51 protein-coding genes, 1 tRNA gene and 2 pseudogenes (2 of these 54 only partly in view) are annotated in these 57,671 nt (G+C 42.8%); 23 read left to right on the top strand and 31 right to left on the bottom strand.

The features are described 5' to 3' along the window. The 5 genes from I6E84_RS09930 to speB form a co-directional block, all read right to left on the bottom strand. Window positions 1-1,346 carry the 5' portion of a 5-guanidino-2-oxopentanoate decarboxylase gene (locus I6E84_RS09930; RefSeq protein WP_197217774.1) on the bottom strand. It extends 412 nt beyond the left edge of the window, so the window shows 1,346 of its 1,758 coding nt (coding positions 1-1,346); the start codon lies at window positions 1,344-1,346; its stop codon lies beyond the left edge, outside the window. Window positions 1,347-1,437: 91 nt separating this feature from the next. After that, window positions 1,438-2,181, bottom strand: coding sequence for an MBL fold metallo-hydrolase (locus I6E84_RS09925; RefSeq protein WP_197217772.1), 744 nt, complete (start codon window positions 2,179-2,181; stop codon window positions 1,438-1,440). Beyond that, the gene (locus I6E84_RS09920) at window positions 2,178-2,978 is read right to left on the bottom strand and encodes a carbon-nitrogen hydrolase family protein (RefSeq protein WP_197217770.1); all 801 of its coding nucleotides are present in this window, start codon (window positions 2,976-2,978) and stop codon (window positions 2,178-2,180) included. Before I6E84_RS09920 ends, I6E84_RS09925 begins: the two co-directional genes overlap by 4 nt. Next, window positions 2,975-4,321 (bottom strand): purine-cytosine permease family protein, encoded by a 1,347-nt coding sequence (locus tag I6E84_RS09915; RefSeq protein WP_197217768.1) that lies wholly within the window; start codon window positions 4,319-4,321, stop codon window positions 2,975-2,977. The genes I6E84_RS09920 and I6E84_RS09915 overlap by 4 nt, the downstream gene beginning before the upstream one ends. A gap of 189 nt (window positions 4,322-4,510) precedes the next feature. Next, complete coding sequence (gene speB, locus I6E84_RS09910) at window positions 4,511-5,467, bottom strand: agmatinase (protein ID WP_197217766.1); 957 nt, start codon at window positions 5,465-5,467, stop codon at window positions 4,511-4,513. 182 nt (window positions 5,468-5,649) lie between these two features. Here speB and I6E84_RS09905 point away from each other — a divergent pair, with 182 nt between their 5' ends. Next, a complete protein-coding gene (locus I6E84_RS09905) occupies window positions 5,650-6,552 on the top strand; it encodes a LysR family transcriptional regulator (protein WP_227681443.1) in 903 nt (300 codons plus the stop codon). A gap of 190 nt (window positions 6,553-6,742) precedes the next feature. Here I6E84_RS09905 and I6E84_RS09900 read toward each other — a convergent pair whose 3' ends face one another. From I6E84_RS09900 to I6E84_RS09890, 3 genes are all read right to left on the bottom strand, one after another. Beyond that, the gene (locus I6E84_RS09900; protein WP_197217764.1) at window positions 6,743-8,533 is read right to left on the bottom strand and encodes a potassium/proton antiporter; all 1,791 of its coding nucleotides are present in this window, start codon (window positions 8,531-8,533) and stop codon (window positions 6,743-6,745) included. 392 nt (window positions 8,534-8,925) lie between these two features. Continuing rightward, window positions 8,926-9,261 carry a GlpM family protein gene (locus I6E84_RS09895; RefSeq protein ID WP_110922815.1) on the bottom strand — a complete coding sequence of 112 codons (336 nt, stop codon included), beginning with the start codon at window positions 9,259-9,261 and terminating at the stop codon, window positions 8,926-8,928. Window positions 9,262-9,463: 202 nt separating this feature from the next. Further along, a complete protein-coding gene (locus I6E84_RS09890; protein WP_197217762.1) occupies window positions 9,464-11,128 on the bottom strand; it encodes an alpha-keto acid decarboxylase family protein in 1,665 nt (554 codons plus the stop codon). 259 nt (window positions 11,129-11,387) lie between these two features. Between I6E84_RS09890 and I6E84_RS09885 the strand changes: the two genes are divergently transcribed. After that, window positions 11,388-11,462 (top strand) — tRNA-Gly (locus tag I6E84_RS09885). A 124-nt stretch (window positions 11,463-11,586) separates the two neighbouring features. Here I6E84_RS09885 and I6E84_RS14260 read toward each other — a convergent pair. The 3 genes from I6E84_RS14260 to I6E84_RS09870 all read right to left on the bottom strand — a co-directional run bounded on the left by I6E84_RS14260 (window position 11,587) and on the right by I6E84_RS09870 (window position 14,621). Beyond that, window positions 11,587-11,997 (bottom strand): hypothetical protein, encoded by a 411-nt coding sequence (locus I6E84_RS14260; protein WP_320158640.1) that lies wholly within the window; start codon window positions 11,995-11,997, stop codon window positions 11,587-11,589. A gap of 2 nt (window positions 11,998-11,999) precedes the next feature. Then, window positions 12,000-13,316: a Hint domain-containing protein gene (locus I6E84_RS14125; protein WP_227681442.1), complete on the bottom strand. Its 1,317-nt coding sequence runs from the start codon at window positions 13,314-13,316 to the stop codon at window positions 12,000-12,002. Between the two features lie 372 nt (window positions 13,317-13,688). Beyond that, window positions 13,689-14,621, bottom strand: coding sequence for a LysR family transcriptional regulator (locus I6E84_RS09870; protein WP_197217760.1), 933 nt, complete (start codon window positions 14,619-14,621; stop codon window positions 13,689-13,691). 194 nt (window positions 14,622-14,815) lie between these two features. Here I6E84_RS09870 and I6E84_RS09865 point away from each other — a divergent pair, with 194 nt between their 5' ends. The 3 genes from I6E84_RS09865 (at window position 14,816) to I6E84_RS09855 (ending at window position 18,008) form a co-directional block, all read left to right on the top strand. Then, a complete protein-coding gene (locus tag I6E84_RS09865; RefSeq protein WP_197217758.1) occupies window positions 14,816-16,060 on the top strand; it encodes a dicarboxylate/amino acid:cation symporter in 1,245 nt (414 codons plus the stop codon). 124 nt (window positions 16,061-16,184) lie between these two features. After that, window positions 16,185-17,471, top strand: coding sequence for an aminotransferase class V-fold PLP-dependent enzyme (locus I6E84_RS09860; protein WP_197217756.1), 1,287 nt, complete (start codon window positions 16,185-16,187; stop codon window positions 17,469-17,471). 225 nt (window positions 17,472-17,696) lie between these two features. Continuing rightward, window positions 17,697-18,008 (top strand): DUF1244 domain-containing protein, encoded by a 312-nt coding sequence (locus I6E84_RS09855; protein WP_110922810.1) that lies wholly within the window; start codon window positions 17,697-17,699, stop codon window positions 18,006-18,008. An 87-nt stretch (window positions 18,009-18,095) separates the two neighbouring features. On the opposite strand, the gene I6E84_RS09850 is transcribed toward I6E84_RS09855, so the two are convergent. From I6E84_RS09850 to I6E84_RS09835, 4 genes are all read right to left on the bottom strand, one after another. Next, complete coding sequence (locus I6E84_RS09850; protein WP_197217755.1) at window positions 18,096-18,539, bottom strand: SRPBCC family protein; 444 nt, start codon at window positions 18,537-18,539, stop codon at window positions 18,096-18,098. Window positions 18,540-18,640: 101 nt separating this feature from the next. Then, window positions 18,641-19,645, bottom strand: coding sequence for a 23S rRNA pseudouridine(2604) synthase RluF (gene rluF, locus I6E84_RS09845; RefSeq protein WP_197217752.1), 1,005 nt, complete (start codon window positions 19,643-19,645; stop codon window positions 18,641-18,643). A gap of 411 nt (window positions 19,646-20,056) precedes the next feature. Beyond that, window positions 20,057-20,929 carry an alpha/beta fold hydrolase gene (locus I6E84_RS09840; RefSeq protein WP_197217750.1) on the bottom strand — a complete coding sequence of 291 codons (873 nt, stop codon included), beginning with the start codon at window positions 20,927-20,929 and terminating at the stop codon, window positions 20,057-20,059. A 7-nt stretch (window positions 20,930-20,936) separates the two neighbouring features. Further along, on the bottom strand, window positions 20,937-21,728 hold the full coding sequence (locus I6E84_RS09835; RefSeq protein ID WP_227681441.1) for a class II aldolase/adducin family protein: 792 nt from the start codon (window positions 21,726-21,728) through the stop codon (window positions 20,937-20,939). 85 nt (window positions 21,729-21,813) lie between these two features. On the opposite strand from I6E84_RS09835, the gene I6E84_RS09830 reads away from it, so the two are divergent. Both I6E84_RS09830 and I6E84_RS09825 read left to right on the top strand, forming a co-directional pair. Continuing rightward, the gene (locus I6E84_RS09830) at window positions 21,814-22,503 is read left to right on the top strand and encodes a Crp/Fnr family transcriptional regulator (protein ID WP_197217748.1); all 690 of its coding nucleotides are present in this window, start codon (window positions 21,814-21,816) and stop codon (window positions 22,501-22,503) included. A 256-nt stretch (window positions 22,504-22,759) separates the two neighbouring features. Then, complete coding sequence (locus I6E84_RS09825) at window positions 22,760-23,308, top strand: RNA 2'-phosphotransferase (protein WP_197217746.1); 549 nt, start codon at window positions 22,760-22,762, stop codon at window positions 23,306-23,308. Window positions 23,309-23,492: 184 nt separating this feature from the next. On the opposite strand, the gene I6E84_RS09820 is transcribed toward I6E84_RS09825, so the two are convergent. Together I6E84_RS09820 and arfB are read right to left on the bottom strand one after the other, a co-directional pair. Continuing rightward, window positions 23,493-24,197 carry a hypothetical protein gene (locus tag I6E84_RS09820; RefSeq protein WP_197217744.1) on the bottom strand — a complete coding sequence of 235 codons (705 nt, stop codon included), beginning with the start codon at window positions 24,195-24,197 and terminating at the stop codon, window positions 23,493-23,495. A gap of 182 nt (window positions 24,198-24,379) precedes the next feature. Then, the gene (gene arfB, locus I6E84_RS09815; protein WP_197217742.1) at window positions 24,380-24,793 is read right to left on the bottom strand and encodes an alternative ribosome rescue aminoacyl-tRNA hydrolase ArfB; all 414 of its coding nucleotides are present in this window, start codon (window positions 24,791-24,793) and stop codon (window positions 24,380-24,382) included. 388 nt (window positions 24,794-25,181) lie between these two features. Between arfB and I6E84_RS09810 the strand changes: the two genes are divergently transcribed. From I6E84_RS09810 to I6E84_RS14200, 5 genes and pseudogenes are all read left to right on the top strand, one after another. After that, window positions 25,182-27,056 (top strand): autotransporter domain-containing protein, encoded by a 1,875-nt coding sequence (locus tag I6E84_RS09810; protein ID WP_197217740.1) that lies wholly within the window; start codon window positions 25,182-25,184, stop codon window positions 27,054-27,056. Window positions 27,057-27,338: 282 nt separating this feature from the next. After that, complete coding sequence (locus I6E84_RS09805) at window positions 27,339-27,662, top strand: hypothetical protein (RefSeq protein WP_197217739.1); 324 nt, start codon at window positions 27,339-27,341, stop codon at window positions 27,660-27,662. Window positions 27,663-27,677: 15 nt separating this feature from the next. After that, window positions 27,678-27,866 (top strand): annotated as a pseudogene (locus tag I6E84_RS14255) (TonB-dependent receptor plug domain-containing protein); the annotation flags it as partial. 210 nt (window positions 27,867-28,076) lie between these two features. Next, window positions 28,077-29,210, top strand: a complete 1,134-nt coding sequence (locus I6E84_RS09800; protein ID WP_320158641.1) for a TonB-dependent receptor domain-containing protein — start codon at window positions 28,077-28,079, stop codon at window positions 29,208-29,210. Further along, window positions 29,207-29,623, top strand: coding sequence for a TonB-dependent receptor domain-containing protein (locus tag I6E84_RS14200; protein WP_197217737.1), 417 nt, complete (start codon window positions 29,207-29,209; stop codon window positions 29,621-29,623). Before I6E84_RS09800 ends, I6E84_RS14200 begins: the two co-directional genes overlap by 4 nt. A gap of 144 nt (window positions 29,624-29,767) precedes the next feature. Here the strand turns inward: I6E84_RS14200 and I6E84_RS09790 are convergent, their stop codons facing one another. The 3 genes from I6E84_RS09790 to I6E84_RS09780 form a co-directional block, all read right to left on the bottom strand. Continuing rightward, window positions 29,768-30,400, bottom strand: coding sequence for a hypothetical protein (locus I6E84_RS09790; RefSeq protein ID WP_197217736.1), 633 nt, complete (start codon window positions 30,398-30,400; stop codon window positions 29,768-29,770). A 429-nt stretch (window positions 30,401-30,829) separates the two neighbouring features. Beyond that, a complete protein-coding gene (locus I6E84_RS09785; protein WP_197217735.1) occupies window positions 30,830-31,813 on the bottom strand; it encodes an MDR family oxidoreductase in 984 nt (327 codons plus the stop codon). A gap of 80 nt (window positions 31,814-31,893) precedes the next feature. After that, window positions 31,894-32,520 carry a TetR/AcrR family transcriptional regulator gene (locus I6E84_RS09780; RefSeq protein ID WP_265090861.1) on the bottom strand — a complete coding sequence of 209 codons (627 nt, stop codon included), beginning with the start codon at window positions 32,518-32,520 and terminating at the stop codon, window positions 31,894-31,896. A 241-nt stretch (window positions 32,521-32,761) separates the two neighbouring features. Here I6E84_RS09780 and I6E84_RS09775 point away from each other — a divergent pair, with 241 nt between their 5' ends. The 5 genes from I6E84_RS09775 to I6E84_RS09755 all read left to right on the top strand — a co-directional run bounded on the left by I6E84_RS09775 (window position 32,762) and on the right by I6E84_RS09755 (window position 38,325). After that, window positions 32,762-33,961 (top strand): sugar transporter, encoded by a 1,200-nt coding sequence (locus tag I6E84_RS09775; RefSeq protein ID WP_227681439.1) that lies wholly within the window; start codon window positions 32,762-32,764, stop codon window positions 33,959-33,961. Between the two features lie 336 nt (window positions 33,962-34,297). Beyond that, complete coding sequence (locus I6E84_RS09770; protein WP_197100119.1) at window positions 34,298-35,575, top strand: MFS transporter; 1,278 nt, start codon at window positions 34,298-34,300, stop codon at window positions 35,573-35,575. 167 nt (window positions 35,576-35,742) lie between these two features. Next, entirely contained in the window at window positions 35,743-36,423 is a 681-nt protein-coding gene (locus I6E84_RS09765; RefSeq protein WP_197100118.1) for a glutathione S-transferase family protein, read from the top strand. A 20-nt stretch (window positions 36,424-36,443) separates the two neighbouring features. Next, window positions 36,444-37,301, top strand: coding sequence for a glutathione-dependent disulfide-bond oxidoreductase (gene yghU, locus I6E84_RS09760; RefSeq protein ID WP_197100117.1), 858 nt, complete (start codon window positions 36,444-36,446; stop codon window positions 37,299-37,301). 439 nt (window positions 37,302-37,740) lie between these two features. Beyond that, window positions 37,741-38,325, top strand: coding sequence for a TetR/AcrR family transcriptional regulator (locus I6E84_RS09755; RefSeq protein WP_197100116.1), 585 nt, complete (start codon window positions 37,741-37,743; stop codon window positions 38,323-38,325). Between the two features lie 33 nt (window positions 38,326-38,358). Here I6E84_RS09755 and I6E84_RS09750 read toward each other — a convergent pair whose 3' ends face one another. The 8 genes from I6E84_RS09750 to I6E84_RS09715 form a co-directional block, all read right to left on the bottom strand. After that, complete coding sequence (locus I6E84_RS09750) at window positions 38,359-39,084, bottom strand: ABC transporter ATP-binding protein (RefSeq protein ID WP_197217732.1); 726 nt, start codon at window positions 39,082-39,084, stop codon at window positions 38,359-38,361. Then, on the bottom strand, window positions 39,077-40,300 hold the full coding sequence (locus tag I6E84_RS09745) for an ABC transporter permease (protein WP_197100114.1): 1,224 nt from the start codon (window positions 40,298-40,300) through the stop codon (window positions 39,077-39,079). The genes I6E84_RS09750 and I6E84_RS09745 overlap by 8 nt, the downstream gene beginning before the upstream one ends. Then, complete coding sequence (locus I6E84_RS09740; RefSeq protein WP_197217731.1) at window positions 40,297-41,493, bottom strand: efflux RND transporter periplasmic adaptor subunit; 1,197 nt, start codon at window positions 41,491-41,493, stop codon at window positions 40,297-40,299. Before I6E84_RS09740 ends, I6E84_RS09745 begins: the two co-directional genes overlap by 4 nt. A gap of 243 nt (window positions 41,494-41,736) precedes the next feature. Next, a complete protein-coding gene (locus tag I6E84_RS09735; protein WP_110922777.1) occupies window positions 41,737-42,579 on the bottom strand; it encodes an HpcH/HpaI aldolase/citrate lyase family protein in 843 nt (280 codons plus the stop codon). A gap of 221 nt (window positions 42,580-42,800) precedes the next feature. Further along, window positions 42,801-43,565, bottom strand: a complete 765-nt coding sequence (locus tag I6E84_RS09730) for an SDR family oxidoreductase (protein WP_265090116.1) — start codon at window positions 43,563-43,565, stop codon at window positions 42,801-42,803. A 162-nt stretch (window positions 43,566-43,727) separates the two neighbouring features. Further along, window positions 43,728-44,510 (bottom strand): SDR family NAD(P)-dependent oxidoreductase, encoded by a 783-nt coding sequence (locus I6E84_RS09725; RefSeq protein WP_197100110.1) that lies wholly within the window; start codon window positions 44,508-44,510, stop codon window positions 43,728-43,730. 3 nt (window positions 44,511-44,513) lie between these two features. Next, window positions 44,514-45,521, bottom strand: coding sequence for an NADP-dependent oxidoreductase (locus I6E84_RS09720; RefSeq protein WP_197217730.1), 1,008 nt, complete (start codon window positions 45,519-45,521; stop codon window positions 44,514-44,516). Between the two features lie 22 nt (window positions 45,522-45,543). After that, window positions 45,544-47,349, bottom strand: a complete 1,806-nt coding sequence (locus I6E84_RS09715; RefSeq protein ID WP_197217729.1) for an acyl-CoA dehydrogenase — start codon at window positions 47,347-47,349, stop codon at window positions 45,544-45,546. Window positions 47,350-47,531: 182 nt separating this feature from the next. Here I6E84_RS09715 and I6E84_RS09710 point away from each other — a divergent pair, with 182 nt between their 5' ends. Further along, on the top strand, window positions 47,532-48,554 hold the full coding sequence (locus tag I6E84_RS09710) for a GlxA family transcriptional regulator (protein WP_197217728.1): 1,023 nt from the start codon (window positions 47,532-47,534) through the stop codon (window positions 48,552-48,554). 43 nt (window positions 48,555-48,597) lie between these two features. Here I6E84_RS09710 and I6E84_RS09705 read toward each other — a convergent pair whose 3' ends face one another. Further along, complete coding sequence (locus I6E84_RS09705; RefSeq protein WP_197217727.1) at window positions 48,598-49,881, bottom strand: LD-carboxypeptidase; 1,284 nt, start codon at window positions 49,879-49,881, stop codon at window positions 48,598-48,600. 358 nt (window positions 49,882-50,239) lie between these two features. Between I6E84_RS09705 and I6E84_RS09700 the strand changes: the two genes are divergently transcribed. After that, window positions 50,240-50,650 carry a YkvA family protein gene (locus I6E84_RS09700; protein WP_197217725.1) on the top strand — a complete coding sequence of 137 codons (411 nt, stop codon included), beginning with the start codon at window positions 50,240-50,242 and terminating at the stop codon, window positions 50,648-50,650. A gap of 95 nt (window positions 50,651-50,745) precedes the next feature. Here I6E84_RS09700 and I6E84_RS09695 read toward each other — a convergent pair whose 3' ends face one another. Continuing rightward, window positions 50,746-51,051 (bottom strand): hypothetical protein, encoded by a 306-nt coding sequence (locus I6E84_RS09695; protein WP_110922770.1) that lies wholly within the window; start codon window positions 51,049-51,051, stop codon window positions 50,746-50,748. 113 nt (window positions 51,052-51,164) lie between these two features. Further along, entirely contained in the window at window positions 51,165-51,716 is a 552-nt protein-coding gene (locus I6E84_RS09690; protein ID WP_227681437.1) for a hypothetical protein, read from the bottom strand. 356 nt (window positions 51,717-52,072) lie between these two features. Here I6E84_RS09690 and dnaQ point away from each other — a divergent pair. The 4 genes and pseudogenes from dnaQ to I6E84_RS09670 all read left to right on the top strand — a co-directional run. Then, a pseudogene (dnaQ, locus tag I6E84_RS09685) lies at window positions 52,073-53,721 on the top strand (DNA polymerase III subunit epsilon). Between the two features lie 148 nt (window positions 53,722-53,869). Further along, complete coding sequence (locus tag I6E84_RS09680; protein ID WP_197217724.1) at window positions 53,870-55,552, top strand: hypothetical protein; 1,683 nt, start codon at window positions 53,870-53,872, stop codon at window positions 55,550-55,552. Window positions 55,553-55,696: 144 nt separating this feature from the next. Further along, the gene (nudC, locus tag I6E84_RS09675) at window positions 55,697-56,719 is read left to right on the top strand and encodes an NAD(+) diphosphatase (protein ID WP_197217723.1); all 1,023 of its coding nucleotides are present in this window, start codon (window positions 55,697-55,699) and stop codon (window positions 56,717-56,719) included. Window positions 56,720-56,950: 231 nt separating this feature from the next. Beyond that, window positions 56,951-57,671, top strand: partial view of an RnfABCDGE type electron transport complex subunit B gene (locus I6E84_RS09670; RefSeq protein WP_197217820.1) — the 5' portion only. Its footprint extends 113 nt past the window's final position; the window shows 721 of its 834 coding nt (coding positions 1-721); the start codon lies at window positions 56,951-56,953; its stop codon lies beyond the right edge, outside the window.

Genomic DNA, 57,671 nt, shown 5'->3' with positions numbered 1-57,671 from the left:
CCAAAGCCTGTCGATGAGTTAAACCATCTACGGGTCGCCAATGCCTCAAAGCCAAGATTGCCGCTATAAACAATCTGTGTCGAGTCACCAACGAAGATAACGTCTTTCACTTCATCGCGAATAAGTTGAAGCAATGCATTTTGACCCGAAAAATCTGGCGTCATATCTGCTAACAATGCCTGCTTTGCCTCGGCGACTCGCACGACTGCTTGATGGTCTAGCGCTTGATTATTCAACTCCTGACTTTCTAAGCGTGTGCAGAGTCCGCTAACCGCCATTTGCGCATCGGACAATACCGCGATGTCGGCTCTAAAAGGACGATGCAGTTGCTGAGCATCGCAGTCGATACGAATCAACGTGCCATTAATCTTAAACTCGCCATTAAAAAAGACATCATAGTCAGTCTCACCAAGCTCAGTGCCAATGGCCAATACCAAATCAGCCTCGGTGATAACGGCTCGACCTGCCTCTAATGACTGGTTGCTGCCTAAACTCAACGGATGAGCAGGTGGTAATAGACCTTTAGCATTAATCGTCAAAAACGTCGGCGCATCGATCAGCTCTGCCAGTTTCTGTGCCGAACTATCGACATCAACGCAGCCGCCACCATAAAGCAACACTGGATTCTTTGCTGATTTTAACGTCTCAACGATCAAATCAAGCTGCGCAGGATTAGGCAGTGGTCTCATGACTTGCGGTAGCGTCAGAGCGATATTACTAGCTTGGCTAGCTTTAGAATCGTTTATGCTAGAAGGAGAGTTGCTTACGCTAGGCGGCTTGGCCACGTGGCTGGCATCGGCAGTGATGACATCAATAGGCAACTGGATGTGAACTGGTCCCGGACGCGCACCATTAAATAAAGCAAAGGCTTCTGCGATGACTTTCGGTAGCGACTCAGGTTGCCAGATGGTCTTACTCGTGAGTGCAACTTTACTGACCATGCCCTGCTGATCATGCAGCTCATGTAAGTGCCCTTCCTCACTACCGGTATCTTTTACTTTATTCACACTAGATATCACTAGCATCGGTATAGAATCAGCCAATGCCTGTGCCATCGCAGTCATGATATTGGTCATGCCAGGGCCAGTAATAATGAAACAAACGCCAACCTTTCCAGAAGCACGATAGTAGCCATCCGCCATAAACCCAGCGCCTTGCTCATGACGCGGTGTCACGTGACGAATATCAGTATTGGGCAGGCCACGATACAGCTCTACTGTGTGCACACCGGGTATACCAAATACGGTCTCTACACCATAATATTCTAGCCATTGTACTAGCAGCTCACCGCAAGTTAGAGATGGGACTGTAGATAAGTCAGAAGGTATTTGGGTCAGTTGAGTCATGAGTTTTTCATCCTGAAAAATGTAATAAGTATTAAGTTAAGATTTTTATATTGGTTAGCTATTTTTTTAAATATGTCTTAAATGCTATCAATCATAAATCATGGTGCCGTAACCAATCATCAATCATGACGTTTAAGCGTTTACCTGAAAAACTAGGAAAATGACCGCCGTGGACAACTCGTACAGGTAATGCATTTAAGCGGCGCATACTCTTGGCATAATCAGACATATTGCTGTGCCATGTATCTTCGATTAATGGACCGTCATAGATAAGATCACCAGAAATCAAAGTTTCGCTAGCCGCTTCCCATAAGGCGATACCACCTGGGGAGTGACCGGGTGTATGAATCACTTCAAATTGACGATTGCCCAAATCAATCATGTCACCATCTTCAAGTTGCATGATTTTCGTTGGTGCAGCGATTTTATAGCCGCAATGAGCGTAAGGCTCAGGAGGCAGCGCATCAAACATCTCATCGTTGACAAACATATCAGCCAAGGTGCGAGCATTGTCTGGATCAGCAAGAATATGGGCTTCAGCAGAATGTACATGGCAGCAATCAAACTCGTTTGCTGCGCCAATATGGTCAAAATGAGTATGGCTAGCAACACCAACGATATCGCGATCAGCAAGCAAAGCAACGTGGCGGCGCAATGGTACAGCACCTAAGCCAAAATCTACTAATAAATCGCGCTGACTGCCTCGCACGTGCCACAGATTACAGCGAAAAAACGGCTTGATCCACGGCTCATCGATGAGCGTAATACCATCACTGAGGGTGGTTGTTCGATACCAGTTTTCTGGTTTGATACGTGGTAATAATTGCTCACTCATGAGTCCGCTCCATTAACGACATGAGTATCTTTAAGAACACGCAAGTCCTTAAGATAGTTTTGGTGCGTGCGACTCTCATCGATGCAGGCGAGATCGATGTCTACTATCATGCTGCCAGCTGCTAAACCAAGTCGGCCAAGAACCTCACCATCAGGACCAGCAACGATGCTATTGCCACAGTAGTGGAGCGTCTCTTCCACACCTGATCGGTTTATACAAGCAACAAAACATTGATTGTCCATTGCGCGCGCGCGGATTTGTAGCACCTGACGCTCTGCATTCGGCAACATATTTGCCGTAGGTGATAATATGATTTGAGCACCTGCTTGCGCCAGCTCTCTTGCTACTTCTGGAAACTCATTGTCATAGCAAATCATCAATCCTAATTTACCGAATCGAGTCTCAACCACACAGGATTTCTTGCCTGCAACAAAAAACTCGTTTTCGCGATCCCATAGATGCCGTTTATGATAAGTGGCAAGGTGCTGACCATTGTCATCTAGCAATACGGCAGCGTTAGCCAACTCGCCATTAGCCCCCTGCTCAGCCAGTCCAAACAGCAAATGCAAATTGTATTTATCAGCAAGTTTACTGGCTTCGGTGACGATTGGACCATCGATCGCTTCAGCTAGACCATCAAGGCGCTCAAAGATATTGTAGCCTGTGAATGCCAGCTCTGGTAATGCGAGCAGATCTACTTTTGCCTCTACTGCTAGTCGACAGAGTGACTCCAATGCTTCTAAATTAACAGTAGACTCAGCCCATAAAGGGTCCGTTTGAGCAATCATCAATCTCATAATGAAGGCTCCTTTTGAGCAGAAGTGATCGCACTATTAGGACGAGTGAATAAAGTAGCACCTAACCAGTAAAGTCCACCAGTGATGATAAAGACGGGTAACGAGGCCCCAACAGATGGCGGTGCTATCAAGGTCCAGTAAGCGGCAAGCGCTGCCCCCATTATGTAGGCCACGATAGCAATTTTTGCAGTAGGACGGCCCAATTGCTTAGTAGAATTAAGCAGCTTTTCTGTATAGCCTTCTTGACCAACAAGATAGTAATCAACAATCATGACTGAGAATGCTGGGATGAACAATGCACCAACGATTAACAAGAAGTTTTGGAACTGATCTAAAATACCGGGAATCAGTGCACCAAAAATAGTGACTAAACCAATGATAAGTGCAGGTTTCCAAAAGCTCATATTAGGCGCTATGTTCATGCATGATAGCGTTGCGCTATACACGGCCATCACATTGGTTGTCATGACTGAGAAGAAAATAACCAATGCGGCTGGCAGACCAAAACCAAATTCAGCGAGCAAGCGAGTCGGATCGTAAGTCTGCTCCATGCCGTTTAGGATAGAGAGCCCTGAGATTGTCGCACCCAAGCCCATAGCAACGATGGCCGCTATGATATAACCAAAGTAAGTACCCCATACTGCAATTTTAGATGTCTTACAATTGCGGTTGTAATCGGCTGCCGAAGACATCCAAGAAAACGCAGTGGCGATGACGATATCAAAAGCGATACCTAACGTAATACCATTGCGCGATTCAACTGGCATCTCAAATAGTGTAGAAACGTCATAATGCTGATTTAACTGATAGAGCACCACGACGGTAAGACCTGCCATTGCTAGTGCTGCCCAGCGTTCAACAAGTTCAATACCAAGATGACCACGTAATACAATCAACACCACGACTGTCTCGCACAGAATGACAAATAGCGGCAGATTGCTATAACCTGTCGTGGCTTCAACGGCATAGTTCAGGCTCATGCCAGCGAGCAAAGCCTGAATACAGCTCCACGCGATGAGCACACCCATGTTTACCAGTGAAATCAACTGACTACCCAGTGGCCCATAAGCTCTACGCGTTAGTGCCATTGAGGGCAGACCAGTACGCTGACCCATCAGACCAACTAGGAGTAAAGGAATTGCACCGATCAATGAGCCAATGAGTACTGTCGTTATAGCGGTGGTAAACCGTAAATCAGGTACTAACAACATCCCAGTTAAAATAGTCGTGACCACTATATTTGCACCGAACCACAGCGCAAACGTACCAATCGAACCTAAACTGTGTCCAGCCTCATTTGGAGAGAGCGTATCTTGACCAAAAAATGAAGAAGGTTTACTCATGAGCGTCTTCCTTAACCGAGTTGTATTAATACCAGCAAGCCAATTGCACTGGTGACGATGCAGCTATCCGGTCATATACCATATTTGGATAGCTACTCTATGCTCCTAATTTAACCAATAAGAGAGAGCTACTAACCCATCCCTTTATGATTATCATTGCGAGATACCATACCTTTATTAGTAAACAACTTAGACCTTATCGTCGTAACGCACACCCGGTAGAATACATAGCATTTCAAACAATAAGTTCGCAGCCAGTACAGAGGTGTTACCAAATGGATCATAAGGTGGTGATACTTCAACCAAATCACCGCCGACTACATCTAGACCGCGCATACCACGAATGATTTCGATACCTTGAGTTGATGTCAAACCACCGATTTCCGCAGTACCAGTACCAGGTGCAAATGCAGGGTCAATACCATCAATGTCAAAGCTTAGATAGACAGGACCATCGCCTAGCTTTTCGCGTACTTCTGCCATCAACGGAGCCAATGACTTGTACCAGCATTCCTCAGCAGGCACAACGCGAAAGCCCTGCTCGGTCGACCAGTCAAACTCTTCGGCACTATAACCTGTACCACGCAGACCAATCTGTACCACACGGTTGCCATCGATTAGGTTTTCTTCGACAGCACGGCGAAATGGTGTGCCGTGGGCGATTTTTTCGCCAAACATATCATCATTGATATCCGCATGAGCATCGATATGCACCATACCGACAGGGCCGTGTTTTTTGGCAAGTGCACGTAAGATAGGAAGTGCGATGGTATGATCGCCGCCTAATGTTAGTGGAATCGCGCCGTGTTTAACGATTTTATCGGTATAGAATTTTTCGATGATATCGACGCTTTTTAGGAGGTTAAAAGTATTGATGGGTACATCACCAATATCAGCGACTTGTAATGACTCAAAAGGGGCAGCACGAGTGGCCACGTTGTAAGGACGAATCATGCGTGACTCATCACGAATCTGTCTCGGGCCTAGTCTCGCACCGCTACGGTTCGATGCACCGATATCCAAAGGCACGCCAACGAACGCCACATCTAGTCCTTCGGCGTCGGCTTGAGTTGGCAGGCGCATCATGGTGGCGAAACCGCCAAATCTTGGCATCTCGTTGCCGCTTAATGGTTGATTGAAGCTCATAGGGTACTTCCTTGTTTTATTTCGTTTAGGTAAACAATTTGCTACATGCCATTGACAATACATAAATATAAGGAAAGGAACCATGGTAAAATTTAGAAGTAAACTTCTAATTTTTCGTAGTAATATCGCTTTATACGTTATTATTAGAAGTATAAGAAAGTAATATTTTTGAGGAGTAACGCTTGATACTGGATGAGTTGATAAAAATAGATATCAAAACGCTGCGTAGCTTTATGGCTATCGTAGAGTGTCAAGGCGTGACAGCCGCTCAGTCACGCTTGAATGTCACGACTTCTGTCATAAGTGGACATTTGACGCATTTAGAAGACCGTTTGGGCATGACATTATGCCACCGAGGCCGAGCAGGATTTAAGCTGACAGAAGACGGTGCTGCTGTATACGAGGCTTGTTTGGGTTTCACTGAGTCGGTTGCTAGCTTTCAGCATCAGCTGCATTACATTAAGCAATTAGACTCGGTCCATGGTGGTCATATCCGGCTATGCTTGATCGACCAGATGCCCACGTTTTTTTATGACGTGCTTAGGCAACGGCTGGCTAACAGCTACCGTGATAATCCATTGATACACTTTTCTATTGACGTGCAAAGCCCTGAGAGCATGATAGAAAAGCTCTTAAGTAATGAGAGTGATATTGGTGTGGGTTATTTTGGCAGCTTTCCACCCCTACTCACTTTTCAGCCAGCATTTGTTGAAAAACAAGTGGTCTGCTGCGGACGTGAGCATCGTTTGTTTTATGACTCAGAGAGACTGACATTTAAGGAGTTAGAGCAAGAGCATCATTGGATTAAAAGGGGGTATATTACCGATGTCAGTATCAACCATATCCGTCCAAAAATATTAAGCGCTACCACTTATCATATGGAGGCAACTGCGCAGCTTATCCTTGCAGGTCATCATGTTGGCTACTTGCCGCGTGATCTCGCGAAACGCTATGAAGGGATGGGACTGATGAAAATACTACTGCCCAATGAGGCGAGTTATAACGTCGAACATCATTGGGCTTATAGAGGAAATCTGCACAAACAAGTTGCTGATTTTTTGAATAAAATGATGCATTTATTATAAATAAATTACTGCACATAACTCGGGCGTGTCTTCATTTTAAAAATGGTGATAAAAATCAGATAAATTGCCATCAAATAAGGAAAATAGCGCAGATAATATCGGGATATTGACCCGCTATTTGACGATGTTTGGCAAGATTTAGCCATTTTTAGCCCAGTTAGATGACTATTGAGTGAATTGAATACATGCTCTAAACTGCTGTTGGTAGCTCTCGATGTTTTAAGCCAATGGTTCTCAGCCTGCCTTTGTCATCGACTTCTTTGATGACCAGTGACCACTCGTCGCTTATGACGACAGTGTCACCAGAGACTGGTGCAGTATCCAAACGTTGCTTAACATACTCAGCGACTGTCTGGTCCCACATGCTTTTTGAGCCATCTTTAGGTTTTGGTTTTAGGTTGTCCACTAGAGATTCGGACGTCATCGCGCCAGTAAAAAATGGCAAATCGCCGAGTTTGACACTGGGTGATAGCAGCCAATCTCCATAAAAGTCATCAATCGCTTTATGATTCAAAGTCGTGTCATTAAAGATTTTGGCAATCTTGCTGGCGTGATTGCCTCGCATTGCATACCAAACGCTATCACCAAATTTGAGCTTCGTCTCTTCATCAGTAACGACAATCTGCTGTCCACGTACCAACGCAAAAATACGAATCTCATCAGGGTTGACACGCTTAGAGATCTCCAAGGGATGTCGACCTATAGCAAAAGCACCGGATTGAACTTCGAACTCATACAGAGTAATACTGGCTTTATCAGACACCCAAACTTCGTGTTCTTCTTTTGGGTCTTTGTTCGTTGGAATACGCACTTTAAACAAATTCGCCATGATAGGAATGGTTGTTCCTTGCAAAATCAAAGACACAACGACCACGCCAAAAGCAATATCGAACAGCATAAAGGCATTGTCTATGCCTGCCATCACCGGTAAGAGAGCCAATGTAATAGGTACCGCACCACGCAGTCCAACCCAAGAAATAAAGCCAATTTCTCTGTCTTTAAATTTGAATGGTTTGACACTGGTATATACGGCGATAGGACGAGCAACGAAGATCATAAAGGCCGCTATCGCTACTGAATAGTGCCAGACATTGAGAACATTCGATGGTGTGACTAGTAGCCCTAATACGACAAATAGCACCGCTTGTGATAGCCATGCAAAGCTATCCATCACTCGCATCACATGCTCAGTCGAGCGCACTTTGTGATTGCCAATCATGACACCCGTGAGATATACCGCCAAAAACCCACTACCGCCTAGCATGTTGGTAGCCGCAAAAACGGCCAAGCCAGCAGACAGTATCAAAATAGCATACATACCCTCTGCCAAGTGCACCTTGGGCAATAGCCGCGATAACAAATAACCAAAGAGCAAACCCATGCCTAAACCAACGCCCAACTGCTGCAACAGCAAACCTAAAAATCCAAGTACGCTCTGACCATCCGGATCCACATTTAGGGCAATCAAACCAGTGACCAATAAAATAGCCAATGGATCGTTGCCACCGGACTCCAGCTCAAGCGTGGCTTGGACGCGATCGTTAAGCTTGACACCGCCATTACGTAATAGAGAAAATACCGCTGCCGCATCGGTCGAACCAACGATGGCCGCCATCAATAGACCAAAGCGCCAATCGACATCGAGCAACCAAGTGACAAACACCCCGAGCACCATGACCGTGGCTAGCACGCCCCATGTGGCTAGCGTAATCGCGGGCTTGAGTCCGACTCGGAATGACTTAAAAGAAGTACGCAGACCACCATCTAGCAAAATACAGGCTAAAGCTGCCTGCCCGACGAAATTGGCCAACGCATATTGAGAAAACTCAATCCCTAAGATACCTTGCTCGCCAGCCAACATGCCTACTATCAAAAACAATAGTAACAATGGAACGCCCAAGCGCGCTGACAATGTACTGGCCATAATACTGGCGAAAATTAACAATGCTCCTACGAGGTATAGGATATTTAAGGTATCCATCTTTTTTTAAGCCCTATTTTTATCAATGGTGATGAATTAAGTTGGTGCGAAAATATTACAATTTAATCTTTTACCTTTACTAGTAAGATCCAGATCTAAATATAGTTGATTCAATTTAAAAGAGAGTCAGGGCAACCGAGTGTAGCTGTAACTGTGATACTTCAAGCGAGGTTGACGCCGCCATTCTTTTATAGAGGATTACCTATACTAAAAATATCATTAAGAATAACATCTACTATCATGTCTATAAAAACTATCTATAAAGATTTTTACTAGCATTTTCTTTCACTTTGATCATGATTATATAAGTGAGTGTGATGACACGTCTTAAGCCCTATAAATACAGTTGGAGCTGTTTTGCATACTATTTTAGAGACTCTCTTCAATACTGGCTACGCTTGTATATATTGCCACGTAAGCACTAAAATAGCGGCAGCAATCATCCAAGCCACAACTCCTAGCATTAATGCTTTATATAAGCTGACATAGCCAATGCTAAAAAACACCACAAAAGTATAGATAAGATGAGGTATGACGCCGAGCATGCTAAATATCAAGGCGACTTTTAAATCAGCAGGGCTACGTTCGGTACCAACAATGAAATGGCTGATCAAAGTAAACGTGGGGAAAAGTGGCGCAAGTGCTGCCAAATAGAAAAATCGAGTTTGTGCAAATAATTGAATCGCCAATACCATCAAGGCACCAATAAGCATTTTTAGCCAAATCATGATGCGTTCTCTCCTGTCGCATATCAATCGCTTAATTTATCACGATAATGAACGCACAGAACAAAATAGCTGATAATAAATAATGAGAATCCTAAAATACAAAAAAAGCCCTACTTAGCATTGTGCCAAATAGGGCTTTCACTGTCTAAAAACTAAAAAAAATTGATATAAAAGTTAATTTCTTTTATGCACTGCTATTCATTTAAGAAGGCTTTAGTGCCGCGCTGATGTCTGCTAATAATGGCGGGATATCATGCTTGTCGGCGATGACTTCTAGCATCACCAACTTATCCGTAGTCACTGCTGCTTTTTCGAGTGCTGCTTTCAACTCACCAGCGGTCTCTACTTTGATCATTAAGCTATTTTCTTCAGTCGCACCAAAGGCTTGTGGCATCAACTGCCAATTGCATTTAGGAATATCATTGTAAGCTTGATTTTCACCATGGATTGCACGCTCTACCGTGTAGCCATCATTATTAATCAATACAATGACTGGATTGATCCGCTCTTGGATCATCACTGCGATTTCTTGAATAGTGAGCAAGGCAGAACCATCACCAATGAGCAACACACTACGCTTGTCTGGTGACGCAATGGCAGCACCCAAACTTGCAGGCAGCGTATAGCCAATCGAACCCCACATTGGTTGCCCGTAAGAGGTAACACCCTGTGGCAAACGCACATCACTAATACCAAAGTATGCGGTACCTTGTTCAGAGAAAACCAAGTTATTATGATCTAAGTGGTCTGCAATAATATGCCACAGATCATCTTGGCGGATGGCTTCATCGTCTTTGCCGTTTTGCTCATGAGGATTGACAGGCTCACAGAAAGGTTTTGGCACGATTTTGATACCAGAGGTCATGACTTCATGCAAGACTTGCAACGCATCTTTTAGTGCAATCGGTGCAAAATTCTGACCACTAATTGACGCACGCTCATAATGCAAGTCTACTACCACATCTTCGTTGATATCTTGGCTGAATCCTGCCGTAGTTGTATCCGTATATTGCACCCCTATTTTTATCAGGCATTCGCAGTTTTCTACTACGTCCTTGACCACAGGGCGTGAGGCGACGCCTGCATAAGTTCCTGCCCAGCGATTACTGTTTTCATCAAGTAGCGTTTTACCCCAAGACAGCGTGGTATAAGGAATATCCGTATCAGCAATCAGTGCTTTAAGCTGATTTTGCAACCCTAAACGATGCACCATCAAATCTGCCATAAGCGTCGTGGTTTTGTTCGGTAAAAACGCTATAAGTGCTTGCTTGAAATCCGCCAATGCCGCTTGGCTAGTGATATCTTCTTGGCTGTCGATCAGTTTTGTGGTTGGTGGGTAAATGGGCATTTTTGCTACATCAGGTGATAACAGCAAATAACCAGGACGATGTTTCTTAAGAATCAAGCGGATGACACGATCAATCTCTGAGGCCGCGTTTTCTGGTGTGAGTTGCGCCCGTGCCACGGTCACTGGCTCCACCATTTTAATAAAGTGATTGAATACGCCATCACCAAGCGAGTGATGAATACGGCGCTTTGAGTCTTGTAGAGCGGTACTTGGCGCTCCCACAATATGTAATACAGGCGCGTACTCAGCAAAAGAGCCTGCCGTCGCATTAATCGCTGACAACTCCCCCACACCGAAAGTCGTGACCATTGCCGCAAACCCACGCTCACGGGCGTATCCATCTGCAGCATAACCAGCATTTAGCTCATTAGTATTACCCACCCAACGCAATTTATCAGAGGCAAGAATATTATCCAAAAAAGTTAGGTTAAAATCACCAGGGACACCAAATATCTCCGACGCACCCGCTTCTGCGATGCGATCAAACAAATAATCAGCGATGGTATATTGTTGACTCATTTTATATCCTTATGACTTATCATTATAAGTATTGACGATTGTTTATCTAATTGAAGTAAATTATAAATCGTATTCCAGCCTATTTATTCAATGCAAAGCTTTTGGAATAGTTTTTATAAGAAACTGTTATAACATATCTATGCAGTTGGATGACATGCCTGTTTTACTAACTTTACTTTTTTTTAACGTAAGTGTTGACAGGTAAAAAAAACTGCGTATAATACGCCTTCATCAACTGACGATAGTTAATTGATAATTAGCGGGAATAGCTCAGTGGTAGAGCATAACCTTGCCAAGGTTGGGGTCGAGAGTTCGAATCTCTTTTCCCGCTCCAAATATGGCTTGAAAGAGCACTAAAATACTCACTTCTTATTTAAGAAGTGAGTATTTTTTTTGCCTGATTTTCGGGGCTTTTAGAGAAATTCTCGAAATATCTTTTTAAATATAGTTAAGTCTAACTACTCAAACAAAAATCCCGTTTTCTTGACGGTGCCCAAACTGTGCCCTACCCTAAAACCTCTTTCAATATCTCGACGTACATCCCCAGTACAGTTAGTATTATGCACCCAAATGCCTTTTTTTCCTACAAAATAAGTATGAGTATCGGCGACTTCAATGTTATAGACATAATCAGTGAAGGCATTGGATGTAGCTCTGGAGTCGTTCTCCCAATCTGGCACTCTGTAGGCTGCAACTAACTTACTATAGTACTCTATCTCGACACGATTCTCAGGATTGTCTTTGTCTAAAAACTTATGAAACTTCGCATAAGGTTCAGAACCATCCTCCGAATGTAAGTCCCTACCTAAAAGACTATTGTCATCATTAGTAAACACCTCTACAGCTTCACCATTCCTAAAGTCAATCACCCCTACCCTATATCAATTTCACCTGGATCTGCATGCTTATCTTGACAGCTGTGCATATACAACCCAACCTTTGGATCGCTAGTTGCTATGACATACTTTCCTCCAATTTGATAAGGATCATACACCTCTTCGTGATATCTACCAGATATGTCAAGTATTTCACCTTGATGGCCTCTTTCTGGAAAAATATAATTAACAATATCGTTAGATGTAATGAACTTTGCAGCTACCCATCTTGGTTTTTCCTCATCGCTGGATTCCGTGCAGGCTGGATGATTATCAGTACAGTAAATACCCTCAACAGGCGTTATAATCTTTTGTTTAGTAGCAGACTTGATGGTTCTTATCACAGGCTTATAGACCAGTTCTCCTTCACCACTTTCATCTTTAGACAGTACTTTATCACCGATTTTTAACTCCTGAATCGGTACTAGACCTTTATCAGTATGTACGAGCGTGCCTGCGACAAAGCAAAACTCTTCTTTAACCTTTATCTTTTCTGCTAACTTAGCTCTATCATCTGTTGATGCCAGTAGTTTTCTAGCGAGCTTATCTTGATCAAATAAATCATTTATGATTTCCTGATGCAATCTACTGGAACTATAGTCCGCAAACTTTTTATCTGAGCGAATCCCAAAATCAACGATATCCTCATCTACCTTATATTTGTAATAGTCAATTAAACTATCTACATCGTTAATGATTGGCTGTTTTTCATTCAACCTTCTGATCACAGAAGCATCAAGAATGCTGGCTCTAGAAGCAAGAATAAAGCTATTATGTATCTGTAGCGCTTGAGCAAGATGTTCATAAGTGCTTAATTCCTTATTAATATTATTTTTTAACAAGTGAGCGTTTTCGTATGCATATTGCGCTGCATCCAGAGAGTCTTGCTTGCCTTGTCCTGGAACAGTCAATATTTTGTTTGAGTCTTTTATACTAAATGTCGTGCCATCGACCATGTCCTTTATAAATTTAAGCTTATCCGCTGAATTTGTATCAACTTCACCCAAAGAAATATCATATATTTTTTTGGCAACTCGTTTTCCTTGTTCATTTTCAACCGTTTTCCATGTACTGTTATTAATCACTTCTTTCAATTCAAAGCTCCCATCCTTAATAGCTTCTATAATATGTTTATCAAATATCTCATATTGCGTTTTATTTTTAAGGGAATGTAAAATAACTACATTTGGATTTTGATCACCTTTCAGTCGATAAAGTTGTCTATACATTATATCTATATAATTATGTCGAGCAATATTTGCAAAGCTTTCCTCATTGTAAGCGGCTTTAGGATTGTCTGCATGTTTGTTCAAGCCCGAGAATGTCAGTGACGCCTTGCGATCGACCACCACATCTCTAACATACTCTTTGCCCTTAAAAATAAATTTAAAATTCTCGAAATATCTTTTTAAATATAATTGAATCTAACTACTCAAATAAAAATACCACTTTCATAACGGTGCCCATGTGGTGCCCAAACTGTGCCCTACCCTAAAACCTCACATACATAACTGACCATACTTTGGCTATACCAGCTATTAAGCATAATATGATGAATGTAAAATTTCTATAACAACTTCTCTTAAATACAGTTTGAGCTTAGTGGGCTAATAAATTGCGCTCGAAAGAGATACTATTAAGATTTTATATGAGATTATGATTTTTTAATCATTTAACCTCTTACATTACTGCACACTATTAATGAAAGCATCTGTCTTCATATAATCTTCTAGGGCCGTTGTAAACCTTTCAATGGCTTTCAATCTACTTGACTTAGGATAGCGATTCGTCACTTGATAACAAGTATATTCGGGTGCAAGTACACTAAGCTCAGATATTTTAACAGGGTGGATTCTTTCAAATACACGTGCAATCCAAACAGGAACGATAGCCCATTTTTCTTCAAAGTCAAAAACAGTGAATAATAGTGAAACCGTATCAACACTAGAATACTCATTCTGATTTTTTTCCCACCAAAAATTATGCCATATATGGTATTCAGAAACACTTGAAAAAAGAATTTCATCAGCTGTATCTAAATCATGCGGGTGAACCAATCTAGCATATTTTGAGGAGATGGAAGAAATAACAACGCCTCTAGATTTAAATAAAGGTTTAGATATAGCATTTGGATATTTTAATGAATTAAGTGTGAAGCCGATATCGATATCGTTATTCTCAATGAGGTCATAAATAGTTTTGCTCCAGTGAGAACTCACATTTAAAGTAATCCCATTGCAGCTTTCACTAGCTTTCTTATCATCTGTATTATTGTTATTAATCAATTCTTTATATAGATTTGAAAACACACAAGTATTTAAACTATCAATACTAGCTACACTTAAGTTCATTTTAGACTCTTGTAATGCCCATATTTTCGTTTCCCGCCATAACGCTTTCCAACGCATCGCTATTTCAACAAACTCCTCTCCCTTTTGTGTCAAGGTGACTAGCTTTTCACCACGTCCACGTATGAATAACTCACAGTCAAGATGTTCCTCTAGAGCGCGCAAGCGATGACTAACTGCCGATTGAGAGATGAACAGATTTTTGCTCGCTAAAGATAAGTTCTTTGTTTCTGTGATCATCAAAAATGTTTCTATTTGCTCAGTCTTCATTAGATTACCTCATGTTTATATATTAATAGTTTGAATATATCTAACCGCTTTAATTCATTATTATAATATTAACTGTAATGGTAGATTTAGGGGTGGATAAATTTTGTGCCAATAGTTGCAACATTGTTCCTACAGCATTAACTAGCCTTGCAGGTTAGAACCTCACATGAACGTAACACATAGGAAGTGTCATTATGAGAAAAAAAAGGATGCAACTAAGTACTAAAGTATTCATTGGATTTGCCATAGGTATAGCCGCAGGTATCTTCTTTAAAGAACAAGCGCTGATCGCAAAGCCCATTGGAGATCTGTTCTTAAACCTAATCAAAATGATAGTTGTACCACTCGTGGCTTTCTCAATAGCAAGTGGAATCTCCAATATGGGAGACATACAGAAGTTAAAACGTGTGGGTAGTAAAACGTTACTATTTTATGTCGTAACCACTTTGTTATCAGGAGTCATTGGACTTATTGTTGCAAATTTATTGATGCCTGGACAAGGTTTTGAGATGAATATTATTTCAACAGATCCAGTTGTAATAAAAGAGATGGCTAGTGTCTCTGAAACGCTGCTAAGCATGGTACCGACCAACCCTATTCAAGCGCTCGCTGAGGGTAACTTAATGCAAATTATTATCTTCTCCTCCTTTTTTGGTATTGGAATGACAATACTAGGCAAACAAAGCGAGCCCTTCAAGAAGGTTGTTGATAGTGGAACGGAAATAATGCTTAAGGTTACTGACATTATTATGGGATTTTCTCCTTATGGTGTTGCTGCACTAATCGCTGCCTCAGTTGGTGAGTATGGCTTGGAGATATTTGGACCGTTGGCTAAATTTATTTTGGCTGATTATGTAGCGATGATCTGCGTTGTTCTATTCTTATATATCTTCCTATTAAAGTTCGTAGCTAAAGTAAGCTTAAAAGAATTTTTCAAACATATCCCTGCCGTTTGGGCTATCACGGCAAGCACAACAAGCAGTTCAGGCTCCCTTCCAGTCACTATGAAAGTAGCAGAAGAAAAATTTGGTGTGACAAAAGAGCTAGCAGGTTTTTCTCTTCCTCTGGGTGCAACGATTAATATGAATGGCGCAGCCGTTTATTTCGCCGTTGGGACTATGTTTGTTGCTCAGATATATGGCATTGAGATGACACTCTTTCAGCAATTTATGACCATCACTATGGCAACGCTAATAGCAATTGGTTCGCCAGGGATTCCAGGTGGTGGCATCGTGATGATGGTTATTCTATTGGACTCAATTGGGTTACCTGCTGATATTATCGGCTTAATTGCGGCAATCTACAGAATAATTGATATGGGACATACCACACTCAACGTAACAGGCGACATGGTTTCAACGCTTTGTATTGCCAGAATAGAAAACTTATTTGAAGACGAGATTGAATCAAATCAAGAAGTAAAATTAGCCAAAACATAACTCTCTTCTTACATTAAACAATAGAGCTAAAACTATTAAACAAAGCAGAGAATACGGTGTTGTGACTTTATTATCTGCTTTGCTTACGCACTCTTAAATTTTAAAAAATAATAGGATAATCGTCATGAAATACAACATTGAACAAGGTGAGCTTTTCAGTAAGTCCTTGAGTGAGATGATTAAAGACAAATTTTATCACGTGGATATCGACCCAATTAATAAAACAAAAAGGCTTTTCTTTGATAACTCAGGTGGCTCGTTCAGATTGAAAGCGGCCAGTAATATTTTTAAAGAACTAGATGAATTACCAGACTGTCCGGAACATGGTAATACAACTGCGAAATGGCTAATGGATATCCAAGAAGAAGGTTATCGTTCCATAGAAACCATCTTAAATATTGATAAAGGCAGTATCGTTACATCGCTCACTGCCTCTATGGTCATGTTTGATATAGTCAGAACTGTGATGGAGAATGTACCTGGCAGTAATGTGGTGACGACTTTGTTAGAACACCCTTCGGCTTATGACGCAATGGCTTCTTATGCCAAAGCGACAGGGAAAGAGTTAAGAGTGGCTAAGACTAACCCTGTGACGGGTGGCGTCGATGTTGAGGATGTGATCAAACTGATTGACCAAGATACGTGTTTATTAAGCTTTATGTATGCATCAAATGTGTCTGGTGCCTTGTTAGATGAAGCCAAAATAGTGGCCGAAGCAAGAAAGATTAAACCTGATCTGTATATTGTGGCTGATGCAGTACAACATGCACCACATGGGATTATCGATGTGAGCAAAGTCCCCGTTGACGGGATTAATTTTGCGCCTTATAAGTTTTTTGGTCCACGTGGTTTTGGAGTTGGTTATGTGTCAGAGCGATTGGCGAAATTACCACACAATAAGTTAATTGCGAAACCACACGATTATTGGCAACTTGGTAGCCCTGCCCCAGCACATTTTGCAGCAGTCACTGAAGTCGTCAATTACGTGTGTTGGTTAGGAGAGCAGTTCATTACTTCAACGAAAAGAAGAGATCTTTTTGTAGAAGGTATGACCCGTATCAAATTTCATGAAAGAGCTTTAATGCACGCAATGTTAGAAGGCACTAAAAATGTACAAGGGTTAAGGCATATAGACGGCGTAAATGTCTATTTAGATTGCAAAGACTTAACCCAAAAAGACTTTATTATGGCGATTGGTTTTGACAATTTAGAATATAAAAAAGCGGTAGATCATTATGAAGCAGCAGGGGTAGTCACTTTCGAACGTTTACTATCAAGCCCTTATTCATCAAGAATGTTGGAATCATTTGGTTTGAAAGGTTCAATTCGTATATCACCAATCCACTGCCATAATCTACAAGATATAGAGGAATTTTTAGAAGTTACCAAAACACTTTGTCAGATGCAGTAATTTAACTTAGCTTAAAGGCTTTTAATCATTCCGACATATAAAAATTTTGACTGAAATGAAGTTATATTATTCACCTCATTTTAGTCAAAATATAGCTAATACAACGAGTTTGCCAAGTTTTCTTGTATACCTTTTTTAATATAGAACGACATAGGTTGCGCAATATTTATATCGTTAGTATCATTTCAGTTTTGAAATGACTCAATTACAATTAGGAAAAATATTATGGCAAAATTAGAATCAAACATTGAATTAGAAGCCGCGGCATTTCGTCGCTTACTAGCTCATTTAGACGAGCGTAAAGATGTACAAAATATCGAACTGATGAACCTTGCCGACTTTTGTCGTAACTGTTTATCCAAATGGTATAAAGCTGCTGGTGAAGAGCGTGGTATTGAAATCGAATACGAGGATGCGCGCGAGCTTGTTTATGGTATGCCTTACTCTGAGTGGAAAGAGAAGTATCAACAGAAAGCAACGCCCGAGCAGTTAGCACGCTTTAACGAGATTGAAGCAGCTAAGAACAAAGCGGATTAAAGCTGACAGTGATGGCTCAAATAAAATAACCCATCACTAGGGCATGTCCTAAATAATCATATCAAAAAAGCCAATACTGCCGCTAGATTAGCGGCTTTCTATAGATTTGAGTATGCTACTAAACCCTATGGTTCCTTGTTTCTGCATTTGACGGTCAAATAGGCGACCGACTAATGGCAATGGTACCGTCAATCGACCCTCAGATACCCAAGTCACGTGTGTGGTTCCATCGCCCAAGTCTTTTAAATCAATAACGCCTTTATCATGTTGCATTTTTATAGGTCTAGATTTTTCGATTTGGTATTGCATATGAGTAGGACGCTCAAATGCCGTAATTCGCTCCCAAAACTTAACAGGTCCCGATTGAATGGTACGTAAAGCCCCAACGCCATTGCGCTCCTCGTCACCTTCATTCACCAACTTAGCTACACCTACGGCTTTAAATGAGCCATAACTGGCATGGTCGCTCAGTGCTTCAAATACCTCATCAATCGGTTTTTTGACAATGCGTTCTACTTTTATTTTAAACATAATATTATCCTGTTAAAGTCAAAGTTAAAATTAGTTAGCTTACGGACATTTAAAACATGAATAAAGCAGTCGCACGTTAAAAGCTTATGATCGCGAAACTACTACCGCTTAGACCCTCGGCCTTTTGAAGGACGCCTGCCATTGGTAGCGGGTTTGCCATTGCCTCCAGACTTACTACTACCCCCTGACGGCTTACCACGACTAGTAGGACGTCCATCCCTACCTTTAGAACCCGCTGGCTTTTTAGCATCATCCTTAGCGTATTTGTTACGCCCCTTTGCCGCACCCGCCGATTTTGAAGATGGTTTTGACTTTGATGAAGCATCGGTACGAGGTTTTTTTCGTGGCGCATTACTAGATTTCTTAGGTGGCTTACTGTCTTGCGAAGAAGAGTCTTCTATAGATTTGAGTAAAACAGACAACTCTTTTGGCGTCAAATCTCGCCAGTCTCCAACAGGCGTACCCTTGAGACTTACATTCATAATCCGCGTACGCTCAAGTTTTACGACTTCATAACCAAAATGCTCACACATACGGCGAATTTGACGGTTTAGACCTTGAACTAGCGTGATGTTAAACACATTGGGCGCTACTTTAGTCACTGGGCATTTTTTCGTCATCTTGCCAAGCATCGGCACACCGCCCGCCAAACCCTCAATGACACTGTCGGTTAACGGCTTATTGACCGTGACCAGATACTCTTTTTCATGGTTATTACCAGCACGTAGCACCTTGTTGACTAGATCGCCATTATTGGTCAAAAAGATTAACCCTTGGGAATCTTTGTCCAAACGTCCAATCGGGAAAATACGTAAACTATGCCTCACAAAATCGACAATGTTATTTTTCTCAGAGCTTTCTGTGGTGCTCACAATGCCCACTGGCTTATTCAAAACAATAAACACAAAATCATCGGGCTCTCGTGGCTCAATAAGCTGCCCATTGACCTTTACCGCATCTCCAGCAACCACTTGGTCGCCTACTTGAGCACGCTTGCCATTAATGTACACATTACCTTGTTCAATAAAGCGATCAGCATCTCGCCTGGAGCAGATACCGCTTTCGCTGATGTATTTATTTAAACGAGTCGAGGAAGCGTTAAACATAAAGCACCGTTTTACCTGAGGAAAAGCTTTTTTGCTCAAAAAGCCTAAATTGAATGGATTATCAATAACGAAATAGCTCTCATTATATAGGAAATTCAGCGTCCCTTTGAGGAGAGATGAGCGAAGAGTTAGAAATATATCCAGAGTTGTGTCAATCAGAATGGCGTCAAAATCACTTTTTCATCATATCAAAGGTTTAAAAAATGGATAAGCATTAAAAAATGTAGGAGGGATTGAGCTTGTCGCTTCAATTTTTTGAGCCTAATTTACTTTGACCTATGCTATTCATTCCGTGATGCGCTTTTCTAACTCAGCTAACAGCTTATACGCACTTGAGACTCAAGCAATGAGAATAGAATAAAAAACGCAGAGCACCACTTGATGCCCTGCGTTTGTTAGATTGAACGGTATCTACAGAATACTGCGTCTAAATTGTAGATAGGCCGCTGTGATTGCCGCCGCATCCTCTATCTGCGGATAATGACCTAACATAGGCATATTGGTTACATTAGCATCGGGTATCAACTGACGATAACGATCAATCATATGCTGTCCTGAGATGGGATCTTTGGCACCAGCAATCAGTTTAACTGGTACAGTACTATTGATAATGGCACCTACCCATCGATCTCGGTACTGCTGGCGTTGGGGGATATAGTTAATCAACTTATGCATCACACCCAACCCATCATTGTGACTTAACAGCTGCCATAGCGTATCTATCACCTCTGACGTGGGCGGCGTGTTGGGTCCAAATATCCGCTGTAAACTACCCGCAAATTTCTGTTTATTAATTAACTTCGATACCAAAAAACCTAATGGCGAGAGCAATAGATTCTGTACCAAGATAGGTTTGTGCGTCTCAGGAAACAGACCACCGTTTAAAAAGCATACGCTAGCAATGTGTGGCTCAGCACTCCCTTCGACTTGTCTTGCCAGCAACTCCTGAGCCACTGTATCACCATAGTCATGCGCTAAGATATGATAATCACTGATACCCAGTTTTTCTAAAACTGCTTGATAAATATCGGCCTGCTGACTGATTAGATAGCGCGCGTTTTTGGGTTTGGCTGATAACCCAAACCCCAGCATATCGAGGGTGATGACATAATAGTGCTCGGTTAACGCGTCCCACATGCCCTCCCAGTCCCAACTTGCACTAGGATAACCGTGAATCAATAGCAATGCAGGCGCACTTTTATCCCCTGCATACCGAGTGAAGATTTGGTGCCCATGAATAGTTTCATACTGGCCCTGCCGTTGCCACTCATCAAGAGTTATCATTAGAGACTTACTCCTCAAATGATGGATCAGTGCGGCGCAGTTTTCTTAGTAACGCAGGCCATGCAATATCGCCATTCGCGCCTCTGGTCACTTGCTCTGATGCAGCTTGGATACCTGCCAAGATTTGTGCTGGTATTAGTGTCAATACACCACCCCCGCTCTGCGCTTTGATCTGAATCTCACAAGCTCTTTGCATGATATACATGTATAAAAATGCGTTGGCAACCGTATCAGCACAAGTGAGCAGACCATGGTTACGCAAAATCATAAAGTGAGCATCACCTAAATCAGCAACCAAACGGACTTTTTCTTCAGGGTTTAATGCGACGCCTTCATAATCGTGATATGCCAAGTTGGATAGCGGAAATAATGACTGTTGCGAGATGGGTAGTAAGCCTTTTTCTTGCGCTGAAACGGCAACGCCATCATTTGTGTGCAGATGAATGACGCAGTGCGCATCATCACGAGCCTCGTGCACAGCACTATGAATGATAAACCCAGCTGGGTTTACGTCGAACTCTGATGGTGCTACTTTTTCGCCTGATTTATTGACCTTAACCAGACTGGATGCTGTAATCTCTTCGAATAACATGCCGTATGGATTGATTAAAAACTCATCCTCAGTACCCGGTACGCGTGCAGAGATATGAGTGAATACCAAATCGTCCCAGCCATAAGAAGCAATCATTCGATAACAGGCGGCAAGATTTACTCGCATCTGCCACTCTTGTTCGCTCATATTATGGTGTACACTCGATGATGAGTCCATTGATGTATTGGTTTGCATAGCTGTTTGCATGGTGTATTCCTTTACTGTTTTAGATATCCCGAATTATTACCTTACACCATTTCATAAAACCAAATCTGTCAAAAACATTACACTTATGAATATTAATCATTATTTAAATAACGACCCATGGTTTAGTCAACTACCAGCCATTGTGCAGCCGCTACTGGCAGGCGATGCGATGCTAAAGATATACCAAAAAGGTCAAATGATTCATGCCATCGGTGACAACGATGATGCGGCTTTACACTTTGTCGTGTCGGGTACGATCAGAGTCTGTAATGTGAGCGCTAGTGGACATGCCATGACACTGGCGCATCTATCTAGTGGCGAGTGGTTTGGTGAAATATCTATCATAGATGACAATCCTCGCACCCATGATGCGTGGACGATTAACAAAGTGACGCTAATCTCTATCCCTAGAAACCTAGTGATTCAGGCAGCGCAATCGCATCCGATTTTATACAAGCATCTCGCCCTTATTACTTGCCAGCGAATTCGCCGAGCATTTGATTGGATTGATGATGCTACCTCACTCAACACCTCAGCGCGACTGGCTAGTATGCTGATTGGACTGATCGATACTTATGGCAAGCAGACGGGAGATGATATCAAAATAGATCTGCGCTTATCGCAAGAAGAGCTTGGCTTTATGCTTGGCACTACCAGACAAACCATCAATAAAATTATTCAATCGTGGCAAAAACAGCACATTATCGAGATGCACTATGGTTTTATTACCATAAGGAATAAAACTCAGCTGATGGAAATGATGAATCCTGCATAAACTGGCTTTATCATTTGTTTTACTCACTTTTATTAGACAATGCTCTTTTTCAAAATAGATACAGTTGAATCCATATAATTTCCATACAAGGAAACTGAGCGCAAGTTATACTTTAGTATGCTTATCGAGGATGACGATGTAGCGGATTTGTATGGATTTGACTATACCTGTCATAAGGTTGATAGAGCCATGTCAAATCAGCATGCTAATGAATAAGTGTTAATATAGAAACCATTATTCCTATTGGAAAAATCTCATGAAAAAAACTAACATCGAAACCAGTAAGTTTCTAAGCTACATTCTAAGACATGAGCCTGAGTCTATAGGTTTAACACTTGATAGCGAAGGATGGGCTGATATCAATGACCTAATTCAACTGGCCAATACATCAGGCAATAATATTACTTTAGAGAAAATTCATTCTATTGTAGAGAACGATAAGAAAGGACGTTTTTCAGTTGCTAGCGATGGTCAATCTATCAGAGCCGTGCAAGGTCACTCATTGCAATCAGTAGATTTAAATTTAGAGGAGGCAACGCCTCCTGCAAGCTTGTTTCATGGTACGGCTCAACGGTTCATTGAGAGTATTAGCGCTGAAGGGCTCATATCAAAAGACAGGCAATATGTTCATTTGACAACAGATCATGAGACAGCCGTAAAAACTGGCATGCGTTATGGCAAACCTGTTGTATTAAATATTGATAGTCAAAAAATGCAAGAAGATGGGTGCAAGTTTTATCAAGCAGAAAATAATGTTTGGCTTACTTTAGCAGTGCCACCCGCTTATATAAACGTTTATAAATAGTACAGACTCTTTAGATTACATCAACTAAAACCCTGATGAGCTTATGATATACCCTCATTATAAAGGCGTGTTGAACATTCAATAATAGCCTTAATAGCAGCTATCGGTGAATGCTCAACACGCCTTAGACACAACTCATATGGAATACGCCGCGACAGCCTAGTTTATAGGCTTATCTTTTATACTACTCGGCATCATCTAATAACTTGTTCAGTGCCTCTACCATGGCATCATCTATGATATTGTCTTCTACGTAGTTGACTATCCCATCTATAGTCGACAGATCCATTTCACGAATGCCTAAGCTGGCTAGCTGCTCATTGATAGATTCTAAGCTTTCATTATCTTCAGCGTCATCCAATAGATGCTCTTCGAATCTACCTCTAACGAACCAATACATTTTTTCTAACAAGCTTTCTTTTTTGGTTAACGTCGAATAGCCATCACCGTAAATAAATAAATTGAAATGATAAGGTATCTCTACATCATTGATGAAAAAAGCACGTTTACATTCTAATGTGTAAGCTTGAATGTCTTCGTTTTCAACACCTTCGTCATTTTTATTGTCTTCATCATATTCAATCGCCTCTTCTATCAATCCACCTAGTATTTGATAGTTGCCTACTTTGATTTTGTGATTATAAATAATACTCGATTCCGCAATGGCTTCAAAAATAATAGCACTAACGTCTAACGTATTATTATCAATGTCATAAAATCTTTTGAGTGCTGGCAAAAACTCAGTCAACTGTTCTTCAGGCACTTGAATGAGAAACTGCTGCTCGTATATTTTAATCATATCTTCAGGAGCATAGGCATTAGCACTATCAGTCTCATTCCTACCGATAGGCTGCAAGGGTAAAAAGTTAAACGGGTTATCATTGGTCATTCAGAACTGCCTTTTTTATTTGGATTAACGTTGTTAAGTGTGAGCCATTACTTATTTGTAATAGCTTATAAGTGCACGACTGTTTACAATGTCACAGCGACTTAAAATCTATGGGCATATTGTCTCTTATTCAGACACTTTTAGATATATATGCGACTCAAAATAGAAGTATTTATAGCAGGTTAAAAGTCTACCTTACCTCGCAATGCCTTGGTTTTACCTCGCTGGGTTTTTTTATCTACACGTTTACGCTTAGCATTTCTACTGGGCCTTGTAGGCTTTCGGTTTTTGCTGATAGAAGTGGCCTGTATAATAAACTGTTGCAAGCGCTCAAGAGCATCCGCCTTATTTCTTTCTTGCGTGCGAAATTGCTGCGCTTTTAGTACAAACACGCCTTCTTTACTAATGCGATTATCATTACTGGCCAAGAGACGCTCTTTTTGCGGAGCGCTGAGACTTGAAGTTGTTATATCAAAACGCAGATGAATGGCAGAAGAGACTTTATTGACATTTTGCCCGCCAGCACCTTGCGCACGTATGGCGCTAATCTCTACCTCGTGGTCATTGAGTCTGATAGTGTTGCTAATGAAAATCATGATTTGCTTTTATATAAATAATCCATAATGTCTGCTCATCATAAATCATTATCGATAAAGCAGCCACTTTATAGTCAATTCTCTATAAAAAAGTGACAGCGTTAACCTCACTTGAAGTATCACAGTTACATTTGCAGTCGGTTACCTTGTTTCTCTTTTATAGAGAATCAACTATGCAATATTAATAATGACAGCAATCGTTAAAGAGTGACGTTTTAAAGCTCTCTGGCATTAAATATTGCTTAGGATTTTGAGATTATATTGACCTAAAGATTAATAAGACCCATTAAAATAAGATAGGACTATACAGTCAAATAGATTGCTAGGTTTTTAAAAAGTAGTTACAATCGGTTAATAATCCCGCCATATTTACGACAAGGAAGTCGATATGTCTCATCATACACCTCGTGCTGTTATTAAACGCCCTACTCTAAAAACCCTTACTCAGAGCATACTAGCCATTACACTATGTACGGCCGGACTCTCTCATGCTAATGACTATAGTAGCGTGACATTTTTTGGTGACAGTTTAACGGATGGTGGATACTTAAGTCCACTTACCCAAGGCACTTTTGGACTTGAGGAATCAGGTCAGTTCACTACCAACCCTGACAATACATGGGCAACCTCATTCGCTGAGCAGCTAGGTACAACCGCTGTCGCCAATACCTATGATGGTAGTCAAACGGGTAATAACTATGCCATTGGCGGCGCAAGAGCAGGCGTAGACGTCACTGCTTTTGGCATTCCAGTGGCTTCTGCCAATAGCCAAGTCGATAGCTATGTCGCCAATAACAAAGTAGATCCCAATGGACTATATGTTGTTTGGGCAGGCGCAAATGATTTACTTGCTGCGGCTACAGATCCTGATAATGCCCAAACTACGATACTTGGCGCAGTGGCTAGTCAGGTCGACACCATCAATACACTAAAAGACAATGGTGCAAACTATATTTTAGTACCCAATATTCCTGATATCGGTCTAACACCTAGAGCTATCGAGCAAGGAGCTGTAGCACAAGCGCAAAGTACTGGTGTAACTAGTCTATATAATCAATTTATGCTCAGTGGTGTGGCAAATACTGGGGCTAATATCATACCGTTAGATATGTTTAGCTTATTGCAAGAAGTCGCAGACAACCCTACCGCCTACGGCTTTACTAATATCACGACACCTGCTTGTAATACAGACAGCTCGCTCACTTGTGGATCAAGCGACTTAGTCACTCCAGATGCCAACGAAACCTACTTTTTTGCGGATGGCATACATCCGACCGGTAGTGCGCATCAAATGATTGCTGACTATGCAAATGCTGTTGTGACTGCGCCTAGCCTAATCGGTGTCCTGCCACATATTGCAACTACCACAGGACTGGCAACCAATGAGCGCTTACAATCTCACGTCAACCAAATCCAAAGCAGTGAGCAAAAGCCTGACCGTACGTTATGGGCGGTAGGTGAGTTTGAAGATCAAGACATCGCAGGGTTTGATAGTGATAACAATACACAAGTACTATTCGGCGTAGACTTTGCTCATCCCAATTCAGCCAACGCAGTCACTGGCTTATATGGCAATATTACTCAAAAAGAATTTGATAACTCAGGTGTCGCCACGGGTTTAAGCAATATTGAATTAGATGAAGTAGGTTTTGGTGTCTATCATAGCAATACGCTAGACAATTTTGGTGGCGTACAAATTAACGGTGCTGTTGGTTTTGGCAATATGGATGTGGATGTCACACGCGCCGTCACGCTCGGCAGCTATAAACAAGAATTTAAATCAAATGCTGATGGCAAACGTTTTTATGCCAACGTACAGGCCGGCTACCCAATGCAAGTAAGCAGCGTTGCTATCACCCCATATATTGGTGCAACTGCTAGCCGTGTAAAGATCAGTGAGCTTGAAGAACAAGAAAACTCTGGCATCGCCATGCAGTTCGATGAGCAAAAATATACCACGACTTATGGCAAGCTTGGGGTCAAAGCCAATCATAATGTCATGGAAAAACTAAACGTGTTCGGTGATATCCATTATCAAAAGCAGCTAAGTGACAATCGTGAAGCCGTAACAGCACGCCTAAACACATTGTCTAACATTAGCTTTAGCACACCAATGGCACAAACTGACGATGACAACTTTGCAATGACACTTGGGCTATCTAGGGACTTTGGTCAACTGAGTGCCAATGCAGGTGTTACGCATTCACAAGGTGATGATGATAAATCAACGAGTTTATTTGTTGGGCTTAGCGGCGCATTTTAAATAGCTCTGTCATTAAATCCTAAAATGTAAAGTGTAGAGTGTAAAATCACTACAGTGAAAATCTTATAGAACCGTCTAATGCAAAGAGCATTAGACGGTTTTTCTCTGTGTATCTGAGACTATTTTCAATAGCTACCCTCTTCCATTAGTTACATATTCATCATACTCGTCATCTTCTAAGACATATTCGGTCAGCTTTATTTACCAAACCATAACCTATAGACATACTTAGATGATAAAGGTATCATTAACAATTATCATTTACACTACGGTTCCATCATTATGTCTAAGCGCCATACTTTATCTCGTACTTTGCCCTACTCTCGTTTGTATAGCGCCATTCTAACCACCCTACAGACTTCTAAAAAAGCGCCTATGGTTCTAGCTGTAGGAACGCTATTGCAATTCAGTCCAGCATTTGCTGACACAACGATTGATACCGACCAAAGTGCTCAGCCAAGTGTCACGCTTGATCCTATCGTGGTGGTTGCCAACCAAACGCCAAAAGCAATCTCTGATATTCCGGCGACTGTCTGGTATATCGATGAATACAAAGTCGATGAAGCGGCACGTACGGGTAAGCGTTTAGGCGACTTTATCGCTTAAGAAGTACCCTCCCTCGATTTGGGTAGCAGCGGTCGTACAAGCGCAGGTCAAAACTTGCGTGGGCGTAGTATGCAAGTAATGATTGATGGGGTGTCACTCAATTCATCACGGGCTATCAGTCGTTATCTAGACTCGATTAGCATGGAAAATATCGAGAGTATCGAAGTATTGTCTGGTGCATCAGCAGTCTATGGTGGTGGTGCTACCGGTGGTATTATCAATATTAAGACCAAAAAAGCACAAGCTGGTGAACCACAAATCACCACCTCTATACAAGCAACATCAGGTTTCCAAGATGAGGATGACATCTCTTACAAAGGTCACGCCTCAATCGGCGGTGGTACAGAAAATATCAAAAGTAAGCTAGCCGTCACTTATGAACAGACCGGCTCTTTCTTTGATGGCAGCGGTAAAATGCTGGTTCCTGATACCACTCAGGGTTCGTTGCAAGACAATGAGACCATTGATATCTTGGCCAGCACACAGCTCCAGATAGATGAGAAGCAAACCTTAGACTTGTCAGCACAGTACTATAATAGTGAGCAAGACACAGATTACGGTATTCAGTATGATCTAACCACTTATCCATTCGGTGCCGAGATTAGTGACGGTTTTGAGAGTGATCGACAAGCCAGCACGGAACGTCAGCAATACAATGCCAATTACCACAATACTGAGCTATTCGGTCATGAAGTATATGCTCAGCTCTCACATCGTACCGAAGAGCTGAGCTTTATTCCATTCATCTATGGCACTTACTTTGCCGCTTCAGAGCAGTCAACTGACGTGACTTCAGCACGTGTCGCACTAAGCAAGGATTGGACTGAAAAGCTCAAGTTAACCTATGGTATCGACGGCTATCAAGACAAACTTGACAGTAATAAAATGATATTTAATCAGGGTACGAGCATTGCTACTGGTGGTCTGGTCAATGATGAGTTTGCCACCGTTGGACGCTACCCTGGCACTGAGGTAAATTCTATCGCTGGTTTCATTCAAGGTGATTATGAGCTAACCAATAAGCTAAGCGCGACAGCTGGTATGCGCTACCAACACCTAAACAATAAAATCGATGATTTTGTCTCTAGCACAGTACAGACTGATATTGCTTTAGGCAATGCCACGGGTGGTGACGCGATCCCTGGCGGTAGCACTGACTATAATGTCAACTTATTTAATCTGGGACTTAACTATAAACCTACCAGTAACCTACGCTACTTCGCAAACTTCTCACAAGGTTTTGAGTTGCCTGATCCTGCTAAGTTTTATGGTCAAGGCATCTATGCAAAAAATGCAGCAAACTATTATGAGCTTGTTAATGGCTCTAATGTCTCTGGTACCGAACTTGATGGCATCAAAACTGATAGCTACGAGTTAGGCACGTCGTTCAATCACAACAATTTGACGGGTCAGCTGACTGGTTACTATAGCGTATCGGATGGCAGTATCGATTATGATCGCAGCACACTGCTGATCACTCAAAGTGATAATAAAAAGCGTGTGTATGGTGTTGAAGCAAAGGGCGATATGCGATTAATGACAATGTGAGCATCGGCGCACTGGCACATTGGGTCAAAAGCGAGACGCAGGTTGATGGTAGCTACGAAGATACTGTCGTGACTGACACCAGCCCAGCCAAATACGCTCTGTGGACACGCTGGGAAGATGACAACCAAGCGCTTAAGCTACAAGCAAATATGATGCGTGACGTCTCAGGTTATGATTCAAGTAGCGACTCTACTCAAGAGCTAGATGGCTATACTACGGTTGACCTTGATTACACTTACTTCTTACCTTCAGGTGAGTTTAGTCTAGGTGTTCAAAACTTATTGGACAAAGATTACACCACCGTTTGGGGGCAACAAGCGCAGATATATTATGGTAGCTACGCACCTGCATCAGCATTTGATTACAAAGGTCTAGGACGTACTTATACGGTTGGCTATACCCATCGTTTTTAAGTGATAGGTCAGTTTATATCATATAGATAATGTAGACTAAAAAAAGTCCCTATTCATGTGAATAGGGACTTTTTTGTTTTACAACATCTAATACTTGCTAATCGTTAAGATGTTAAATCATTAATTCTATAGAAGCTTTTGTATTCAGACATTGCTAGATTTTGGCAATCCATATGCTATGGTCTCAACCACTTCATTGTTCTGCTCAGCAATTAGTTGATAACCCTTGATCACACCATCATAGGGCAAACCGCTCACATACTGCTGATAATGATCATAGATAGCATCTTTTATGATCGATGTGCGTTTTGCTTTATTCATTTCAGCAAAATCATTAGGTAGACGTATATGAGCCAAACGCGATACTCCGCAACGAACCATCCAATTCGCATTCACAAACTCAAAATCTATCTCTGCTCGTAAACTATATGTACATAAAGACTTTGGAGGATTAACTAAATCGTGTTTGATCTGAGCAATATCTTCTGCGAATGGCTGATAAGGTATATCGAGCACTGAAAATAGCGTCGCTAAAAATTCGTCAGCGGTGAAATATTTATCAATATAGCTGCCATCAAGCCCAAGGAACTTGCTCGACAATACATGACGCAGGCGCTCACACGCAGGAATGGTATGCTTTAGCGGATAACCCATCTTTTTGATAATATCTTGCGAACGCAGCTCAAGCGTGTCTATTTGATTGATCACGTATTGCGCTAAAAGATGATGTGGGTGATAACGACGGGTATATTTGGATTGGTTGGCAACATGGCTCATGAGATTAAACACCTTAGACTCCTGTAACTCCGACAAAAAAGTATGATATAAGCCCATATGGGCAAATAAAATCAGGCACAAATGAGGATGTCGGAGTACAGGCTCATGCGCTTTACCAGAGTTCTTTTATATCGTGCTGGAAGTTGCAAGGTTTGCACACCACTGCTATTACAAGAATAGTCGGTGATGACAAAACTGTTAAACCCACGATAGACAACGCAATAATGATAGCATATTAAATGATAAAAAATAAATACCGATATGTGTGCCCGTTTGTGAATAATTGTTTTTCACTTTAAGCACTCAATCTTCGATATTTCTATATATCATTTGTTCATATGCTAGTAAGAAGCTAAATCTTTAAACGTTAGTATTAAAAAATTAGTATGGAAACACTAGTGTTAAAGCACTAAAGATATTACTTATACCTTAACGATTTACATCAACGACTATTCGACCACGAATTTTGCCATCTAACAACTCACTTGCTGTTGGAATGACTTCGCTCAGGCCAATCTCTCTTGTGATTGCATCCAATTGTGTCATATCCAGACTCGTACTCAAGCGCTTCCAAGCTTCTATACGCTCATCATAAGGTCGCGTCACGCTATTGATACCAAGCAAACTAACACCGCGCAAAATAAATGGCGCAACAGTAGCAGGGAAATCCATACCTTGAGCCAGTCCACAAGTAGCGACTAAACCATCTTCACATATACTGGCACAAACATTGGCAAGCGTGTGACTGCCGACAGAATCGATTGCAGCGGCCCATCTTTCTTTACCAAGCGCGCGTCCCGGACTGCTTAATTCCGCTCGGTCGATGATCGTCGTTGCACCAAGGCTTTTTAGGTAATCTACTTCCTCTAGGCGACCCGTAGAAGCCGTGACAGAATAGCCTTGGTTTGCCAAAAGTGCGATGGCAAAACTACCAACGCCGCCGTTAGCACCAGTCACAAGTACTTCACCGCTATCTAGTGTCAGTCCATGACGCTCCAATGCAATTAGACAAAGCATCGCGGTATATCCTGCTGTGCCAATTGCCATCGCTTGACGTTCAGTCATCGACTCAGGGAGCGGGATCAGCCAGTCACCGTTCAATCTGGCTTTCTGTGATAGACCACCCCAATACTTCTCGCCCACGCTCCAACCATTCAACAGCACCTTGTCGCCAGCTTTGTAGCGATGATGGTTGCTCGTTTCGACAGTGCCTGCTAAATCAATTCCTGGAATCATAGGAAATGTGCGTACCACAGGGCTACGACCAGTAATGGCTAATCCATCCTTATAATTGAGCGTGCTAAATGCCACACGAACCGTGACATCTCCTTCTGGTAATTGCGTGTCCTGTATCTCAGTCAGACTAGACCGATAAACATCATCATTTTTTTCAATTAATATTGCTTTAAACATAACAGCTCCTATTTAGACCAATCGTCTATAAATAAGTAAAAAATAATTTAGACCGGTCGTCTAAAAATATAGATAAAAAATTACTTCTGTAGCCCTGCCACAAACCCTCGGAAAAAAGTATCCAACGGATGGACATCTTGCACCAACTTAGCACGCAAAACAGCACCTTCCCAACCAATCCAAAAGTAAGCAGCAAGCTCATCACAATCACTATTAGAATGTATTTGTTCTTGTTGTACTGCAAGACGCAAGCAAGCCGCTAAACGCTCCTGCCAATCAAGCAATATGTTTTCTAACTCACAACGGAAACTGTCAGGCAATACGACAATCTCTTGACCTAAGTTGCCTACTAAGCAGCCGCGTCGAAATTCATGCTTAATCATGCCCGACTTAGCATCCTCAACAAAGTCACTAATACGCTGCATAGGAGACACGTGCTCATTCAAAAAACAATGATCTAGCTTACGAGCGAAATATAACGCGTATTGCCGTAATACTTCCTGTCCAAATGCTTCTTTGTTTTTGAAGTAATTGTAGAAGGAACCTTTAGGCACATTGATACGTTTGAGTATGGCATCGATACCAGTGGTCGCAAAACCTTGCTCTGTCAGCATTTCCATCCCAGATCTCAAAAGAGCCTCACGGGTATCCGTAAACTCTCGTTCAATATTGGGTGGACGCCCTCGACGGGCTTTTGGCTTAGTCATTGTCATGCATAGATATTATGACCGATCGTCTTTAATGTCAATAAATTATTTGTGAGACAGACATGCCTATTATTTTTTGATTTAAGCTTTCCTATCAACTAATTAACAATCCTTATCAAAAAAGCCCTTTAACTAATGCCGTTGACTTGGTATCTTGCCTCGCCACGCTTGTATTATCAAAATTGCTTACTCTACTATTGGCTAATCATTTTGCATTAGCACCTTCTTTGTATTGGATCTTATGAAACATACCATTGAGGCGAGCTCTGATGCTCGCCGGACTCAGTATTTTCAAGTATTCTTGATGGGCGTCAGTGCCTTTATTATGAATACCACCGAATTCGTCCCTGTCGCCTTGCTGAGCGATATTGCCCAAGACTTCTCTATCACTACAGCAGAGACTGGCTGGATGCTGACACTTTATGCTTGGATTGTCGCGGCCATGTCATTGCCACTGATGCTGCTCACCAGTCGTTTTGAGCGTAAACGTTTGCTCTTGGGACTTTTTGCGGTATTCATTGCCAGTCATGTGCTTTCCGTATTTGCGTGGAGTTTCGATGTTCTTCTCATTAGCCGAGTCGGCATTGCGCTATCGCATGCGATATTTTGGTCCATCACAGCGGCAATCGCTATACGCGTGGCACCTGAAGGCAAAAAGGCCTTGGCGCTTAGCGTGCTGGCGACTGGCACCTCATTGGCGATGGTATTGGGTGTACCACTGGGACGCTTGGTCGGTCAATGGTTTGGTTGGCGAGCGACGTTTGGTGGTATTGGCGTGATTGCTTTTATTGTATTTGTACTACAAGCGAGACTCTTACCGACGCTGCCCAGTATGTTTGAAGGGTCTTTTAGAAAGATTCCAGAGCTGCTCAAAAACCCATTGTTGGTCTGCTTATACTTGCTCATATTGCTTATTTTCACCGCGCACTATACGGCTTATTCGTATATCGAACCCTTCATGCGCCACGTTGGCTCAATCAGTGAAAACTCCGCAACGCTTGTATTACTGCTATTCGGTATCGCAGGGATTATCGGCAGCGTGATATTTAGTCGCTGGGGCGATAGATTCAATACCAGATTGATGCTGATATCGACGATACTGATGCTCGTGTCTATGCTCACACTATTGCTAGCAGTAACATCCGTATGGGCGCTCAGCTTTATTGCCTTACTTTGGGGCGCGGCGCTCATGCTGCTTATTATTTCGATGCAAGCCAAAGTCATTATGGTCGATGTCAATGCGCAAGACATGCTGATGTCGATGTTTTCCGGCATTATCAATTTGGGTATTGGTACTGGTGCGCTATTCGGTGGTTATGCTGTGACTCATATTTCACTATCAAGCGTTGGATATGTCGGTGCAGCTATCGCTGTTGTAGCGCTGCTACTGATGCTATTTATGATTAAGCGCTTTCCTGAGCTGAGTAAAAGACTCGGTTAGCTAAAAAGAAGATATCAAAAAATAGCAGTTAAAATGCCAGCCACATAAGTGAGCTGGCATTTTCTTTAATGTGGTCTACAAAATCATTTTAGCTATTTGCTTAAACACCCATTGAACGAACGTTCAGGTAAGGCTATACTAATTTTTATTGGACATAAGTATGCTTAGACTATCAATATGGTTAGGCCATAAACATAGTCGATAAAATACTGACAGGGATTAAGCACAAAAGGATGAGTGTGAAATGGATAATATTCAAAACAAGGAAGTCGTCGCCTTCGGTCTAAATATAGCTACGATGGCTATCAAGGACTTTCGACTTGTTGGAGGTTCGTGATGGCTGATGGAATGATTCAACAAGACAATAAAGGCCGAGAAAGTCAAGATAGCACCGCGCCTCTCAAGCTTGGCAAGTTGCATTATGCTTGGATAGTCGCTGCGACAGGCTCTGTGGCAATGTTCTGTGGACTTGGGTTAGGACGATTCGCATTTGGCATGTTACTGCCGTCAATGTCATCTTCATTGGGCTTAAATTACACTCAAAGCGGCATATTAGGATTCACGAACCTGATAGGCTATCTCGTTGCAGTGCTTCTAAGTCCGTTCATTCTCCCTCGGTTTGGTACTCGAGCTACTGCGACGGGCAGTCTTCTCTTAATTGCTGTCTCGATGCTCGGTATGGCTTTTACTACCAGTTTTCCCATACTCTGCGCACTCTATGTGCTAACAGGTATCGGTAGTGGCGGCGTGGTCTTACCGATGATGAGCGTCATGTCGCATTGGTTTTTCCCTTCGCACCGTGGGCTTGCTTTAGGACTGGTCATGGCGGGGCCTGGGTTTGGCATTATTCTATCGGGCTTTGTCGTACCCAAACTCTTACCCATCTCTCATCTACTGTCTTGGCAGACAGGTTGGTTAATTTTTGCCGTTATTAACATCGTGGTGGCTTGTCTTACTTTCACTTTGATTCGCAATCATCCAGACGATGTCAGTCAAAATCCTTTTGGGCGCGCACCTACTCTGCCTGTCAAAAACAAGAAAAAGCTAGAGCGCAGCAACATTAAGCTGCTCGTACATTTGGGTATTATCTTCGCCATTTATGGTGCTACTTATATGGTTTATGTCACCTTTATTGTCACCAGCATGGTTGGCTCATATCAACTGAGTGAAGCAACTGCGGGTGGTATTTGGGCATGGATTGGACTGCTTAGCGTCTTCTCAGGTATGTTGTTTGGCTGGATTTCTGATCACATTGGCAGACGTCTTGGGCTTGCTTTGGCCTTTGTTTTCCTTGCCATCGCTTATCTTCTGGTCGGGCTAACTGATTGGCATTCAGGACTGTACTTGTCCATTATCTTGTTTGGCTTAGTGGTGTGGAGTGTGCCTGTCATTATGGCTGCCTCGGCGGGCGATTATTTCGGGCCTGCAGCCGCCGCAAGTGCACTCGCCGCGCTGACTTTTGCCTTTTCAGGTGGACAGGCTCTCGGGCCAGTGGCAGCAGGCTATCTCGCAGAAATCACTGGTGACTTTAGTATCAGTTATATGGTATCTGGCATCGCCGCTTTTGTCGCGCTTGGACTTTCCCTTTTGTTACGTCCACAAAAATCAGCTTAATGAAGACCTTTTTTGCCCTTACTCTAAGCCGTAAGATAACGAACAACTACAAATAAACTTGAACGGTCGTTCATTTTTGTTTATAGTGGCTATAACAAAACGATATTTATATAATCTAAACCCGTTCAGATCTACGACCCATACTTCAATATCATAAGGATAAGATAATGCTTAAGTTCTATTTTCACCAGACCCCTAACCCTCTAAAAGTCGCTCTATATCTTATGGAGACAGGCTTACCATACGAGTTAGTACCAGTAGATACGCTAAAAGGTGAACAGCATACGCCTGAATACCGCGCTATCAATCCTAATGGTAAAGCCCCTGCTCTCGAAGATGATGGCAAACGTGTCTTTGATTCAACGGCTATATTAATGTACTTGGCCGAAAAAACAGGTCAGCTAGCAGGCGCGCCAGAAGATCGCGGTGAGATGTTGTCATGGCTCATGTTTGTAGCGACAGGTTTGGGTCCTTTCTCTGGTCAATCAGTACACTTTAGTCATAAAGCACCAGAAAAAATCCCGTATGCCATCAATCGCTATCTTCGCGAAGCAGAACGTCATTACGAAGTGCTAGACAAGCACATGGAAGGTCGTGAGTATTTAGTTGGTAATGACTACTCTATCGCTGACATTTCAGCATGGGGCTGGGTTGATAAGGCCGCATTTATATTAGGCGAACCTGGCTTAGATAACTATCCTAACCTAAAGCGCTGGTTTGCTAGCATCAACGCTCGCCCTGCCGTAGAAAAAGCACGAAATATCGCTAAAGACGTTGAGTTCAAGTCTGATTTTGATGAAGTCGCTGCACGTGCACTATATCCACAAAACTTCGCAAAAGACGCATAATTGCGCTAGGAGTTATAAAAATGACAGACCAATACGTACCACCAAAAGTTTGGACACATGACGCAGAGAGTGGCGGCAAATGGGCCAGTGTCAATCGTCCCATCTCAGGCGCTACTCATGAGCAAGCGCTACCAGTAGGCGAGCATGAGCTACAACTGTATTCTATCGCCACCCCTAATGGCCAAAAAGTAACGATTATGTTAGAAGAGTTACTGGCACTGGGCAAAGCGGCAGAGTATGATGCCCATATGATTCAGATTGGCGAAGGCGACCAGTTTGGATCGGGGTTTGTAGACGTAAACCCTAACTCGAAAATTCCAGCCCTAGTTGATCAAAGTGGTGAAGATTCTGAAGCTGTATTTGAATCCGCGTCTATTTTAGTATATCTTGCTGAAAAATTTGGCGTACTACTGCCTGAAAAAGGTAGCGAGCGTACCAAAGTTTTTAACTGGTTATTTTGGTTACATGGCTCTGCACCGTATTTGGGTGGTGGTTTCGGTCACTTTTATGCTTACGCGCCTGAAAAATTCGAATATGCGATCAATCGCTTTACGATGGAAACCAAGCGTCAGTTGGATGTATTAGATAAACAATTGGCAAAAAATGAGTTTATCGCTGGTGACGAATACAGCATTGCTGATATTGCCACTTGGCCTTGGTATGGCAATCTAGTCGTGGGTACTCAGTACGATGCGCAAGAGTTTTTGCAGGTTGATGACTATCCTCATGTGCAGCGCTGGGCAAATGCGATGTTAGCGAGACCAGCCGTACAACGCGGCCGCATCGTCAACCGCACTTGGGGCGAAGCATGGGAACAACTAGAGAATCGTCACAGCGCCCAAGATATTGATAATGTATTAGCACTAAAACCAGAGTAGATTTTATTACTAAATCTGCTCTAACCATAGTCAATTCACTCCAAAATAGTAGATTGACTATAAATATTTGTTTTGACAACCATCTGTTCTGACTGACACATCCGTTTGAATACAGATAACACTTAAAAACCAAGTGACATCATTATCAATGCAAACGATAATAGTGTTACTTGGTTTTCTGATTATTAAAACGATAGTTTTAGAACATAGTCGGTTCAATATAATTTGGATACAAGAAAGGCGAGTGAAAGTGCTACAAGTATAGTCAGCGAACTACTAAACCGCTACGGTGTTACCCTCCCTAGAGGTACTATATGTACAATCTGCGGTCGGCTGCCTTGTAGCTGTTTTAGATTTCTTTGACTATAGCAGACTAAGCGAAACTGACACCGCATCCAATTATAGCGGATTAACTATAACTGCTTTTAAGGTGAAAATTATGAGTGCACATGCGAAGTTTAATCGTGATGACGTAATCGAAAAAGCCAAAGACCTCTATTGGGAAAAAGGCTATCACGCTACGTCGATGAGAAATCTACAAGATGTGGTTGATATGCGTCCTGGCAGTATTTATGCTGCTTTTGGTAATAAAGACAGCCTGTTTAAAGAGGCGTTAAATCGCTATGCTGAACAAGGTGCTATAAACCTTGCCAACAGTATTGCCCAAGAAAAAACCAAGCTTGATGGCCTAAAACGCTTCATCCACAGCGTGACTGTTTGCAATAAAAGCACTACCCCGAGTGGCATGTGTATGATTGTCAAAACCATCAGTGAGCTGACGCAGAATGACAGTCCAGACTTGCTGACTCATGCGACCAATATTCTAGAAAATGTCGAAGCGTCTTTTGTTAAAGTTTTTCAGCAAGCCATTGATGATGGTGAGATCAACACAGATGAAAGTGCGGCTGAACTCGCCCGCTATTTTCAAATTCAAATGATCGGCTTGAGAACATATTCGCAAGTAACGAATGATACGGATGCAGTAGAAAAGTATATTGATAATATATTCGCAAGATTTTTGTAGCGTTACTTTGTGATATAGCGTTATTTTGTGATATTAGGATTCAGGTTTTTTAACATTTAGTGAATCACTTTCGATAAGACCGTCTACCAGATTGATAATCCGATCACAGGATGCCGATAGACGTGGATCATGTGTAACCAATAATACACCGCAATCACGCTCACGGTTGACCTTACGAAACAGCTCGAACACTTCGGCAGCCGTTACCGTATCTAGATTACCTGTGGGTTCATCAGCTAATAACAATGCAGGCTCTGTGATGAGCGCGCGAGCAATAGCCACTCGTTGCTGTTGACCACCTGAGAGCTCATTCGGCTTGGTATTAGCAAACTTCTCCAAACCCACCGAAGCCAGTAACTCGCGCGCTTTTTGTATGGCAGATTGATTTGGGCGACCCTTGGTCAGCATCAATGGCATTAATACGTTATCTAACGCAGTAAATGCTTGAATAAGATGATGAAACTGAAAGACAAAGCCAATACTGCCACCTCGCAGTGCCGTGCGACCAGCATCGTCCATATTACTCGTCGGCTGCCCGAGCAGATACAACTCACCACTGGTAGGCTTATCTAGCAAGCCAAGCACATTCAACAAGGTGCTTTTACCAGAGCCCGAAGGCCCGATTAGCGCAGCGAAATCATTATTATCGATGCGCAAATCGATACCATGTAGCACTTCAATTTCATTGGGCTGGCCAATATTATAAGATTTTTTTAGTGCCTCTAAACGCAGCACTTCATGCAAGTTATTATTAGACATAACGAATAGCCACCACGGGATCCAATGCGGCAGCTCGGCGCGCTGGTATAGCAGCAGCCAATACACCGGTTAGCGTCGCTAGCAACATTGCTAACAAGACAAGCTCTATAGACACTGGAATATAAAATAAACTTGGGCCAAAAGTATTAAATGCCCACACCAGCACATAACTCACCGCACTACCCAAAACAGAGCCTAGCAAGCCAAACACAGCGCCCTGAATCAGAAATATCCATAAGATCTGCTGACGGGTAGCACCAGTGGCACGTAAAATTCCAATTTCTCGAGTACGCTGTACGACACTGACAGATAGTACGCTCGCAATACCAAAGGCGACCGAAATACCCACAAAAACGATAATCATATTGGTAGACAAGCTCTGCGCTGATAGTCCACTCATTAACTGTGCATTGGTCTCGATCCAACTCTCCGCCTGCAAAGAGGTCAGACGTCCTACTTGCTCAGCAATATTGTCCGCCTCAAAGATATCGGCAACCGTTAGGTCAATCACGGTGACGCCCCCTGGCAAGCTGAGCAATGATTGTGCTTGCTTTAAGTCTAGATAGACGTAACGTGCATCCAGCTCACGGACACCCAACTCAAATATCCCAGCGACATTTACCACGGTATTGTCCTGCTCACCAGTGTCTAGTCGCAGTTTGCTACCCACTTGAACGCCGAGATTGTTGGCAAGCTCACTACCGATGAGCACATTATCAGCACCGACTCGCAGATCGCCACTGATTAGATACTCATCAAGCGGTATGATTTTTTGGTATCGTTCGAGTTCTGTTCCGACCAATACCACCGACTCCAATGCTTCTCCGCGCCGAACAAAAGCAGGTCCTGATACCACAGGCGATACTGCCGTCAGTACTGGTAGTTTATCTAAGGTAGCGGTAATCTGTTGCCAGTTATTGATAGATCGCAGCCGCTGAGGACGCTTGTCTTCTTGTATCAGCTGTGCAGTTCCCGCTGCTACTGGTGCCAATAAATTGACCTCATCTGGTGATACCAATTGAATATGAGATTGGCTACCAAGCGTTTTATCGATTAAATTGGTTTGTAAACCTTGAATTAAGGCTGTGATAAACACGATAACAGCCACACCAATAGCCACACCTAATGTAATCATCAGCGACTGCACCCGTCCCTCGCGCAAAAAACTGATCGCAATCACCGCATCGATCCATAGGCGCCCGAACAAATTTTTCACTTGGATGTTACCGTTGATTCATTACGGGTTGCTGACTCATCAGTACGCACTCGCTCACCATCGACCAATGGCGAAGTCGCATCAACCAGCACTTGATCTCCGTTATCCAGCCCTGCAATGACTTCCGACATCGCTAGACCACGAAGTCCTAATGTTATTTTTTGACGTTGTACTTTACCATCACGTAGCAACCATACTTGAGCCGTATCCTCTTCGATATTCGCTAAAGCATCATTGGGAAGCACCAAAGCCTGCTCACGGCGACCTGTTTCAATATTCACTGAAACGGTCATGTCTTGTCGTAGAAATTCAGGCACAGGATCAACCGATAGCCTAACCTCTACCGTACCTCGCTGCGAATCGATACTCGGTGCGATGAAGGTAATGCGAGTAGGGAAAGGCTGGTCTGGATACGCATCAGCGATGGCAAGTGCTTTCTGTTGTAAGGCCAATCGTGATAAATTGCGCTCATCAAGCGGTACATGTACCTCTGTATTGCCAGCAAGTGCAATGGTAAATAAAGTTTTACCTGGCTGTACTAGATCGCCCGGCTCCACATCACGAGTCAATACCGTGCCAGCAACCTTACTGCGCACTTCTGTCTTAGCCAATTGAGCCTGCAATGCCGCAATGCGCTCACGTAGTAGCGCTTCTTCAACACCGCCAGATGCCAGTGCCTTTGCTCTTAGACGCGCAGCTTCCAAGTCATTGCGAGCTTGGCTCTGGGACTGCTCCGCCTGCTCCATCTCTTCATCCGATATCGCTGAAATCGCTGCCAACTCACGTCGACGTGCGACATTACGAGTCGCCTGTGCAAGCTGCACCTCAGCTTTTGATAAGTCAATCTTTGCTTGTGGGCGCCTACTGGTCACAAGCTCAGCCAATTCAGCCTCTGCTTGACGTACTTGTGCAGCCACATCATCTGAGCTGAGTACCAATAATAAATCACCTTTTGCCACTTCGTCGCCTTCTTGTACCAAGCGCTCAAGCACGACCCCCGTCACCTCACTACCAATTTGAGTACGTGATGTCGTCACGACACGTCCAGTCGCAACCACCGTTTGTACCAATGGCATAGATGAAACTGTATAGCTAGGCAACAGCGGTCCTCGCCACCAACGAAAGATAGCAAAACCCACTGCAAGCGCTAGCAGAACAATCACAATCAAATACTTATAGTTGACAGCTCGCAATGAGTTTCTCCGATTTTGAGTAAGAGCGTCTAATACTGACGGGCAATATGGTCTATGTATAGTCAATCCTCTATAAATTGGATACGGTGTCAGGCTTGCTTAGTCTACGAGTTGTAGTACTTTCACTCGCCTTCCTTGTATCTAAATTATATTGAACCGACTATAGAAATATTTTATGCACAATAATATCGAGTGAGAGAATCATTATATCAATAATAATAGTGTTGATTTAACAAACTTTACCTACTTATCTAACAGTTGACGACTGCGCTCAATCACTGGTGCGTCTACCATTTGACCATCTATTTCAAACACTGCCTGTCCACTGCGCTCATACTCCTCGACCACACGCTGAGCAAATGACAATGCTTCGTCTGTTGGTTGTAATGCCTGCTTGACGACAGCCACTTGTTTGGGATGAATACACAGCATTCCTGACATCCCCATTTGTGACCATAGTTGCACTCGGGCGCTTAGCCCTACTTCGTCATTGAATTCAGGATAAATGGTATCGATGGGCGGCGATAATTGGTGTACTTTTGACGTCAGGATTAGTTGATAGCGGATTTGATTGGCGATGATATCAGCAGCAGGCGTTCCTACTTGCACGTGCAAATCATTGCACAGATCTAAAAATCCATAACTAAATGCGGCTAACCCGACTGCTTTTGCCATACTGTCGAGTTGATACAGTCCAATGGCACTCTCAATCAATGCAATCACAGGCAAGTTGGTGAGTTGGTGCACGCTCTCAATGTCGGCGACTTGCTCAGCTTTAGCCAGTAACACGCCGGCTAAATTTGGCATTTTCTGACAGAGCACTATGTCTTTGAAAAATTCTTCGCTACCTGCCTTATTAATACGTAGCCAAATCGGCTGATAATCTGCACTATCATAATATTGTTGTAATGCTTCGCGAGCGTCTGCTTTATCCTCTAGCGCAACGGCATCCTCTAAATCGACTATAACTGCATCTACTCCACTAGCAAAGGCTTTGGCTACTCTATCGATACGAGTCGCTGGCACAAATAGCCATATTTTATTTTGAGAAGTTATATTTATTTTATGATTGGTCACTGAATTCATGCTTAATTCCTATATTATTCAAGTAGCGGTTAGCAGCTTTATTATGCCACTATACAGATGGTGCTCATTTAAAATTAGCAATTTATTCGATAGCGCAAAACCAAAATTACTTAGACATTCCATTAAAAAACCAAATCAAAAAAAACCGCATGAAAATTAATCTCATGCGGTTCTTAAGTAACTTTTCTTAAATTTGTATTCTAAGTTTTCTGATCGGCTAATTAAGCCAGCATACCACCATCAACAACGATCGTTGCGCCTGTGGTATAACTTGAGGCATCAGACACCAGATACAACACGGTGCCAGCCATTTCATCAGGATTCGCAACACGTCCTAGTGGAATAGCATGTAGTGCCATTTTTAAGACTTTATCATTGGTCGTCAGGGCAGAGGCAAACTTGGTATCGGTTAAACCTGGTAATAGCGCATTGACACGGATATTTAATGGGCCACATTCTTTAGCAAACGCTTTGGTCATGCTAATGACTGCCGCTTTGGTGATTGAGTAGATACCTTGTTTGTCTCCCGCTACTAAACCGTTGACCGATGCAGTATTCAAGATGACACCACCGCCCTGCTCTTTCATCATTTTGCCAGCAGCTGTCGACATAAAGAAGTAACCACGGATATTAACTTCAACGGTCTTATCAAAAGCTGCTAAATCTGTATCTAAGATATGGCCATAGTAAGGATTAGCTGCTGCGTTATTGACTAAGATATCGATTTGGCCAAATTCACTTTTGATATGCTCAAAAATTGCGTCAATCTGCGCCATCTCACCCACGTGACAAGCAAAAGCACTGGCTTTGTGACCATCAGCGACGATGCTATCAGCGACTGCTTGGCAGGCATCAATCTTACGGCTAGAGACGATCACATGCGCACCTCTTGATGCCAATAAACGAGCAATAGATTCGCCAATACCGCGGCTAGCGCCAGTGACCAAAGCAACTTTACCGGTTAAATCAAATAAGTCTTTCATCATTATTCCTTATATTTTTATAAACTGTCTATTCTCAAACAATCATTCTTTAACACTGAATTCATGTATCTAAAATTGGATAACTAAACGCAGATAATCGCTGTCATACCTAACAGCGATTATCGAGCACTAATAAATTGAATAATGAGCGCTCAATTACCACAGTTACGCTAGCATACCACCATCGAGTGTAAAGGCATGACCATTCATAAAGGTACTCTCATCACTAGCTAGCCATGCAATCGCACTAGAGATTTCATTCACATCTCCTAGACGGCGCAGTGGACTGGCCTTAATCGTTGCTTGCTGCGTACGCTCATCCATCGTTGCCATCGTATTGCGTACCATAGGCGTATCAATGAAGCTTGGGCATACCGCGTTAAAACGAATATTGGCGCGGGCATATTCATGGGCAGCAGACTTGGTCAGACCCATAACGCCATGTTTAGCAGCGCTATAAGCTGATATCATTGGCGCTGAACGCAGACCAGCAATAGACGCCACGTTAATCACATGACCACCGCCATTAGGGATCATACAATTGACAGCGGCACGCATACAGTGCCAAACACCTTTTAAATTCACTGCGATATTACGATCAAAATCATCGTCGCTTAGCTCATGCATTGGTGAAGGCTTGTGGTCGATACCAGCATTGTTTACCACCACATCTAAGCCGCCAAGCGTTTCTACTGCAAAGTCGAACAACGCACGCACTTCATCACCGCTAGTCACGTCTACTTTTTTGAAGACGATACTGTTACCAGCATCTTGACCTTGCTTGGCAACCGCAGCACCCATCTCTTCTGCCATATCACCAATCACAACTTTTGCGCCACGACTGGCTAGCAATAACGCACTTGCTGCTCCGATGCCTGACGCACCGCCCGTGATCAAAATTCGTTTACCCGTTACATCTGATGCAATTCCGTTTGTATTCAGTGTCATGATCTATCCCTCTACCTTAAGTACTAGTTTGCCGAAGTTTTCACCGTTAAAGAGCATCATCAAGGTATCTGGGAACGTCTCGATACCTTCAACGACATGGTCTTTCACTTTCATATCACCTGACTGAATCCAGCCAGCGATATCTTTCATAGCGACTGGATATTCTTTGAGATTATCGAATACCACGATACCTTCCATGCGGGCACGATTGACCAACAATGATAAATAGTTCGATGGGCCTTTGACTTCTGTGGTGTTGTTATACTGACTGATAGCCCCGCAAATGACGATACGCGCATGCAGGTTTATTTGTGTGAGCACATCATTTAAAATATCACCGCCTACGTTGTCAAAGTACACGTCGACGCCGTCTGGGCAGGTTTTCTTCAGTGCTTTTTTCACATCTTCATTTTTGTAATCAATCGTCGCATCGAACCCAAGCTCATCAACTAAGAACTTGCATTTCTCAGCGCCGCCCGCGATACCGACAACGCGGCAGCCTTTGATTTTGGCAATTTGACCAACTAAGCTACCAACAGCACCGGCAGCACCAGAGACGACAACGGTCTCACCAGCTTTTGGCTGACCTGTTTTTAGCAACCCAAAATATCCTGTCATACCTGGCATACCGAGCACGCCCAAGTAATAAGACAATGGTGCCAATTTTGGATCAACCTTGTACAGATTAGCACCATCACTAACGGCATAAGACTGCACGCCATCGTGACCTGCGACATAGTCACCAACGGCAAATTTCTCATGCTTACTTTCAATCACTTCGCCTACCGTACCAGCGCGCATGACTTCACCAATCTGTACCGGTGCAATATAAGATTTGGCATCGTTCAGCCAACCACGCATTGCCGGATCGATAGAGATGTATTCAACCTTAATCAGTAGCTGACCATCGGTGATAGTTGGTATTTCTGTCTCGGTATAATCCCAAGTCTCGGCACTAGGCTCGCCTACCGGTCTTGCTTTTAGTCGCCACTGTTTATTAATTTTTGTCATGTCTCTTTCCTTAGAGTTGTCCTTAGAACCATTCTGTTTGCATATCAGTGCAAACCGAGTTGGTGTTGGTTAATAATTCGATGTCGCGTTTAACTAATGGTAATTCCCAATCGATGAAGTATTTTGCTGCTTGTATCTTGCCTTTGTAAAAGTTCTGCTGCTCAGCATCTTGCGTCGTGCTTAATAGCTGCTCAGCTTTACTGGCTTGACGAATCCAAACCCAGCTCAGCACAATTGAGGCAAAGATATTCATCAGTGCTTGCGCGTTGCCCGTCAATGTCACGGCTTCTTCGGTTTGTAAAACTTTGCTGAGATGCACCAATACTTCATGCAAGTGACCCATGTAAGGCATCAGCTTACCTGCAAGTTGCGCGCTCTCAGGTGTAGTGATGCTTTCCAAATCTTTTGTTATTTCACGTTTTAGGATTTGAATGCCCAGACCACCTTTTTGCCACAACTTACGAAATGACAAATCCAATGCCTGCACACCATTTGTGCCTTCATGGATAGGGTTAAGACGATTGTCACGCCAAAACTGCTCAGCCTGATACTCACGCGTATAGCCTGCACCGCCCAATACTTGAATACCCAAATCATTGGCTTTTGGCCCATATTCAGATGGCCATGCTTTTAATACTGGGGTGAGAAGATCTAACAGTTCTGTTAGCTCATTTTTTAGCGTTTCGTCTTCACAGGTATTGATACGGTCAATCAGATTTGAGCCATATAGACATAAGGAGATACCGCCTTCAGAGTAGGCTTTTTGCGCGAGTAACATACGCTTTACGTCACCATGATTGATGATGGCAGTTGCCGCATCTTCAGGTTTGTTGTTCGGTGCGATTCTGCCTTGCGTTCTGTCTTTGGCATAATCAAGTGAATACTGATATCCGCGATAACCCACCATTGACGCGCCAAAACCGACAGCGATGCGTGCTTCATTCATCATTTTGAACATATAGCGCAGGCCGAAATGCTCTTCACCGATGAGATAACCATAACATTCACCTTCGTCACCAAAGCTCAGTGCCGTCGACGTCGTGCCTCTATAACCTAGCTTATGAATGAGTCCTGTTAGATGTACATCGTTGCGCTCGCCGACCGATGCATCCTCGTTTAAGCGATACTTGGGCACGGCAAATAAAGAGATGCCTTTCACACCACCTGGACCACCTGGCACTTTGGCCAATACGAGATGTACGATATTGTCAGACAGTTCGTGATCACCGCCCGAGATATAAATCTTGCTGCCTTTGACGCGGTATGAGCCATCGTCTTGTTTTACCGCAGTGGTTTTGATATCAGCAAGTGACGAACCTGCATGCGGCTCGGTTAATGCCATGGTTCCAGTAAACTCACCTGTCAGCATACGCGGCATAAAGGCGGCTTTAATCTCATCACTGGCAAAATGCGAGATGACGTTGATTGCAGCAGTGGTCAAAAATGGATAGGCAGTCGTTGATGGATTGGCAGCCATAAAATAACCTGCCACGGCTGTCATCACTGTTTCAGGTAACTGCATACCGCCGTCTTCAAAACCATAACGGCCTGCGATAAACCCTGACTCACGAAATGCATCAAAAGCGACTTTTACATCACTTATCATGCTGACCTTTTTGCCATCAAACTGTGGCTCATTCTTGTCCGCTACATGGTTATGCGGCAAAAACAATTGGGTCGCAATTTTATTGGCCGTGTCCAATACGGCATCAAATGTTTCGCGGCTATGCTCTGCAAACTTAGCATGCTCGGTTAAATTTTCAGTGCCCAATACATCATATAATTGGAACGGTAATTCAAAGTCATTGATAAGCGTATCTGCTGCCATAGTATTCTCGTTAACTGATTAAATTTGGTTATCAATCGATATTAATCTAATTTAACGCCTTACCGTATTGTCATTTATGACATAATTATGGTCAAATAAGACATAAATAGTACTTATAATTAGAAAATTCAGATAGAAAATTGATATTTTTAGTCAATGAAGTAAAAGGAGAATAGATACCCATGCCCTATTTCAAACCATTTAAAGTCATTATTATTGGATTCGATGGTGTGCTCGGCAGTGCATTGACAGGTGCATTAGATTTATTCTCATTCACTGGTGTCAGTTGGCAACGATTTTTAGATGAGCCAGTAGAGCCACGATTTAATGTGCAGATAGCAAGCGTTGGTGGCGTGGATATTAGATGTAGCAACCGCTTAATCATGCAAGCGCATTGCGATATTCAGGAAGTGGCAGAATGCGACTTGCTATTAATTCCGACTATTGGTGATTCAATCGATAAAGTACTGAGCCGAAATGCAGAATTAATACCACATTTAAAACGGTTGGCAGATACTAAGTCAGATATAGCCAGTAACTGTAGCGGCGCTTTTTTTCTGGCAAAAGCAGGACTGTTAGATCATAAGATAGCCACCACACACTGGGGCTATGCCAATAAGTTTAAGGCAGACTTTCCACTCGTTGACTTACAAGAAAACCAGTTTGTTACTCATTCAAAGAGTAAATCAGACAGTCAGTCAGGTAATATATTTTGTGCAGCTGGCGGCAGTGCCTTTTATGATTTGGGGCTATTATTGATTGAGCGGTACTGCGGACGTGAGATTTCTACGCAAGTGGCAAAAACCCAAATCATCGATAGCAAAAGAGGCAGTCAGAATAGCTATACCAACGTGACCTTGCACAAGCCGCATTCTGATCATTTGATTAAACAGGTCCAAGAATATATCGAAGAAAACTTTCAGCATTCTTTGCAGGTCAGTAGTTTAGCCGCTATGGTAAATATCACCCCGCGCACTTTAAACAGGCGCTTCCAGTCTGCTGTTGCTATGCGTCCGATTGAGTATATTCAAGCCGTCAGAATTGAGCAGGCAAAGCGCCTGCTTGAATTGGGAGATGTAACGATTAAATCGCTTGCCGAGCAAGTCGGCTATGATGATATCTCTTCGTTCACGCGCTTATTTAAACGTGCGACCGAGCTAACACCGAAAGAATATCAGGATAAATTTTCACGGTTAGCGATTTAGCACGGTTCTTTAATGGCTATTTTTTATAAGGTTTTACGAATGGCTAAACCGCTTGCCACAATCCTTCAGCATGGATGGTTTCAGACTTGATGGTTGGATAATTGGCAAATGCCAACTGATAACCACCAACGGTATCGGCGCTAATTTGACAGGTCGTCCCCAATGGAAAGCTGTATTTTTGTCCGATATGACCAAAACGCATGCCACTATAAATGGGTAATCCAGTCAATTCGTGCAGCTGACGAATGACTGTGGCAACATCATAACGCTTGTCATAGCTGTCCTCACCTGCACCAGATAATGCACCAAACACAATTGCTTGTTGATTCTTAAACACACCTGCGAGATACAAATCATATAACATGCGCTCAATACGATACGCCTGCTCGCCTACATCTTCTAAAAACACAATACCGCCATTAATACGCGGTAAATACTCACTGCCTGCCAGCGACGATACGACACTTAAGTTGCCACCCCAAATCGTACCAATTATAGTTTTTGGCTCAGCACTGGTCAAAATACTGGGTAAGCTAGAACTAGTTAAAGAAGCGTCTGATATATCAATAGTTAGATTGGGATTGGTGAGCGCTTCAACAAACTGTCGACAGCTGACCTCATCAGGTTTAGTCTTGCCAAATTCACTATGGAGCATCGGTGCGGCAAGCGAACTCATATCACCCTTTGCCAGCAATGCGCACTGAATAGCGGTCACATCGCTAAAACCTGCGAGTATCGTGCCGCGCTCCTTCATAATACGTCCCAGCGTCGACCAGTCAACCATCGGTAACAAACGCATGGCACCGTAACCACCGCGCACACCCAGCAGTAACTTGGGCGCTGCGATAGCACCTGTAGCAATATTTTGCAGGTCACTCGCTCGCTGCGAGTCTGTACCAGCAAAGCGTAAATACTGCCGGTTGGTAATCGCAGGATTGTTTACTTTAAAACCTGCACACGCCACACGATCTAATGCCAATTGGGTGCGGTCGTCACTACCTCCAACGTTGGAGCTGGCAAAAAGTCGTGTTTCAATCGTGGGCGTGATACAAGTGGTCTGCGTTAATGACGCCTGTGACGTTTGTGGTAATGAGCCTTCATCCATCAGCGCAGACGGCAGATCATCTTTAGTCAGTTGCCTGCTACTTGAATACATAGCATTAGAGGCCAGTGCTTGAGTGATACTGTGAGTCGCTAGTGCCGCAGTGCCTGCACCAACACCTATTCGACATAGAAACTGGCGACGATTCAATCCAGATGTCGTTTCAATCGCTTTATGACCATTTTTATTTTTATCATCTGTTAAAGCCTGTATTTTGGCACTCATATCTCGCTGCTACCTTATCGTTTTTATTTTAATATACTTTTGCATCATTTTTATCTTTGCAGTCTACTTGCTCAAACCGCACAGCAGCATATTGTAGACGTTTTTTTGGCGATGATAGTTGCCCAACCCTTGCCCATATTTACTTTTTCGCTACCGTATTAGCTGAACATTTAACTCGCCACTACTACTCAATATTGGCACACACACCTTACTTTGTTATATAGTTAATCCTCTACAAAAGAGTGACAACGTTAACCTCGCTCGAAGTATCACAGTTACATCTTCACTTGGTTGACTCTCTTTTAAACTGAATCAACTACAGTATGAAAATACTGACTATGCTCAAATAAGGATAATAATGGCTAATAAAGCAACCAATAAACAGAAAAAAGAAGACATCTTAGATGCCGATCTTAAGTATCTCATCCATGAAGAAGACAAACTTCAAGAAAAGCTAAAAGACAGCAGTCACCTTGAGCGCTTTGCTAAAGACTTAATGCTATTCATGAGTCTGCTTAAAGACTACTACAAAGGCAACTATCGCAAGGTTCCGTACAAAACCATTTCAGCAGGCGTAGTCGGTCTACTTTACACTCTCAACCCCATTGATATCATTCCAGACTTCATACCTTTCATCGGTCATATCGATGATGCGTTAGTGCTGGGCTTTTGCTTAAAGCTGATCGAAAAAGACCTAAAAAAATATCAGGTTTGGAAAAACAGCCAGTCAGCCACTACTAAAAAAACGGATGTAAAGAAACAAGCTTAACGCCCTACATCAAACATCGTAAACAGTAAAAAGCCACGACTGACATATTGATTATCAGTCGTGGCTTTTTACTGTCAGTCATTTATGCTATCTCATTAGTCTGGCACTTCATAATTGGCTTTTTCGGGATTGAGACCGAACGAACAAACAAAGGTGGCAACCAAACTATTGATAATAATAAAAGGAAAATCTATGGCGGCATGTCCCAATGCATAGCGACCAATCAGCCATGAGACAATCAGCATGATAATAAAAAATCCGCCAAGATATGCCAAGATGGCTGGATGCTTGAGATTATAAGGCTGCTCAGGTTCAGGCTTTTTATCGAGTATATATGCTCTTATCGCCCAACCAGCTGCATAAGAAAACCCGCCCAACACCACATAACTAAAAAAATTCATATTGCCTGACTCTGATCATATGGATGACCTAACTGTTTATAAAAAATGACTTGTTATCGCTTTTACCACAAGACAATAAAGGAGCATTAATAGAAAAGCATTGATAGACTTGCCTAGCTGCTCTCATTGACATTATCAATAATAATATTGGCATGTGGATTGGCTAAGATATCCGTATTCACCTCATCACACTCCACACGATAGATAGTATTGGCTCCTCGATAAATATAGGACAAATACTCACTGTCTAGTAGCGGATCGATATTGGCATAAACAGGTTTGACATGAGCCAGCACTAGCACTCTGTCAGGGCGGCCAAGGACAGCGTCGACATTATCAGGATCAATAGAGAAAAACTTTGGTATCTCACTGTTTTCTATCAACTCTAACGGCTCAGCATCATCCCAAACACGCTTCGCATTTGCAGGCTCTTTCATTTGCATGACCCATGCGCCATCCTGTTGGCTAACTCTAATCTGTGCAGGCTCTTCACTGCTAACCGTATAACACCCTTCAAACACAGAGAGATCTACTGGCGCTGCTACTTCCTTATCCAGTTGCGACCCACCATCATTACAAGCAGTCAAAAATAGCGCACTGCTCACAGCGATACCGACCGTTAGATTTGTCAGACTTTTATAAAAAACGTTTGAGCGTAAGGACATAATAGGATTATCCTGCATTCATGCATTAGACTTTTATGAGAAAAACTACTGTTAAACAGTGATGGCGGATAGCTTGAATTGCTGTGGAAAACAGTTCAAGCGTCACGTAGCGAGGTCAATAAACAGATATTTATTCAGTCAAATAGCCGAGACCTTAACGCTAGCCAGCCTATTTTAACAGAAAACGGAAAGGTTACTATTATGATATGTGGTTTTGCGATTTTGTGCATTACGACTGCCCATCTTAATGATAGATTTGCTATACTCAATACCAGCATATGGAGTGATAGCCAGAACAAAACGGTAGCAAAATCTCTGTGCTTTGCACTCATCACTTACTAGGTTAATAATTTTTTATGTCAGACAATCGCACCTCAGCACCCTCATTTAATACCAATAGCGCGGTAAATCCATTAGCTGCCAAACCAAACACAACCGTTGCCTATACAGATGGTGCTTGCAAAGGTAATCCAGGTGCTGGTGGTTGGGGGGCACATCTTATTTTTAGCGATGGACGCACACAAGATTTATATGGCGGCGATAAAGAGACGACCAATAATCGTATGGAGCTGATGGGTGCGATACAAGCCTTGACTCATAGCCCGCACGAGCACAACCTTGAGATTTGGACAGACTCTAGCTATGTCAAAAAAGGCATCACTGAATGGATTGAAGGCTGGAAAAAAAGAGGCTGGAAAACAGCGAGTAAGAAACCAGTCGCCAACCAAGATCTCTGGCAACAACTAGACAACCTATGCCAACAGCGAGAGGTTGACTGGCACTGGGTAAAGGGCCATGCTGGGCATGCCGGTAATGAAAAGGCAGATGAACTAGCCAATCTAGGTGTCACCTCACGCAGTGCGGACATATCGGATACAGACCTACAAGATACGGCTAAAAAAAAACTCAAATAATGACTGATAACGCGCAAAAACCGTCTAACGATGACTGGCTAAATTTCGACCCATTAGGTCTAGATATAGTGGATGACGAAGACCTTATAGATGACGAGTTCGTAGATGAAGGGTATCTCGACGAAGAATCATTAGACAGTCACGACGATAAAAATCATGATAATCATACGATTAACCAAGATGACAGTATAGACACGAATGACCATCATGATAATGCTAGCAAACCAATGAGTAATACAGATATGCCAGAAGCTCAAACGCCTATGACTGATACAACGATGAATAACATTACGCCAGATACAGACATGCGTATAGATGCTGATGCACCAAAATTCGATGGTGATACTAGCCGTGCCAATCCACATTTTAAGCCATTGCTACCCAAACCAATAAATCGCCACGAGTCTGATCGCCAGCTCATTATGGATACCGAAACCACAGGGCTTGATCCGCTAAAAGGCGATCGAATCATTGAAGTCGGTATCGTTGAAATGATTGGTCGTAAATTCACGGGCGAAAAACTACACGTTTATATCAACCCACAGCGCGGTATGGATGATGAAGTTATTCGCATTCATGGTATTTCTCCAGCGTTCTTAACAGACAAGCCTACTTTTGATCAAGTGGCTCAATCACTATATGACTTTATGGACGGTGCCGAGATCATCGCTCACAATGCCTCGTTCGATATGAACTTCTTAAATATGGAGTTTGCGAAAGTCGGTATGACTGACTTTGCAGAACGAGTCCAAGTGACTGACTCCCTATTCATGGCAAAGCAGCAATATCCTGGACAGAAAAACACCCTAGATGCGCTTGTACGCCGTCTAAACGTTGGTAAGCAGGACCGTACTTTTCACGGGGCCTTACTAGATTCAGAGATTTTAGCAGAAGTTTATCTAGCGATGACGGGTGGACAGGTCACGCTCGCTATCGAAGAAGACACGCAAACAGACGGCGGACAGACAGCACATGCTAACCTTGCCAATCTAGCGTCTTTACTGCTGGCATCACCCAGTGATGAAAATACCAATCAAAACTGGTATACATCGCTGTCAGAAGACTACCCTGCACTCAAAACCTATATGTAGTCGTCATTTAAATGACTTGCGATATCGACATTTGTACAATATAGTCTTGATTATTGTTATATAAAGCGTCAAAAAATTATTAATAAATGCTTTTTTAATCGTCATTCAAACCATTGCTATTCTCATCAGTACATTATGGAAACTCCTTATGGATCAGTCTGCGCAAATGAAATTAACCGCCCCAACGCTTAGTGTCACTGACTTCAACCTACCGTCACTGCATCTATTGCATGATGAAATCATCGTAACTCTTAAAGATACTGAGATTCACCTAAGTGAATTTAATGATGATAATAGTCAGGCGCCTCTGTTATTAGACTCTATCATTGTGCTAAAGCAGCTGTCCTGTATTTTTAAGCTGATCTCTCTGGTTGGTGCAGAAGCGTTGAATACTGCCATCGTAAACGGTTTACAGCGACTGTATGATAATGGTAATAATAACGATACCTATCTGATTATGGATTTGTCAGAAGCCATCATGACACTAGAGCGCTACATAGAGTTTGTACTCTTGACAGAGTCGGTCGAGCCAACCTTGTTACTGGATATTATTAACAAGCTCAATGCTCATGGGCAACATGCCACTATTACATCAGACTACTTCTCTGCTTTTGGTAGCAGCAGTGTCGTTATCGCCAATCCTGAAAAAAACTTTCAGCCACTGAACGAGCTTAATCTAGATAGTGAGTTATTAACTTACGCTTATCGCAGTGGCCTTGGTGTTGCATTGCTTAATCAAGATGGAAATATTGGCCCAGACGATCAGCAGAAACTTGATGGTATGAGTGCAGCTTGTGCCTTGATAGCGGCAAACACCAGCAGCCTGTTTTGGCAAGCAGCCAATGCAGCGGTTACTAATGTAGCCACGATATTACCGCTGAACCTTAACCAGAAACATACCCTTATTTATTTAGAGCAGCAATTCCAAAGCTACTTACCAGTGATGGATAAACGCTTTGCTGACTTGGTCAGTTTTGCATGCCAGCGCGATAATGAAGCTGCACAACAGTTGCGTGAGCAGTATGCTCAAAATCAGTTAGAAGCCCCTCAGTTTGAGCAAATGAAACGCTTTTTATTCGGCCCTAATCGTGAGCTGACCGATACATTAAATAGCATCATTCAAACCCAAATCAATACCATTAAAGAAAATGTCGATAGCTATACGCGCGGTGATTCGATCAATCCTGTTGATGCACAGACAGCCCAGATTATTGAAGAGCTAACAACGTTGAGCTCGGCGCTGTGCTTGCTTGGTCTATCAAATTCAGCCAATAGCCTCAGCACAGCAGCAGCAGCTGTAAGCAAGTGGCAAGCACCGTCGCCTGACGATTTTGATCATCTGCTACTGGCATTGATGCATGCTGAAAACGCTGCTATTGCGATGGCAGAAATGCATACGCCAGGAGCGATCTACTTGCCACTTAACAACCCTCATATCTCGTTGCATCAACTCAATACGGCACACGATACATTGATACAAGAAAGTCGTAGCGCGATTGCCAGTGCTGAACAAGCCATCAATGATTATTTGGCTGAGCCAGAGCGTGATATGCTTAATATTCAAAATATTCCTGAAATGATGCGTCAAGTCTCAGGGGCGGTACGCTTTTTACAACTACCCACACCAGCAAGTATGCTAGGCCAGCTAGCAAATTATCTAGAGCAACGTATCGAAGACGGACAACGTATAGAAGATAATACGCTAGCGTGTATCGCGGATGTAATGATGGCAGTCGACCATCATTTGGATGGTTTTGAAAACAATCGTCCTGTTAGCAAGCAAGCACTTGATGTGGGTCAGCAAAGCTTAAGCCATCTACTCGCGGCTTAGCTTAGCCATTCAACTCTTTAATAATTAAATCGATACCTTTGTAGCCGCTTCTTTTCGGCTACAAATCCTCATTTATATCTCTCACTGTAAGCCAGTGTGTATCTATATGGATACGTACTGGTCTCGAACTGTTTGGAACTCTATATGACCAACGCTTTTGTATTTAATGACGATGCCGTTTTATGCCGTCAGACCCCTAATGGTTGGTGGCCTCTACAGCTTCAATTACCACCATTCAACAATAAAAATGCAGCAGGCGATGACTATCAGCAAGCTTATCAACTGGGGCGTGTAACCCTAGTCCCAAGCCTAGCACCAAGTCATTGGCAATCAGCAGATCATGCCAGTGGCTCTAAAGATATTCATGAAAATACTTATAACAGCCCTCAAGAAAATACAAACAAAAGTGCTGAGAATTTAGTCAATTCTGAAATAGAGAATAAACATACCTTTACTGCACAAGCGGCCAGTGCGATTACTTATGATTATGCTGTGGCATATAATATTGCACTGCCTATTATCGATGAAAGCGATGAAAGTAGTTGTCACGCCTTTGTTCCTTATCGTCAGCTAATGACTCATCTGCCAGTTGCTTTATCAGATCAGATTAGCCAAGCGATACAGCTATTAAGCTGGCAAGCAGATACACAGTTTTGTAGTCGCTGTGCTAGCCCTACTGTACATGCTGACCAAGGTGAACGTGCCATGATCTGTCCAGTATGTCGATTGCGCCAGTATCCTCGTGTACAACCCTGTGTCATTACTGCCATTACCCGACCAAACCCAATGACAGGTGAAATGCAAATTTTGCTCGCGCACCATCACCGTCATGGTCAGCCAACTATGTCGCCTATGTATGGTTTGATTGCAGGTTTTGTGGAGGTTGGAGAAAGCCTTGAGCATGCAGTCGTACGCGAAGTCGCAGAAGAGGTAAATATTAGTGTATCAGATATTAGCTATGTGAGTAGCCAGCCATGGCCGTTTCCTTCTAACTTGATGCTGGGTTTTCGTGCCTCTTATGCCAGTGGTGATATCATCATTCAAGAAGAAGAGCTGGCCCATGCTGACTTTTTCGATGTCTCCAACCTGCCTAGAATACCGCCAAAAGGCAGTATTGCTCATGAGCTCATTGCGCAAGTTATGCGTGAACAAGGTATGCCCATTTAGTTTTTACTCTTTAACACTGACTATAGTCGAAGCCTTTTACACCGCAACCATTTACAAGTGCTTTGACTGTATTTATTCTAATACTCTCCACAAAACTCAAATTAGCAAAGAAAACGAGTGCGGGTACATGCATTGTGCATTGTAGACCAGACGAGTTTGATATAGCTGATTGTGATTTTTGGGTTTGGTATAATGTCTGCACTTATCACTGATAGCAAGGTCATTAATTCAATGCAAAGTAGCACCACTATCCGCTTAGTCAACTTACCCATATTGTTCGATACATTGAGCTTAGAAACATTACCTGCGGATATACAAGCACAAATCTCGCATATTGATGCCTGTCTACCGCAAACACAATGTGGACTTTGCGAGCATCCAGATGGCTGCTTGCCGTATGCTGCCGCTATCGTGCTAGAGGGTGAGTCATACAATAAATGCGTGCCTGGTGGTCAACCCGTTACTGATGCAATCGCACAAATTATCGATATCAATAGCCATGAAGCGATACTTAGCGCTGCGCCTTCTCAGTGGCCAATAGATGCTACCTCTGAACGCCCAACCGAGGTACGTGCTGTTATCCGTGAGGACGACTGTATCGGCTGTACGAAATGTATTCCTGCCTGCCCAGTGGATGCCATTGTCGGCACTGGCAAGCACATGCATACCATCTTTACTGACTTGTGCACAGGCTGCGAGCTATGTATCGCCCCTTGCCCAGTCGACTGCATCGATTTAGTCACTGTTGAACGTGACATCTCTGAGCCTGAGCGAATAGCAGAGCAAGAAGATTTAAGACAGCGATATCACACTCACTTAAGACGCGTCACCGAACAGCTTGCTGATAGTAGCAACAGTAGACCTGTGGTCAGCATGGTCGAAGCAAAGCTAAACAATGCAGCCAGTCAGTCTTTAGATATCAGTGAAGCACAAGCAAAAAACACTATTGCAG

Source organism: Psychrobacter sp. SCQQ22 (assembly GCF_015864605.1).
Classification (GTDB): Bacteria; Pseudomonadota; Gammaproteobacteria; order Pseudomonadales; family Moraxellaceae; genus Psychrobacter; species Psychrobacter fozii.
Note: the sequence above shows the minus strand (reverse complement) of the source record. Positions and strands in the feature narration are given on the sequence as shown.

Bases quoted from the DNA above. Each gene is read 5' to 3' on its own strand.
- I6E84_RS09810 (WP_197217740.1), top strand. From the start codon at position 25,182: ATGTCTCATCATACACCTCGTGCTGTTATTAAACGCCCTACTCTAAAA.
- I6E84_RS09785 (WP_197217735.1), bottom strand. From the start codon at position 31,813: ATGTTTAAAGCAATATTAATTGAAAAAAATGATGATGTTTATCGGTCT.
- I6E84_RS09830 (WP_197217748.1), top strand. From the start codon at position 21,814: ATGAATATTAATCATTATTTAAATAACGACCCATGGTTTAGTCAACTA.
- I6E84_RS09710 (WP_197217728.1), top strand. From the start codon at position 47,532: ATGCCCTATTTCAAACCATTTAAAGTCATTATTATTGGATTCGATGGT.
- I6E84_RS09715 (WP_197217729.1), bottom strand. From the start codon at position 47,349: ATGGCAGCAGATACGCTTATCAATGACTTTGAATTACCGTTCCAATTA.
- I6E84_RS09680 (WP_197217724.1), top strand. From the start codon at position 53,870: ATGGATCAGTCTGCGCAAATGAAATTAACCGCCCCAACGCTTAGTGTC.
- nudC (WP_197217723.1), top strand. From the start codon at position 55,697: ATGACCAACGCTTTTGTATTTAATGACGATGCCGTTTTATGCCGTCAG.
- I6E84_RS09735 (WP_110922777.1), bottom strand. From the start codon at position 42,579: ATGAATTCAGTGACCAATCATAAAATAAATATAACTTCTCAAAATAAA.
- I6E84_RS09915 (WP_197217768.1), bottom strand. From the start codon at position 4,321: ATGAGTAAACCTTCTTCATTTTTTGGTCAAGATACGCTCTCTCCAAAT.
- I6E84_RS09695 (WP_110922770.1), bottom strand. From the start codon at position 51,051: ATGAATTTTTTTAGTTATGTGGTGTTGGGCGGGTTTTCTTATGCAGCT.
- speB (WP_197217766.1), bottom strand. From the start codon at position 5,467: ATGAGCTTCAATCAACCATTAAGCGGCAACGAGATGCCAAGATTTGGC.
- I6E84_RS09805 (WP_197217739.1), top strand. From the start codon at position 27,339: ATGTCTAAGCGCCATACTTTATCTCGTACTTTGCCCTACTCTCGTTTG.
- I6E84_RS09860 (WP_197217756.1), top strand. From the start codon at position 16,185: ATGAAATACAACATTGAACAAGGTGAGCTTTTCAGTAAGTCCTTGAGT.
- I6E84_RS09920 (WP_197217770.1), bottom strand. From the start codon at position 2,978: ATGAGATTGATGATTGCTCAAACGGACCCTTTATGGGCTGAGTCTACT.
- I6E84_RS09855 (WP_110922810.1), top strand. From the start codon at position 17,697: ATGGCAAAATTAGAATCAAACATTGAATTAGAAGCCGCGGCATTTCGT.
- I6E84_RS09770 (WP_197100119.1), top strand. From the start codon at position 34,298: ATGGCTGATGGAATGATTCAACAAGACAATAAAGGCCGAGAAAGTCAA.
- I6E84_RS09755 (WP_197100116.1), top strand. From the start codon at position 37,741: ATGAGTGCACATGCGAAGTTTAATCGTGATGACGTAATCGAAAAAGCC.
- I6E84_RS09775 (WP_227681439.1), top strand. From the start codon at position 32,762: ATGAAACATACCATTGAGGCGAGCTCTGATGCTCGCCGGACTCAGTAT.
- I6E84_RS09780 (WP_265090861.1), bottom strand. From the start codon at position 32,520: ATGACTAAGCCAAAAGCCCGTCGAGGGCGTCCACCCAATATTGAACGA.
- I6E84_RS09895 (WP_110922815.1), bottom strand. From the start codon at position 9,261: ATGATTTGGCTAAAAATGCTTATTGGTGCCTTGATGGTATTGGCGATT.
- I6E84_RS09870 (WP_197217760.1), bottom strand. From the start codon at position 14,621: ATGAAGACTGAGCAAATAGAAACATTTTTGATGATCACAGAAACAAAG.
- I6E84_RS09820 (WP_197217744.1), bottom strand. From the start codon at position 24,197: ATGACCAATGATAACCCGTTTAACTTTTTACCCTTGCAGCCTATCGGT.
- rluF (WP_197217752.1), bottom strand. From the start codon at position 19,645: ATGTTTAACGCTTCCTCGACTCGTTTAAATAAATACATCAGCGAAAGC.
- I6E84_RS09750 (WP_197217732.1), bottom strand. From the start codon at position 39,084: ATGTCTAATAATAACTTGCATGAAGTGCTGCGTTTAGAGGCACTAAAA.
- arfB (WP_197217742.1), bottom strand. From the start codon at position 24,793: ATGATTTTCATTAGCAACACTATCAGACTCAATGACCACGAGGTAGAG.
- I6E84_RS09725 (WP_197100110.1), bottom strand. From the start codon at position 44,510: ATGACACTGAATACAAACGGAATTGCATCAGATGTAACGGGTAAACGA.
- I6E84_RS09900 (WP_197217764.1), bottom strand. From the start codon at position 8,533: ATGGATACCTTAAATATCCTATACCTCGTAGGAGCATTGTTAATTTTC.
- I6E84_RS09765 (WP_197100118.1), top strand. From the start codon at position 35,743: ATGCTTAAGTTCTATTTTCACCAGACCCCTAACCCTCTAAAAGTCGCT.
- I6E84_RS09720 (WP_197217730.1), bottom strand. From the start codon at position 45,521: ATGACAAAAATTAATAAACAGTGGCGACTAAAAGCAAGACCGGTAGGC.
- I6E84_RS09700 (WP_197217725.1), top strand. From the start codon at position 50,240: ATGGCTAATAAAGCAACCAATAAACAGAAAAAAGAAGACATCTTAGAT.
- I6E84_RS09925 (WP_197217772.1), bottom strand. From the start codon at position 2,181: ATGAGTGAGCAATTATTACCACGTATCAAACCAGAAAACTGGTATCGA.
- I6E84_RS09865 (WP_197217758.1), top strand. From the start codon at position 14,816: ATGAGAAAAAAAAGGATGCAACTAAGTACTAAAGTATTCATTGGATTT.
- I6E84_RS09835 (WP_227681441.1), bottom strand. From the start codon at position 21,728: ATGCAAACAGCTATGCAAACCAATACATCAATGGACTCATCATCGAGT.
- I6E84_RS09890 (WP_197217762.1), bottom strand. From the start codon at position 11,128: ATGAGTCAACAATATACCATCGCTGATTATTTGTTTGATCGCATCGCA.
- I6E84_RS09800 (WP_320158641.1), top strand. From the start codon at position 28,077: ATGCTGGTTCCTGATACCACTCAGGGTTCGTTGCAAGACAATGAGACC.
- I6E84_RS09840 (WP_197217750.1), bottom strand. From the start codon at position 20,929: ATGATAACTCTTGATGAGTGGCAACGGCAGGGCCAGTATGAAACTATT.
- I6E84_RS09825 (WP_197217746.1), top strand. From the start codon at position 22,760: ATGAAAAAAACTAACATCGAAACCAGTAAGTTTCTAAGCTACATTCTA.
- I6E84_RS09705 (WP_197217727.1), bottom strand. From the start codon at position 49,881: ATGAGTGCCAAAATACAGGCTTTAACAGATGATAAAAATAAAAATGGT.
- I6E84_RS09690 (WP_227681437.1), bottom strand. From the start codon at position 51,716: ATGTCCTTACGCTCAAACGTTTTTTATAAAAGTCTGACAAATCTAACG.
- I6E84_RS09790 (WP_197217736.1), bottom strand. From the start codon at position 30,400: ATGAGCCATGTTGCCAACCAATCCAAATATACCCGTCGTTATCACCCA.
- I6E84_RS09730 (WP_265090116.1), bottom strand. From the start codon at position 43,565: ATGATGAAAGACTTATTTGATTTAACCGGTAAAGTTGCTTTGGTCACT.
- yghU (WP_197100117.1), top strand. From the start codon at position 36,444: ATGACAGACCAATACGTACCACCAAAAGTTTGGACACATGACGCAGAG.
- I6E84_RS09850 (WP_197217755.1), bottom strand. From the start codon at position 18,539: ATGTTTAAAATAAAAGTAGAACGCATTGTCAAAAAACCGATTGATGAG.